Annotated in this window: 52 protein-coding genes, 1 pseudogene and 1 riboswitch (1 of these 54 running past the window's edge); of the genes and pseudogenes, 22 read left to right on the top strand and 31 right to left on the bottom strand. The window is 68.1% G+C overall.

The window, feature by feature from the left end; genetic code table 11:
* From coaBC to pyrR, 12 genes are all read right to left on the bottom strand, one after another.
* Positions 1-702 carry the 5' portion of a bifunctional phosphopantothenoylcysteine decarboxylase/phosphopantothenate--cysteine ligase CoaBC gene (coaBC, locus tag D472_RS0118620; protein WP_026117846.1) on the bottom strand. Its footprint begins 489 nt before the window's first position, so the window shows 702 of its 1,191 coding nt (coding positions 1-702); the start codon lies at positions 700-702; its stop codon lies off the left edge, out of view.
* 121 nt (positions 703-823) lie between these two features.
* On the bottom strand, positions 824-1,090 hold the full coding sequence (gene rpoZ / locus D472_RS0118615) for a DNA-directed RNA polymerase subunit omega (protein WP_017605980.1): 267 nt from the start codon (positions 1,088-1,090) through the stop codon (positions 824-826).
* Between the two features lie 111 nt (positions 1,091-1,201).
* A complete protein-coding gene (gene gmk / locus D472_RS0118610; RefSeq protein WP_026117845.1) occupies positions 1,202-1,792 on the bottom strand; it encodes a guanylate kinase in 591 nt (196 codons plus the stop codon).
* Positions 1,793-2,009: 217 nt separating this feature from the next.
* On the bottom strand, positions 2,010-2,333 hold the full coding sequence (gene mihF / locus D472_RS0118605; RefSeq protein WP_017546565.1) for an integration host factor, actinobacterial type: 324 nt from the start codon (positions 2,331-2,333) through the stop codon (positions 2,010-2,012).
* 390 nt (positions 2,334-2,723) lie between these two features.
* Positions 2,724-3,431, bottom strand: coding sequence for an orotidine-5'-phosphate decarboxylase (pyrF, locus tag D472_RS0118600; RefSeq protein WP_017605978.1), 708 nt, complete (start codon positions 3,429-3,431; stop codon positions 2,724-2,726).
* Positions 3,432-3,735: 304 nt separating this feature from the next.
* Positions 3,736-4,671: a dihydroorotate dehydrogenase gene (locus tag D472_RS0118595; RefSeq protein WP_026117844.1), complete on the bottom strand. Its 936-nt coding sequence runs from the start codon at positions 4,669-4,671 to the stop codon at positions 3,736-3,738.
* Positions 4,672-4,760: 89 nt separating this feature from the next.
* The gene (locus D472_RS0118590) at positions 4,761-5,660 is read right to left on the bottom strand and encodes a dihydroorotate dehydrogenase electron transfer subunit (protein ID WP_017605976.1); all 900 of its coding nucleotides are present in this window, start codon (positions 5,658-5,660) and stop codon (positions 4,761-4,763) included.
* A 136-nt stretch (positions 5,661-5,796) separates the two neighbouring features.
* Complete coding sequence (gene carB, locus D472_RS0118585; protein WP_017605975.1) at positions 5,797-9,105, bottom strand: carbamoyl-phosphate synthase large subunit; 3,309 nt, start codon at positions 9,103-9,105, stop codon at positions 5,797-5,799.
* 15 nt (positions 9,106-9,120) lie between these two features.
* Positions 9,121-10,263 carry a glutamine-hydrolyzing carbamoyl-phosphate synthase small subunit gene (carA, locus tag D472_RS0118580; RefSeq protein ID WP_026117843.1) on the bottom strand — a complete coding sequence of 381 codons (1,143 nt, stop codon included), beginning with the start codon at positions 10,261-10,263 and terminating at the stop codon, positions 9,121-9,123.
* 44 nt (positions 10,264-10,307) lie between these two features.
* Positions 10,308-11,609, bottom strand: a complete 1,302-nt coding sequence (locus D472_RS0118575; protein WP_017605973.1) for a dihydroorotase — start codon at positions 11,607-11,609, stop codon at positions 10,308-10,310.
* Between the two features lie 87 nt (positions 11,610-11,696).
* Positions 11,697-12,605, bottom strand: coding sequence for an aspartate carbamoyltransferase catalytic subunit (locus D472_RS0118570; RefSeq protein WP_017605972.1), 909 nt, complete (start codon positions 12,603-12,605; stop codon positions 11,697-11,699).
* Complete coding sequence (pyrR, locus tag D472_RS0118565; protein ID WP_017605971.1) at positions 12,605-13,300, bottom strand: bifunctional pyr operon transcriptional regulator/uracil phosphoribosyltransferase PyrR; 696 nt, start codon at positions 13,298-13,300, stop codon at positions 12,605-12,607. The genes D472_RS0118570 and pyrR overlap by 1 nt, the downstream gene beginning before the upstream one ends.
* A gap of 502 nt (positions 13,301-13,802) precedes the next feature.
* On the opposite strand from pyrR, the gene bldD reads away from it, so the two are divergent.
* Together bldD and D472_RS27735 are read left to right on the top strand one after the other, a co-directional pair.
* Positions 13,803-14,297: a transcriptional regulator BldD gene (bldD, locus tag D472_RS0118560; RefSeq protein ID WP_017605970.1), complete on the top strand. Its 495-nt coding sequence runs from the start codon at positions 13,803-13,805 to the stop codon at positions 14,295-14,297.
* Positions 14,298-14,632: 335 nt separating this feature from the next.
* Positions 14,633-15,241 (top strand): GNAT family N-acetyltransferase, encoded by a 609-nt coding sequence (locus tag D472_RS27735; RefSeq protein ID WP_193373490.1) that lies wholly within the window; start codon positions 14,633-14,635, stop codon positions 15,239-15,241.
* On the opposite strand, the gene metF is transcribed toward D472_RS27735, so the two are convergent.
* Positions 15,159-16,088, bottom strand: coding sequence for a methylenetetrahydrofolate reductase [NAD(P)H] (gene metF, locus D472_RS0118550; protein ID WP_017605968.1), 930 nt, complete (start codon positions 16,086-16,088; stop codon positions 15,159-15,161). The genes D472_RS27735 and metF overlap by 83 nt on opposite strands.
* A gap of 347 nt (positions 16,089-16,435) precedes the next feature.
* Here metF and D472_RS0118545 point away from each other — a divergent pair, with 347 nt between their 5' ends.
* From D472_RS0118545 to D472_RS0118535, 3 genes are all read left to right on the top strand, one after another.
* Positions 16,436-17,512 (top strand): polyprenyl synthetase family protein, encoded by a 1,077-nt coding sequence (locus D472_RS0118545; protein WP_026117842.1) that lies wholly within the window; start codon positions 16,436-16,438, stop codon positions 17,510-17,512.
* A 151-nt stretch (positions 17,513-17,663) separates the two neighbouring features.
* Positions 17,664-18,944 carry a DUF418 domain-containing protein gene (locus tag D472_RS26875; protein WP_017605966.1) on the top strand — a complete coding sequence of 427 codons (1,281 nt, stop codon included), beginning with the start codon at positions 17,664-17,666 and terminating at the stop codon, positions 18,942-18,944.
* Between the two features lie 71 nt (positions 18,945-19,015).
* The gene (locus D472_RS0118535; RefSeq protein ID WP_026117841.1) at positions 19,016-19,909 is read left to right on the top strand and encodes an SDR family oxidoreductase; all 894 of its coding nucleotides are present in this window, start codon (positions 19,016-19,018) and stop codon (positions 19,907-19,909) included.
* 96 nt (positions 19,910-20,005) lie between these two features.
* On the opposite strand, the gene thiE is transcribed toward D472_RS0118535, so the two are convergent.
* Positions 20,006-20,668 carry a thiamine phosphate synthase gene (thiE, locus tag D472_RS0118530; RefSeq protein ID WP_017605964.1) on the bottom strand — a complete coding sequence of 221 codons (663 nt, stop codon included), beginning with the start codon at positions 20,666-20,668 and terminating at the stop codon, positions 20,006-20,008.
* A gap of 65 nt (positions 20,669-20,733) precedes the next feature.
* Positions 20,734-21,111, bottom strand: coding sequence for an Rv2175c family DNA-binding protein (locus D472_RS0118525; protein ID WP_193373489.1), 378 nt, complete (start codon positions 21,109-21,111; stop codon positions 20,734-20,736).
* Positions 21,112-21,191: 80 nt separating this feature from the next.
* Positions 21,192-21,302: riboswitch (TPP riboswitch) on the top strand.
* Here D472_RS0118525 and thiO point away from each other — a divergent pair.
* The 7 genes from thiO to thiI all read left to right on the top strand — a co-directional run bounded on the left by thiO (position 21,301) and on the right by thiI (position 29,405).
* Entirely contained in the window at positions 21,301-22,539 is a 1,239-nt protein-coding gene (gene thiO, locus D472_RS0118520; RefSeq protein WP_083903524.1) for a glycine oxidase ThiO, read from the top strand. Its footprint overlaps the riboswitch before it by 2 nt.
* The gene (gene thiS / locus D472_RS0118515; RefSeq protein ID WP_017605961.1) at positions 22,530-22,742 is read left to right on the top strand and encodes a sulfur carrier protein ThiS; all 213 of its coding nucleotides are present in this window, start codon (positions 22,530-22,532) and stop codon (positions 22,740-22,742) included. Before thiO ends, thiS begins: the two co-directional genes overlap by 10 nt.
* 3 nt (positions 22,743-22,745) lie before the next feature.
* Positions 22,746-23,534 (top strand): thiazole synthase, encoded by a 789-nt coding sequence (locus tag D472_RS0118510; protein ID WP_017605960.1) that lies wholly within the window; start codon positions 22,746-22,748, stop codon positions 23,532-23,534.
* Positions 23,535-23,904: 370 nt separating this feature from the next.
* Positions 23,905-25,869, top strand: coding sequence for a Stk1 family PASTA domain-containing Ser/Thr kinase (gene pknB, locus D472_RS0118505; protein WP_026117839.1), 1,965 nt, complete (start codon positions 23,905-23,907; stop codon positions 25,867-25,869).
* Positions 25,870-25,972: 103 nt separating this feature from the next.
* Positions 25,973-26,647 carry a response regulator gene (locus D472_RS0118500; protein ID WP_017605958.1) on the top strand — a complete coding sequence of 225 codons (675 nt, stop codon included), beginning with the start codon at positions 25,973-25,975 and terminating at the stop codon, positions 26,645-26,647.
* Positions 26,648-26,841: 194 nt separating this feature from the next.
* Positions 26,842-27,867, top strand: a complete 1,026-nt coding sequence (locus D472_RS0118495; protein ID WP_017605957.1) for a 6-phosphofructokinase — start codon at positions 26,842-26,844, stop codon at positions 27,865-27,867.
* Positions 27,868-28,112: 245 nt separating this feature from the next.
* Positions 28,113-29,405 (top strand): tRNA uracil 4-sulfurtransferase ThiI, encoded by a 1,293-nt coding sequence (thiI, locus tag D472_RS0118490; RefSeq protein WP_017605956.1) that lies wholly within the window; start codon positions 28,113-28,115, stop codon positions 29,403-29,405.
* Positions 29,406-29,508: 103 nt separating this feature from the next.
* On the opposite strand, the gene aroF is transcribed toward thiI, so the two are convergent.
* Complete coding sequence (gene aroF / locus D472_RS0118485) at positions 29,509-30,555, bottom strand: 3-deoxy-7-phosphoheptulonate synthase (protein ID WP_017605955.1); 1,047 nt, start codon at positions 30,553-30,555, stop codon at positions 29,509-29,511.
* Positions 30,556-30,965: 410 nt separating this feature from the next.
* Between aroF and D472_RS0118480 the strand changes: the two genes are divergently transcribed.
* Positions 30,966-31,541, top strand: coding sequence for a molybdopterin-dependent oxidoreductase (locus D472_RS0118480; protein WP_017605954.1), 576 nt, complete (start codon positions 30,966-30,968; stop codon positions 31,539-31,541).
* Positions 31,542-31,552: 11 nt separating this feature from the next.
* On the opposite strand, the gene macS is transcribed toward D472_RS0118480, so the two are convergent.
* From macS to D472_RS0118465, 3 genes are read right to left on the bottom strand one after another with little or no spacing between them, the layout of a single operon-like run.
* Complete coding sequence (gene macS / locus D472_RS0118475) at positions 31,553-32,653, bottom strand: MacS family sensor histidine kinase (RefSeq protein WP_017605953.1); 1,101 nt, start codon at positions 32,651-32,653, stop codon at positions 31,553-31,555.
* Positions 32,654-32,704: 51 nt separating this feature from the next.
* Entirely contained in the window at positions 32,705-33,604 is a 900-nt protein-coding gene (locus D472_RS0118470) for a hypothetical protein (protein WP_017605952.1), read from the bottom strand.
* Positions 33,601-34,398 carry an alpha/beta hydrolase gene (locus D472_RS0118465; protein ID WP_017605951.1) on the bottom strand — a complete coding sequence of 266 codons (798 nt, stop codon included), beginning with the start codon at positions 34,396-34,398 and terminating at the stop codon, positions 33,601-33,603. The genes D472_RS0118470 and D472_RS0118465 overlap by 4 nt, the downstream gene beginning before the upstream one ends.
* 414 nt (positions 34,399-34,812) lie before the next feature.
* On the opposite strand from D472_RS0118465, the gene D472_RS0118460 reads away from it, so the two are divergent.
* Positions 34,813-35,649, top strand: a complete 837-nt coding sequence (locus D472_RS0118460) for a lysophospholipid acyltransferase family protein (protein ID WP_017605950.1) — start codon at positions 34,813-34,815, stop codon at positions 35,647-35,649.
* Positions 35,650-35,712: 63 nt separating this feature from the next.
* Here the strand turns inward: D472_RS0118460 and D472_RS0118455 are convergent, their stop codons facing one another.
* Both D472_RS0118455 and D472_RS0118450 read right to left on the bottom strand, forming a co-directional pair.
* Positions 35,713-36,657, bottom strand: a complete 945-nt coding sequence (locus tag D472_RS0118455) for an ROK family glucokinase (protein WP_017605949.1) — start codon at positions 36,655-36,657, stop codon at positions 35,713-35,715.
* Between the two features lie 133 nt (positions 36,658-36,790).
* The gene (locus D472_RS0118450) at positions 36,791-37,255 is read right to left on the bottom strand and encodes a hypothetical protein (RefSeq protein WP_017605948.1); all 465 of its coding nucleotides are present in this window, start codon (positions 37,253-37,255) and stop codon (positions 36,791-36,793) included.
* Positions 37,256-37,750: 495 nt separating this feature from the next.
* Between D472_RS0118450 and D472_RS0118445 the strand changes: the two genes are divergently transcribed.
* Positions 37,751-39,559: an AMP-dependent synthetase/ligase gene (locus D472_RS0118445; RefSeq protein WP_017605947.1), complete on the top strand. Its 1,809-nt coding sequence runs from the start codon at positions 37,751-37,753 to the stop codon at positions 39,557-39,559.
* A 668-nt stretch (positions 39,560-40,227) separates the two neighbouring features.
* Here the strand turns inward: D472_RS0118445 and qcrB are convergent.
* From qcrB to ctaE, 4 genes are read right to left on the bottom strand one after another with little or no spacing between them, the layout of a single operon-like run.
* Positions 40,228-41,862, bottom strand: coding sequence for a cytochrome bc1 complex cytochrome b subunit (gene qcrB, locus D472_RS0118440; protein WP_017605946.1), 1,635 nt, complete (start codon positions 41,860-41,862; stop codon positions 40,228-40,230).
* A gap of 3 nt (positions 41,863-41,865) precedes the next feature.
* Entirely contained in the window at positions 41,866-43,002 is a 1,137-nt protein-coding gene (qcrA, locus tag D472_RS0118435; protein WP_017605945.1) for a cytochrome bc1 complex Rieske iron-sulfur subunit, read from the bottom strand.
* Positions 42,995-43,933, bottom strand: a complete 939-nt coding sequence (qcrC, locus tag D472_RS0118430; RefSeq protein WP_017605944.1) for a cytochrome bc1 complex diheme cytochrome c subunit — start codon at positions 43,931-43,933, stop codon at positions 42,995-42,997. Before qcrC ends, qcrA begins: the two co-directional genes overlap by 8 nt.
* A 17-nt stretch (positions 43,934-43,950) precedes the next feature.
* Entirely contained in the window at positions 43,951-44,577 is a 627-nt protein-coding gene (gene ctaE / locus D472_RS0118425) for an aa3-type cytochrome oxidase subunit III (protein WP_193373488.1), read from the bottom strand.
* A gap of 490 nt (positions 44,578-45,067) precedes the next feature.
* Between ctaE and D472_RS0118420 the strand changes: the two genes are divergently transcribed.
* Entirely contained in the window at positions 45,068-45,499 is a 432-nt protein-coding gene (locus D472_RS0118420) for a hypothetical protein (protein ID WP_017605942.1), read from the top strand.
* Between the two features lie 258 nt (positions 45,500-45,757).
* Positions 45,758-46,873, top strand: coding sequence for an anthranilate phosphoribosyltransferase (gene trpD, locus D472_RS0118415; RefSeq protein ID WP_017605941.1), 1,116 nt, complete (start codon positions 45,758-45,760; stop codon positions 46,871-46,873).
* 96 nt (positions 46,874-46,969) lie between these two features.
* On the opposite strand, the gene D472_RS0118410 is transcribed toward trpD, so the two are convergent.
* Genes D472_RS0118410 through D472_RS0118400 form a run of 3 tightly spaced genes read right to left on the bottom strand, consistent with a single transcriptional unit; the run spans position 46,970 to position 49,764 of the window.
* A complete protein-coding gene (locus D472_RS0118410; RefSeq protein ID WP_017605940.1) occupies positions 46,970-47,245 on the bottom strand; it encodes an Lrp/AsnC family transcriptional regulator in 276 nt (91 codons plus the stop codon).
* A 52-nt stretch (positions 47,246-47,297) separates the two neighbouring features.
* Positions 47,298-48,062, bottom strand: a complete 765-nt coding sequence (locus D472_RS0118405) for a rhomboid family intramembrane serine protease (protein WP_017605939.1) — start codon at positions 48,060-48,062, stop codon at positions 47,298-47,300.
* Positions 48,040-49,764: a DEDD exonuclease domain-containing protein gene (locus D472_RS0118400; RefSeq protein ID WP_017605938.1), complete on the bottom strand. Its 1,725-nt coding sequence runs from the start codon at positions 49,762-49,764 to the stop codon at positions 48,040-48,042. Before D472_RS0118400 ends, D472_RS0118405 begins: the two co-directional genes overlap by 23 nt.
* A gap of 138 nt (positions 49,765-49,902) precedes the next feature.
* Between D472_RS0118400 and D472_RS0118395 the strand changes: the two genes are divergently transcribed.
* The 5 genes from D472_RS0118395 (at position 49,903) to D472_RS0118375 (ending at position 55,391) form a co-directional block, all read left to right on the top strand.
* Complete coding sequence (locus tag D472_RS0118395) at positions 49,903-50,184, top strand: hypothetical protein (protein WP_026117836.1); 282 nt, start codon at positions 49,903-49,905, stop codon at positions 50,182-50,184.
* Positions 50,181-51,584, top strand: coding sequence for an NYN domain-containing protein (locus D472_RS0118390; protein ID WP_017605936.1), 1,404 nt, complete (start codon positions 50,181-50,183; stop codon positions 51,582-51,584). Before D472_RS0118395 ends, D472_RS0118390 begins: the two co-directional genes overlap by 4 nt.
* Before the next feature lie 258 nt (positions 51,585-51,842).
* Complete coding sequence (locus D472_RS0118385) at positions 51,843-52,835, top strand: C40 family peptidase (RefSeq protein WP_017605935.1); 993 nt, start codon at positions 51,843-51,845, stop codon at positions 52,833-52,835.
* Positions 52,836-53,164: 329 nt separating this feature from the next.
* Positions 53,165-54,190 (top strand): C40 family peptidase, encoded by a 1,026-nt coding sequence (locus D472_RS0118380; RefSeq protein ID WP_017605934.1) that lies wholly within the window; start codon positions 53,165-53,167, stop codon positions 54,188-54,190.
* Between the two features lie 67 nt (positions 54,191-54,257).
* Entirely contained in the window at positions 54,258-55,391 is a 1,134-nt protein-coding gene (locus D472_RS0118375; protein WP_017605933.1) for a glycosyltransferase family 4 protein, read from the top strand.
* A gap of 22 nt (positions 55,392-55,413) precedes the next feature.
* Here D472_RS0118375 and D472_RS0118370 read toward each other — a convergent pair whose 3' ends face one another.
* From D472_RS0118370 to D472_RS25930, 3 genes and pseudogenes are all read right to left on the bottom strand, one after another.
* Entirely contained in the window at positions 55,414-56,700 is a 1,287-nt protein-coding gene (locus D472_RS0118370) for a L,D-transpeptidase (RefSeq protein WP_017605932.1), read from the bottom strand.
* Between the two features lie 193 nt (positions 56,701-56,893).
* Entirely contained in the window at positions 56,894-57,319 is a 426-nt protein-coding gene (locus D472_RS0118365; RefSeq protein WP_017605931.1) for a cytochrome c oxidase subunit 4, read from the bottom strand.
* Positions 57,320-57,331: 12 nt separating this feature from the next.
* Positions 57,332-57,671: pseudogene (locus tag D472_RS25930) on the bottom strand (cytochrome ubiquinol oxidase subunit I); the annotation flags it as partial.

Genomic DNA, 57,671 nt, shown 5'->3' with positions numbered 1-57,671 from the left:
CAGGGAGACGTTGGCCGCCACGAGGGTGACGTCGGCGCCGCGGGCGGCGGCGGTGCGGGCCAGCGCGTATCCCTGACGTCCCGAGGAGTGGTTGCCGAGGAACCGAACGGGGTCGATGGCCTCGCGGGTGCCGCCGGCGGAGACGACGACACGTCGGCCGACCAGGTCCGGTTCGGTGACGCCTCGGCGCAGGGCCAGTCGGGCGGCCTCGAACAGTTCCGAGGGCTCGGGGAGTCGGCCGCGGCCGGTGTCGACGCCGGTCAGTCGGCCCACGGCCGGGTCCAAGACGATGGCACCGCGCGAACGCAACGTGGCCACGTTGGCCTGGGTGGCGGGGTGCTCCCACATCTCGGTGTGCATCGCCGGGGCGAACACGACCGGACAGCGTGCGGTGAGCAGGGTGTTGGTCAACAGGTCGTCGGCGATCCCGGCTGCGGCCTTGGCCATGAGGTCGGCGGTGGCCGGGGCGACGAACACCAGATCCGCGGACTGGCCGATACGCACGTGCGGAACCTCGTGGACGGTCTCCCACACACCGGTCTCGACGGGTTGTCCGGACAGGGCCGCCCAGGTGGGTTCGCCGACGAAACGCAAGGCCGCTTCGGTCGGGACGACCCGGACGTGGTGGCCGGACTCGGTCAGTCGGCGCAGCAGCTCGCAGACCTTGTAGGCGGCGATGCCTCCGCCGACGCCGAGGACCACCTGGGGAACGGTTCGTGTGTCACTCACACCAGTGTTCTACCAGTCCGCGCCCGCCGCACCTCCCGGGTGGGGGTGCGCCGGGCGCGGGCGGTCGTCCTCGCCACGGTGGGCGGGGATGGGCTCAGCCGCCCTCGTAGGGCTCGGCGGTCAGAAGGCCGGCCTTGACCTCGCGCAGGGCGATGGACAGGGACTTCTCCTGGACCTGGGTCTCCACCAGCGGGCCGACGTACTCCAGTAGGCCTTCGCCCAGCTGGGCGTAGTAGGCGTTGATCTGGCGGGCTCGCTTGGAGGCCATGGTGACCAGGCTGTACTTGCTGTCCACCAGCTCCAGCAGGTCATCGATCGGTGGATTGGTGATGCCTTCGGCGACGGGCTCGGTACCAGCCACTTCGTTACCCCCCAGGGACGGTCTCCGGCTCGTCGAAAAGCCGTGACGTTGGTTGATGGGACGGTTCTCGGGCCCGGGTGGGCGCCGCCACCGGTTCCGGTGCGGCCGCTATCACACCTTGGGCGCGTTCATCAACGCTAGCAGCTCGTCGCACACGTCCTGTACGGACGTGTTGACCAGAGTGGTGTCGAATTCCTTCTCCGCGGCGAGCTCGACCTTGGCCACCTCCAGCCTGCGCCGGATGACCTCCTCGCTCTCGGTGCCACGACCGGTGAGCCTGCGTACCAACTCCTCCCAGGAGGGCGGGGCGAGGAATACGTGCAGGGCATCGGCCATGGTCTCGCGGACCTGACGGGCGCCCTGGAGCTCGATCTCGAGCAGAACGGGGATTCCGGCTTCGAGGCGTTCTTGGACGGGGCGGCGGGGGGTGCCGTAGCGGTTGCCCGCGAACCGAGCCCATTCCAGCAGTTCGTCCTCCGCGATCAGCCGGTCGAACTCCTCGTCGGTGACGAAGTGGTATTGGACTCCGTCGCGCTCCCCCGGACGGGGCTCGCGCGTGGTGACCGAGACCGACAACCACACGTCGGGGTCGACCTCGCGTAGGTGCGCGACGACCGTGCTCTTTCCCACGCCGGAGGGGCCGGATAGGACTGTCAGCCGTTTGGCGGCGGGGCGAGAGGAGTCTGCGTTCTGCGCAGGCATGTGGGATCTGGCTTCCATGTACGGGCGCGGAAAGATCCCTTTATATCACCGGGCCGCGGTGCGACGGACAAGGTGTGACCTGGGGCCCACCCGTTCTCCGCCGACCGCGACCTCGGGTCATGCTCTCACCGTGAGACCCCACCGGGTGCGGGGGCTCGTCGCGCGTCTGTGGGGGACGCGACGCCCGGTATACGGCGTTTTCGCCGGTGTTGCGGTGTTACTTGGTGAGGTCGCCGAACTCGCTCTCCAGGGCGGCACGCTGGTTGGTGCCCAGGCCCCGGACACGGCGCGACTCGGCGATGTTGAGCCGCTCCATGATCTGCTTCGCACGGACCTTGCCGACGCCGGGGAGGGATTCGAGCAGAGCCGAAACCTTCATCTTGCCGATGACGTCGTCCTTGAGCCCGTTGGAGAGCACCTCGGACAGCGAGATTCCGCCGTTCTTCAGTTTGTTCTTAACCTCAGCGCGCTCTTTTCTGGCCTTGGCGGCCTTCTCGAGAGCCGCGCTTCGCTGCTCGGGTGTGAGGGGAGGAAGGGCCACGCCGGGTCACCTCGGATTTCTACTCGTTTGTAGAGGGCGGACGCCTGCGCAAGTTAGTAGGTCCGACCCCTGTTAGGCAACGTAAAGGGGCCTTTCAAGGGCTATTTCATTGAAGGAACTACGCACGGTGACCGAAGCATTGCGGTAAGAGACGAAAGTCAGGACCTTGGTCACGATTGCGGAGCAAGGAAGCCATCCCACCAGCACAGGTCACACAGTGGTGACCCGACTCACTCTTCGCCACTATTCGGCAATTTAGGACACGCCATTTAGCTACCGCCCACGGTCCGCAACTGTGCGTGATGGATTGGATGCGACACATGAGCCCAAGGTGATCCGGTCCCAGACCGCCCATCGCAGCGCACGGACATCGCATCCGCCCTCACGGCTTCAGACACGGGCCCCGGCGCGCCGAACGGCCGCCGCGATGGAGGCCGCCGCCGCACCGGGGTCCGCGGCACGGGTGATCGGGCGACCGATGACAAGAAGGTCCGCCCCTGCCCCGATCGCCTCCTCCGGGGTCGCGACCCGGGTCTGGTCACCCTTGTCCACTCCGGCCGGGCGCACACCCGGGGTGATCAGGGTGATGTCCGGGCCCACCTCTGCGCGAAGCAACGCCACCTCCTGGGGTGAGCACACCAGTGCGCGCGCTCCGGCGCCCACCGCGAGCACCGCCAGGCGCCGCACCGCGTCCCGTGCCGGACCGAGCAGCCCCACCTGCTCCAGGTCCGTCTCGCTCATGGAGGTGAGCACCGTCACCGCCGCGATCCGTGTGTCCGGCGCGGCCTCAACCGCGGCTCGGACCATGTCCGCCCCCCCGCTCGCGTGCACGGTCAGGATCGAGGGCCGCAACCCCGCGACCGAGCGCGCCGCACCGGCGACGGTGGCCGGGATGTCATGGAGCTTCAGGTCGAGGAAGATCCCGAGGTCGTCGGCCCCGCGTACGGCGCCGACGACCTCGGGGCCGTAGCGCGAGTACAGCTCCAAGCCCACCTTCACGGTGCTCACGTGCGGCGCCACGGCCGAGGCCCAGCCGGCCGCCGTCTCGATGTCACCTGCGTCGATCGCGACGGCGATGGGCGCGGAAGGCGCGGTCATGTCGGTCTCTCCAATCGTGTGCCCCGGCCGAACGTCCGGGGGCGGCATTCGCCGCCGTTCTTGCGAACGTGCTTACGAATGCACATCCACTGTCATGTGCACACCGTCAAGGTGTGCGATTCCCCGGATCGAGCACTTCATGCGCCCGACCCACGTCACTTCCCCGTAACGGCCACCCAAACGGACGCAGGCGGGCGTTCCCCATGGATCCGAGCCCGCATGCCCGGCGCGCCCGTTCGGGCACACAGAGCCATCTCAAGGCCGTTCAGGCCGGTCAGAGCCTTACCGGTCGGTGACTCCCAGATCACGCGCCGGTGCGGTGCGCGGCCCCCACGATCTCGGAGACCCGAGCCACGCCCCGCGCCTCCAGCACCTCGGTGAACTCGCGCAGGACGCGTGTGCACGCCGAGGGGTCGGCGAAGTTCGTCGTCCCCACTCCCACCGCGCTCGCCCCGGCGGCCATGAACTCCAGGACGTCCGTACCACTGCGCACACCGCCCACACCCACGATGGGCACCTCGGGCAGGGCCTCGTGGACCCGGTACACACAGCCCACCGCCAAGGGACGGATCGCCGGGCCGGAGAGTCCTCCCATGCCCCCGGCCACCGCCGGGCGCAACGTTCGCGCGTCCACGCTCATCCCCCGCAGGGTGTTGATCATGGTCAGTCCGTCCGCCCGGGCTCCGACACATGCCTCGGCCAGCTTCACCACGTCCGGCACGTCGACCGCGAGCTTGGCCAGTACCGGCACGTTCGAGCGGGCGTGCGAGCGCACCGTCCGCACCACCGCGGCCGCCTGCGCGGGGTCGTCGGCGAAATGCCGCCCGGAGGGGTCCGCGGGATCGGGGCAGGACAGGTTGACCTCGATGGCGTCCACGCCCTCGGCCGCCGACACCTGCCGAGCCAGTTCACCGAACTCGCCCACGGTCGCGCCCGCTATGGACACGATCGCGCGGGCGCCCCTGGAGAGCAGCCACGGTAGGTCCCGTTGGAGGAAGACCTCCACACCCGGTCCCTGTAGGCCCGTGGTGCTGAGCATCCCGCTGGGGGTCTCCGCCATGCGCGGGGCGGGGCGCCCCGCTCTCGGTTCCAACATCACCGACTTGGTCGTGACGGCGCCGATCTCCGCCACGTCGAAGAATCGCGCCAACTCCCGTCCCGACCCCGCGCACCCGGCGGCGGTCACCACGGGGTTCGGAAGCCTCAGGGGCCCCAACCTGGTTCTGAGATCTGCGTTCACGTGCCTTCGCTCGTTCATGGCCGGCCGGGCTCCGTGGGCCCGGAATCCTCGGTGCGTGGTCATCCTCGGTGCGAGGGTCGCCGGGGGTCTCAGGCGATGTCGCGGGTCGGCTCCGTGGCGCGGGCGGCGCTCGACCCCTTCCATCCGGGCGCCCCCAATGCGTCGAACGGGATGGTCCCCACGTCGTCGAAGCGCACCTGTTCACCACGAAAGACCGGACCGTCCACGCAGGAACGCACCATTCGCGTGACTCCGTCCTCCCCCACCACCGGGATCACGCAGGTCATGCAGATGCCGATCCCACAAGCCATGGTCTCCTCGACCGCGACCTGCACGGGGATACCGTGGTTGCCGGCCACCTGGGTGACGGCGCGCAGCATCGGCATGGGACCGCAGGCGTACACCGCGTCGGAACGAGCCTCTTCGATCACCCGGCCCAGGACGTCGGTGACCCGGCCTCGGGTCCCGAAGGAACCGTCGTCGGTGGTGAACCGGGCGGTCTCGGCGATCCGCCGAGCCGTGATCGCGCTGAACACGCGGTCGGCGGAGGCAGCGCCCAGCACGAAGTCGACCCGGCAGCCGCGTCTGCGCAGCGATTGGGCCAATGGGAACAAGGGGGCACCGCCCGAGCCACCGCCCACCAGGACGCAGTTGACCGGGTCCCGGGGCAGTGGGAAGGGGCGGCCCAGCGGCCCGACCACGTCGAGCAGGTCACGTGACCTCCGCTCCGCCAACCACGCGGTCCCCACGCCACGCACCGAGAAGAGGAACTCGACGGTTCCGCCGTAGTCGGGTTTGACGTCGTGGACCGCGAAAGGACGGCGTAGAAGGGTGCTGGAGTGTTCACCGCCCACCGCCACCGAGACGAACTGTCCGGAACGGAACCGCTCGGCTATGCCCGGCGCGACGACGGTGATGGCGTAGTAGGCGTCCACCCTGCGCACGTTCAGCACGGGACACCTGATCTGCACCGGTCCGTTGTCGCTCATTTGTCCTGACAGCCTCTCTAGCCTGGTGCGATGCGCTCCGGGCATCGCGGAGAGGTCCGCGACGCCCGGACGACGCCTGTTCCGAATACCGGAAGCGGGTGGAGACCCCACCGGCACCCGAACGTACCGCTACAGCCTAGGAGCCCTGGCGACTCACCGTGAGCGCCTGAGCGTGCTCCTGCAGGGAGCGCACCCCCACCTCGCCGCGTACACGAGCCTCGATCGCCTGCACCGCGGCCGCCAGACCCTGCACGGTCGTCACGCTGGGAACGGCCCGCACGATGGCCGCGGTTCGGATCTCGTACCCGTCCAGCCGAGGTCCGGCCTGGCCGGCGCTACCGAACGGGGTGTTGACGATCAAGTCGACTTCGCCATCGTGGATGAGCTGCACGATGGTGCGCTCACCGTCCGGGCCGGGGCCGTCACTGTGCTTGCGCACCACGGTGGCGCGTACGCCGTTGCGACGTAGCACGACGGCGGTGCCCTCGGTGGCCAGGATCTCCAGGCCGAGGTCGGCCAAGCGCTTGACCGGGAAGATCATCGAACGCTTGTCCCGGTTGGCCACCGAGACGAACACCTTGCCCTCGGTGGGAACGGCGCTGTTGACCGCCAGTTGGGACTTGGCGAAGGCCGCCCCGAACTCGACGTCCAGACCCATGACCTCGCCGGTGGAGCGCATCTCCGGGCCGAGGATGGTGTCGACCCCTTCACCATGTTTGTCGATGAACCGGTTGAACGGCAGCACCGCCTCCTTGACCGAGACCGGGGCGTCCGCCGGCAGGTCGCCGCCGTCGCCCTTGGCCGGCAGCATGCCTTCGGCGCGCAGTTCGGCGATGGTGCTACCGGCCATGACCCGGGCGGCGGCCTTGGCCAGTGGTACGGCGGTCGCCTTGGACACGAACGGCACGGTGCGGGAGGCACGCGGGTTCGCCTCCAAGACGTTGAGGACGCCCGAGGCGAGCGCGTACTGGACGTTGAGCAGGCCCCGCACCCCGGTACCGCGAGCGATGGCCTCGGTGGAGTAGCGGATGCGCTCGATGTCCTCGCTGCCCAGGGTGATGGAGGGCAGGGTGCACGCAGAGTCGCCGGAGTGGATACCGGCCTCCTCGATGTGTTCCATGACCCCGCCCAGGTACAGGTCGTGGCCGTCGTAGAGGGCGTCGACGTCGATCTCGATGGCGTCGTCGAGGAAGCGGTCGATCAAGACCGGGTGCTCGGGGCTGACCTCGGCGTTGCGCTCGATGTAGTCGGCGAGCATCGCCTCGCTGTAGACGATCTCCATGCCTCGCCCGCCCAGGACGTAGGAGGGGCGGACCATGACCGGGTAGCCGATCTCGTCCGCGGCGGCCTTGGCCTGATCGAAGGAGTAGGCGGTGCCGTACTTGGGCGCGGGCAACCCGGCCGCCTCCAGGACCTTGCCGAACTCACCGCGATCCTCGGCCAGGTCGATGGCCTCAGGGCTGGTGCCGATGATGGGCACCCCGGCGTCCTTGAGACGACGGGCCAGGCCCAGCGGGGTCTGGCCACCCAGTTGGACGATGACGCCGACGACCGGTCCGGCCGCCTGCTCGGCGCGTACGACCTCCAGGACGTCCTCCAGGGTGAGCGGCTCGAAGTAGAGCCGGTCGCTGGTGTCGTAGTCGGTGGAGACCGTCTCGGGGTTGCAGTTGACCATGACGGTCTCGAACCCGGCCTCGGAGAGGGCGAAGGAGGCGTGGACGCAGGAGTAGTCGAACTCCACGCCCTGACCGATGCGGTTGGGGCCCGAGCCCAAGATGATGATCTTGGGCTTGTCCCCGGTGGGGACCTCGGTCTCCTCGTCGTAGCTGGAGTACAGGTACGGGGTGCGGGCCTCGAACTCGGCTGCACAGGTGTCCACCGTCAGGTAGACGGGGTGGACCCCCAAGGCGTGACGGAGTTCGCGGACGACGTCCTCGGACTTGCCGGTGATCTCACCGATCTGGGCGTCGGAGAAGCCAAGACCCTTGGCCTGGCGCAGCAACGACTCGTCGAGCTTGGGGGCGGCGGCCATGGCCCGGGCCGCCTCCTCCAGACGCGACATCTGGTCCAAGAACCATGGGTCGATCTTGGTGGACTCGTGCAGTTCCTGGACGGTGGCCCCGGCGCGCAGGGCCTGCTGGACCTGGCGCAGGCGGTGTTCGGTGGGTCGAGCGGCCAGACGCACGAGTTCGTCCTTGTCGCCGGGCTCACCGGCCCAGGTCAGGCCCACCCCGGACTTCTCCAGTGAGCGCATGGCCTTTTGGAGCGCTTCGGGGAAGGAGCGGCCGATCGCCATGGCCTCGCCCACCGACTTCATGGTGGTGGTCAGGCCGGCGTCGGCTCCGGGGAACTTCTCGAAGGCGAAGCGGGGCGCCTTGACCACGACGTAGTCGAGCGTGGGCTCGAAGCTGGCCGGGGTCTGCCTGGTGATGTCGTTGGGGATCTCGTCCAGCGTGTAGCCGACGGCGAGCTTGGCGGCGATCTTGGCGATCGGGAAACCGGTGGCCTTGGAGGCCAGCGCCGAGGATCGGGACACGCGGGGGTTCATCTCGATGACGATGATTCGACCGGTCCGGGGGTGGACGGCGAACTGGATGTTGCAGCCACCGGTGTCCACGCCGACCTCGCGGATGACCGCGATACCGATGTCGCGGAGTTCCTGGTACTCGCGGTCGGTCAAGGTCATGGCCGGAGCGACGGTGATGGAGTCACCGGTGTGCACGCCCATGGGGTCGAGGTTCTCGATGGAGCAGACGACCACCACGTTGTCGTTGGCGTCGCGCATCAGCTCCAGCTCGTACTCCTTCCAGCCGAGGATGGACTCCTCCAGGAGCACCTCGGTGGTCGGCGAGAGCGCCAGTCCCTGGCCCGCGATGCGGCGCAGTTCGTTCTCGTCGTGGGCGAAGCCGGAGCCGGCGCCGCCCATGGTGAAGGAGGGGCGGACCACGACCGGGTAGTTCAGTTCTTCGGCGGCGTCCAGGCACTCCTGGAGGGTGTGGCAGATACGCGAACGGGCGGACTCGCCGCCGATGCGCTCGACGATGCCCTTGAAGGTCTCACGGTCCTCACCGGCCTGGATGGCGTCGATGTTGGCACCGATGAGCTCGACGTCGTACTTGGCCAGGATCCCGGCCTCGTCCAGGGCGACGGCGGCGTTGAGCGCGGTCTGTCCGCCCAGGGTGGGCAGGAGCGCGTCGGGGCGTTCCTTGGCGATGATCTTCTCGATCATCTCGGTGGTGATCGGTTCGACGTAGGTGGCGTCGGCGATCTCGGGGTCCGTCATGATCGTGGCCGGGTTGGAGTTGACCAGGACGACCCGCAGGCCCTCGGCCTTGAGGACCCGGCAGGCCTGGGTTCCCGAGTAGTCGAACTCGGCCGCCTGCCCGATCACGATCGGGCCGGAGCCGATCACGAGGACGGATGAAATGTCACTACGGCGCGGCATGCTCTGTACCTCTTACTACTTGGCAGCCGGAGCGGGCTGGGCGGACATCAGGTCGACGAACTCGTCGAAGAGACCGGCGGCGTCGTGGGGGCCTGCTGCGGCCTCCGGGTGGAACTGGACGCTGAACGCGGGACGGTCCAGCAACCGCAAGCCCTCGACGACCTGGTCGTTGAGGCCGATGTGGCTGACCTCGGCCCGGCCGTAGGGGGTGTCGAACGGGGCGTCGAGTGGGGCGTCCACCGCGAACCCGTGGTTCTGGCTGGTGATCGCCACCTTCTTGGTACGGGTGTCGATGACCGGTTGGTTGGCCCCCCGGTGACCGAAGGGCAGCTTGTAGGTGCCCAGGCCCAGGGAGCGTCCCAGGATCTGGTTGCCGAAGCAGATACCGAAGAGCGGGACGCCGGCGTCCAGAACGCCGCGCATGGCCGCCACGGGACCGTCTGCGGTGGCGGGGTCGCCGGGACCGTTGCTGAAGAAGACACCGTCCGGGTCCAAGGCGAGGATGTCCTCGGCGGTGGCGGAGGCCGGCAGCACGGTGACCCGACAACCACGTTCGGTCAGCCGCTGGGGTGTCATGGACTTGATGCCCAGGTCGACGGCGACCACGTGGTGGCGAGCCTGGACACCCTCCGGCGGCAGGATCTCGTAGGCGGTGTCGGTGCTGACCTCCCCGGCCAAATCGGCACCGGCCATGGAGGGCTGTTCGAGGACGCGGGCGAGCAACGTCTTCGGGTCGGTTCCGACGCTGCTGATCGCCGCGCGCATGGCGCCCTTGTCACGCAGGTGGCGGGTGAGGGCGCGGGTGCCGGTCAGCGCGATGCCGACCACGTTCTGGCGGCGCATCTCCTGGTCCAGGGCGCCCTTGGAGCGCCAACTGGAGGTGATACGAGAGGGCTCGCGGACCACGAAGCCGGCGACCCAGATGCGAGTGGATTCGGGGTCGTCGTCGTTGACCCCGGTGTTACCGACGTGCGGGGCGGTCATCACCACGATCTGGCGGTGGTAGGAGGGATCGGTAAGGGTCTCCTGGTAACCGGTCATGCCGGTGTTGAAGACGGCCTCACCGAAGGTTTCACCGACGGCTCCGAAGGATCGGCCGTGGAACACGCGGCCGTCCTCGAGCACCAGAATCGCCGGTCCGCCGATCTCCTCGGACACGTTCGCCCCCTCTGTCGTGCCAGGTCCGGCCTGGGCTTGGAAACTCACTTGATCTTCCCTTCCAGGACGGTCGGGACGCCGCGCAGGAACGTGGCGATGATCCGGCCGGGCAGGGTCATGCCCCGGAAGGGGGTGTTGCCGCTCTTACCGACCATGGCCGCGCCGTCGACCTCGACGGGCGCGGCGGGGTCGTACAGGACGATGTTGGCGGGCTCGCCGACGGCGAGGTCACGGCCGTGACCGTCGACCCGACCGATACGGGCGGGCGCGGCGGACATGCGATCGGTGACCTGTTCCCAGGTGAGCAGACCGGTCTCGACCATGGTCTTGTGGACCACTCCCAGCGCGGTCTCCAAGCCGATCATGCCCATCGCGGCGGTGGACCATTCGGTCTCCTTGGCCTCCACCGGATGGGGGGCGTGGTCGGTGGCGACGATGTCGATGGTGCCGTCCGCCAGGCCCTCTCGCAGTGCCTGGACGTCCTCGGCGGTGCGTAGCGGCGGATTGACCTTGTAGACGGGGTCGTAGCTCTCCACCAGGTCGTCGGTGAGGATCAGGTGATGGGGAGTGACCTCGGCGGTGACGTCGCAGCCGCGCTCCTTGGCCCAGCGGATGATGTCGACCGAACCCTTGGTGGAGACGTGACACACGTGCAGGCGCGAGCCGACGTGCTGGGCGAGCAGACAGTCGCGGGCGATGATCGCCTCTTCGGCGACCGCGGGCCAGCCGGGCAGGCCGAGACGGTCGGAGACGCGACCCTCGTTCATCTGGGCGCCCTCGGTCAGGCGCGGCTCCTGGGCGTGCTGAGCGATGACGCCGTCGAAGGCCTTGACGTACTCCAGGGCGCGGCGCATGAGCAGAGCGTCCGAGACGCAGACGCCGTCGTCGGAGAAGACCCGCACCTTCGCGGCGGAGTCGGCCATGGCTCCGATCTCGGAGAGCCGCTCGCCGGCCAGACCGACGGTGACGGCGCCGACCGGACGCACGTCGCAGTACCCGGCCTCGTTGCCCAGGCGCCAGACCTGCTCGACCACGCCGGCGGTGTCGGCGACGGGGTCGGTGTTGGCCATGGCGTGCACGGCGGTGTAGCCGCCCATGGCGGCGGCACGGGAACCGGAGGCCACGGTCTCGGCGTCCTCACGACCGGGTTCGCGCAGGTGGGTGTGCAGGTCCACCAGGCCGGGCAGGGCGATCAGGCCATCGGCGGCCACGATCCGGGTTCCCTGGGCAGCCGGCAGGTCGGCTCCGATCGCGGTGATGGTGCCGTCCTCGAACAGCAGGTCGACGGGGTCGCCACCGAGCGGGCGGGCACCTCGGATCAGGTACGGTCCGTGGTTTTCGGGCATGGATATGTCGGCTTTCTCGTGTTCGTGAAGTTCGTGAGCGGTGGCGGGGGCCCGCGTGCGTGGTGACGCGTTCGGACACCCTCGCCGCTAGGAGCCGCCGAGCAGCAGGTAGAGCACGGCCATGCGCAGGCTGACACCATTGGCGACCTGCTCGGTGACGGTGCAGCGGGGAGAGTCGGCGACCTCGGCGGAGATCTCCATACCGCGCACCATCGGGCCAGGGTGCATGACGATGGCGTCGGCCGGCATCCGCCCCAGGCGCTCACCATCGAGGCCGTAGTTGCGGCTGTACTCGCGCACCGAGGGGAAGAAGGAATCGCGCATACGTTCCGCCTGGACGCGCAGCATCATCACCACGTCGGCCTTGGGCAGCACCTCGTCGAGGTCGTAGGAGACCTCGCAGGGCCAGGTGTACACCGAGACCGGCAGCAGCGTGGGCGGGGCGACCAGGGTCACCTGCGCGCCCAAGGTGGTGAGCAGCAGGACGTTGGAACGGGCGACCCGACTGTGCAGGATGTCGCCGACCACGGCCACGCGCAACCCTTCGAGCCGTCCCAGCCGAGACCGCATGGTGAAGGCGTCCAACAGGGCCTGGGTCGGGTGTTCGTGGGTGCCGTCCCCGGCGTTGAGGACGGAGCCGTCCACCCAGCCGGCCAGGCGGTGGGGGGCTCCGGAGGCACTGTGGCGGATGACCACGCCATCGGCGCCCATGGCCTGGAGGGTGAGGGCGGTGTCCTTGAGGCTCTCGCCCTTGGAGACGCTGGAGCCTTTGGCGGAGAAGTTGATGACGTCGGCCGACAGGCGCTTGGCGGCCAGTTCGAAGGACGTACGGGTTCGGGTGGAGTCCTCGTAGAAGAGGTTGACCACGGTGCGTCCGCGCAAGGTGGGGAGCTTCTTGACGGAGCGGTCCCCCACCTGGGCGAGTTCGGTGGCGGTGTCCAGGATGAGCGTGGCCTCGTCACGACTGAGGTCGCCGGTGGAGAGCAGATGACGCATCAGAGGTCCCCTTCCGTGGTCTCGGAGCCCTGGAGGGAGTCGGGGTACTGAAGGGCACCGGGCCGAAGGCCACCTTTGAGGACGGTGGAGGGAGACGGACCGGAGGGACCGAGGAGGACGGCGTCGAGACCGTCGGTCTCCTCCACCTGGACGGTGACGCTCTCGCGCAGGGAGGTGGGCAGGTTCTTGCCCACGTAGTCGGCGCGTATGGGTAGTTCACGGTGACCTCGATCGACCAGGACCGCGAGCTGGACGGCGCGCGGGCGGCCCAGGTCGCCGAGGGCGTCCAAGGCGGCGCGGACGGTACGTCCGGAGAAGAGCACGTCGTCGACCAGGACGACGACACGGTCATCGAGTCCACCGACGGGTATCTCGGTCTTACCGAGAGCACGCGCGGGGGCCAGCCTCAGGTCGTCCCGGTACATGGTGATGTCGAGGGAGCCGGTCGGAACGTCGAGGTCCTCGACCCGCTCGATCCGCCGAGCCAGGCGTCGGGCGAGGGGAACGCCACGCGAGGGAATACCCAAGAGGGTGACGTCGTGGGCGCCCTTGGTGCGTTCGAGCACCTCGTGCGCGATCCGGGTCAGCGCCCGATTGATCTCGTTGCCGTCGAGGACGGCCCTGGTGCCTTCGGGCGTCTTGGACGCCCGAGCATCGCTCTCATCGTCGTCACGCGGCGGTTTTCGCGCATGCAAATTAGTGACCCCTTCCCTGCCTCACAGAACAGGTCGTTAAAGGATGTCGATCAGGCACACGCTACCAGCGGCAACGGCGTCCCTCACGGGCACCCCTCGACCCCTGGGATCATGTATGTGATGCTCATCACATAAAACGCCACAAGTTGCCCATCTGGGGGTATCCATTTCATAACCCTCCGTATTCACCCATAGTTCGCGCGACATGCGAAATTCCTTACAGGAACGGGCTTTTCACCCAACTGGGACGCCCCCTTCGTCCTACCCGGCCCACAAATGAGAGGCGTCTCACCTATGCACGGTTTGGCCACTGATTAGTCGCGTTTCGTCCCAACAGCTTGACCTGGGCGCCACCCCCCTCTACCGTCACTGTCTGTAACCAATACCGGGTGGGGTTGCACCCCGTGACCATCCGCTGGACCGCCCAGGCGGCCCGCCGAGTACGAGCGGACGTCTCCCCCACTCAACGCCAGCCACCGTCACGGCCGGGAGCGACAAGAAGATGCCATCCGAATACGCCAAGTCCCTCGGTGCGCGACTGCGTGCCATCCGCACCCAGCAGGCCCTGTCCCTGCACGGGGTAGAGGAGAAGTCCCACGGACGCTGGAAGGCCGTCGTGGTGGGTTCCTACGAGCGCGGCGACCGCGCCGTCACCGTTCAGAAGCTGGCCGAGCTGGCCGACTTCTACGGGGTGCCGATGTCGGAGCTGCTGCCCGGCGGTGCCGCGCCCACCCCGCTGGGCCCCACGCCCAAGCTGGTCATCGACCTGGAGCGCATGCAGCAATTGCCACAGGAGAAGGCGGGGCCGCTCTCTCGCTACGTGGCCACCATCCAGAGCCAGCGGGGTGACTACAACGGGCGAGTGCTGTCCATCCGCCAGGAGGACCTGCGCTCACTCGCGGTCATCTACGACAAGTCTCCGGGCGACCTCACCGAGGAACTCATCAACTGGGGCGTCCTCGACCCCGAGGCCCGCCGCGCCGTCGACGCCTTCTGACCCGCTCACGCGACCAAGCCGGTCCGACACGTGGAAGCCGGATGCCTCCCCATTCGCGGAAGGCATCCGGCTTCGTGCCGTTCGAAGCCGTGACCGCACACATGAGCAGACCGCCATTCGGGAAGGCCGGGCACGCGACGAGGTCGGGCAAGGGCTTCCCCTCCCCGGCCCGACCTCGCACTCGCCCACCGAGCACACTCGGACGGAGCCATCGAACCTGTGTTCGATGAAATCCAGTTAACACCCCCGCGGTCGGAGCGTCAAGGAGGCTCGGAGCGGCCGTTGCTTCCGAGGAGTCCAGGCGGAAAGTCGCCTCCACCACCTAACCTGGTCACGTGGCAGTCGACACCGAGTTGCACGAACTCGCCTCCCCCGCCTTCACCCACGCCATCCCGGCGCTCTTGGAGGTGTACGAGGCCGCCATGCGACCACCACCCGGCCAATTGCCGGGACGGTCCGCCGTCATGCGAGGCCACGCCCTCCAGCCGGGCTTTCGCTGCGTGGTGGCCACGCGCGATGATCATGCCGTGGGCTTCGCCTACGCCCTCCATGGGGTCGAGGGCCAATGGTGGCACGACGTGGTCACCGAGGGTATGCGCGCTCGGGGACGGCGGGGACACCTGCGCCGCTACCTGACCGACCCCCTGGAGATCGCCGAGGTGCACGTCCACCCCGACGCCCAGAACCAGGGGATCGGCCGTCGCATGCTGTATCTGCTGTGCGCCGACCGCCCCGAACGCACGGCGGTACTGTCCACGCGCTCGGGCCCCTCACCCGCGCGCCACCTCTATCGCTCCTGCGGTTTCATCGAACTGTTGGACCCGTTCTTCTTCCCGGGGAGTCCGGAACAACCCTTCTCGATCATGGCCGCGCGGCTGCCCCTGCCCGCTCGCGGACAGGAGCGATCTCGCGGTAGATCTCCCTGGTGGCCGTGGACTGGTTGAAGGTGATGAAGTGGATACCCGGCGCACCCTCGGCCAGCAGCCGCTCGCACATGTGCCGGGCGTGGTCGATCCCGAACTCTCGCACGGCCTCGGCGTCCTCACCCAGACGCTCGAAGCGTTCGGCCAGCTCCCGGGGGAACGGAGCGCCCGAGAGTTGCTCCGAGCGGGGGATGGAGGCCATCTTCACCACCGGGAACACCTCGGGAATGATGGGCACCTCGCAGCCGCGGGCGGCGACCCGATCGCGTAGACGCAGGTAGTCCTCGACGTCGAAGAACATCTGGGTGATGGCGTAGTCGGCACCGGCCTCGCACTTGCGCACGAAGAAGTCGGTGTCGGCCTCGACGTCGGTCGAGCGCGGATGCTTGTAGGGGAAGGCCGCCACGCCCACGGAGAAGTCTCCGCTCTCCTTGAGCAGACGGACCAGGTCCTCGGCGTAGGTCAATCCTTCCGGATGGCGGACCCACTCACCGTCCGGATCACCGGGCGGGTCACCTCGTACGGCGAGCATGTTGGAGACACCCGCGTCGGACAGGCGACCGATGAGGTGGCGCAACTCGGCGACGGAGTGGTCGACCAGCGTCATGTGGGCGACCGGTAGCAGGGTGGTGTCGGTCGCGATGCGTTCGGTGGTCTCCACCGTTAGATCGCGAGTGCCGCCACCGGCGCCGTAGGTGACGGAGACGAAGGAGGGGCCGAGCGCCTCGATCTCCCGAATGGCCCGCCATAGTCGCTCCTGGGACCGGGCGTTGCGGGGCGGGAAGAACTCGAAGGAGAACAACGGCTCGCCCGAGTCGAGCAGGTCTCGGATATGGCGCGGCCTGGGGGCCGGGCTTCGGGGCGCCACAGGGCGGGTCGGTGCAGCGAGCATGTGTCCACCCTAGGCCAGACCTTCCTCCTCGCGGACTCCCCATCCCACGTTTCGAGATACTTACTTTTCCCACCGTCTCACGTACCACCATGCGAGACGCCTTCGGATCTTCGCGAAGTGCTACAGAGGACATATTCCATGCACGAAATCCTTACAGACACGCAGGTCGCCTCGACTGATAGACGCTCCCCCTGCTCCCCCCACCCTTCCCTTGCTGTCCATATTCTGGACCGGGAGGGTTCCAGTGTTGGGACGGATCAACGACGTGCGACAGCCGAGCCAACGGGCCCGTACCCCCTCTGACAGGGGCTAACCTGCTGGGTATGGCCCCTTCTACTGCCTCTTCAGCCGTGTCCGTCATCCGCTCCGCCGTGGACCGCGAACTGTTCGACTTTTGTGCCGACCACCGCGAGCGCCTGTTGGAGGTCGGGACCGAACTGGCCCCCGCGATGGACGCCTTGGAGGCGATCGTCTCCGGAGGCAAGCGCCTGCGCCCGACCTTCACCTACTGGGGGTGGTGCGGTGCGGGCGGCGACGAGAAGGACGAACGGATCGTCCGGGCCGCGTCCTCCCTGGAGTTCCTCCAGGCCTGCGCGCTGATCCATGACGACGTGATCGACAACAGCGACACCCGACGCGGTCTACCCGCCACCCACAAGCGCATGGCGGGCTTGCACGCCGAGCACGGGTGGGGCGGTGACAGCGACGGGTTCGGCCGAGGTGCCGCGATCCTCCTCGGGGACTTGTGCCTGGCCTGGTCCGATGAGATGTACCAGGCCAGTGGGTTCGCCCCACAGACGCTCCAGGACGGGCGCGTGCCCTTCAACGCGATGCGCACCGAGGTCATGGCCGGGCAGTACCTGGACACCCTGGAGCAGGTGCGCGGCTCCGCCGGTCGTGAGGCCGCCCTACGGGTGATGCGTTACAAGTCCGCCAAGTACACGGTGGAGCGTCCGCTCCACCTGGGGGCCGCTCTGGCCGGCCGATACGAGGAACTCGCCGGGGTCTACACCGACTACGGGATCCCGTTGGGGATCGCCTTCCAGTTGCGTGACGACGTGCTGGGGGTGTTCGGCGACCCCTCCACCACGGGCAAGCCCACCGGCGACGACCTGCGCGAGGGCAAGCGCACCCTGGTGGTGGCCGAGACTCTGGCCCGCTCCGGAGCGGCCGACGCCGAGCGTTTTCGTTCGCTGCTGGGCGCGCCCGACCTATCGGTGTCCTCGGTGGAGTGGATGTGCTCCCTGATCGAGTCCAGTGGCGCCCTGGCCGCCTGCGAGGCCCTGATCTCCGAGTACGCCGAACGAGCGCACGTCGCCCTGGAAAGCCCGGCGCTGGACGCCGAGGCACGCGGTCCGCTGGGCGATCTGGTGGTCGCCGCGACCCGGCGTTCCCACTGAGCGCACGGCCCACCAAGAGCCTTCACCCCCCGCCCCCAGGAGCGCCCTGAGAGGGCGGGGGTCCTTTCGGGGCGACCCTCGGTTGTGCCGTTCATCCGTTCCAGGTTGAATCCAAGCTCACGATAGATCTCGAGAACGAGGGGCTTGCACCATGGCCGGGAACACATCGATCCGCGGATCGGCGCCCCCCGACGGACGCGCGCTCGCACCCGACCTCGCCCGTGGCTTCATGCTGCTGTTCATCGCCCTGGCCAACACGGTCTGGTACCTGTGGGCCGTACCGGACTCGGGCGTCACCGTACATCCCGCTCCCGAGGGCGTCCTGGACACGGCGACCCAGTTCTTCACGGTGCTGGCCGTGGACATGCGCAGCTACCCCATGTTCGCGTTCCTGTTCGGTTACGGCATGGTGCAACTGGCCCGACGACAACAGGCGACCGGGGCGAGCGTCGAGGAGACGAAGGCACTGCTGCGGCGCCGCAACCTGTGGCTGATCGTCTTCGGTTTCTTCCACGCCCTCTTGCTGTGGATGGGCGACATCCTGGCCGCCTACGGCCTGGCCGGGCTGTTCCTGGGGTGGCTCTTCCTCTGGCGGCGGGACCTCACATCGCTGGTGTGGGGCTTGGTCCTGACCGGGCTGATCGGCCTTTTGGCGGTCTTCGGTCTGCTGGCGTTGCCCTTCCTCGCCGGGGTCTCGGTCGACGACGGTGGTTTCGGCACGGGCGAGCTCGCAGCCAACCTCGAAGAGACCTCCGTGGTGGCCGCGGCCCTGGGCCGGATCTCGACCTGGCCCTTGATCGTGATCGGTCAGGGTCTGTTCGGACTGGCGGTTCCCGCCGCGATCCTGTTCGGGTTCTGGGCGGCACACCGACGCTTCCTCGAGGAGCCGGGACGGCGTCTGAAGGCGCTCGGATGGATCGCGGCCGTGGGTGTCACCGTCGGTTGGCTGGGCGGGCTCCCCTTGGCCCTACAGCAGGTGGGTGTGCTGGGCCTGGACCCGATGCAGGCGCAGATGTTGACCATGCCGCACATGCTCACCGGCCTGTTCTGCGGGCTCGGCTACATCGCCTTGATCTCCCTGATCGCCCATAGGATCCAGGAACGCGGTCGTGCCTCGATGGTGGTGAGCGCACTGAGCGCCACCGGCAAACGCTCTTTGAGCGCCTACCTGGCCCAGTCCGTGCTGTGCGCGCCGATCCTGGCCGCCTGGGGGCTGGGGCTGGGCGCCCACCTGACCTCGTGGTCGATGTTCCTGTTCGCCATCGGGGTGTGGCTGACCACCGTGCTGGCCTCCTACGCCCTGGAGCGCGCGGGACGACGTGGCCCGGCCGAGGTCCTGCTGCGCAAGTGCGCCTACCGGCGCACGGACCGGCCCGCCGTCGTCTCCCCCCGGGAGGGCGCGGAACCGGGCTCACCAAGAGAAGACCACTGACTGGCCGGAAGCCGCAAAAAGGGGCGTGCCGATGAGTGCTCGGAACGCACCCTTCCACCAGGATGGCTCTCATGGGCGACGATCACATGACAAACCACACCATAGGGGTGACCGGGGCCACGGGCGCGGTGGGTGGGCGCGTGGCCGCCCGGATCGCCAGGCTCGGGGGGACACAACGTCTCATCGTGCGCGACATCAACCGCGCCCCCGAGTACCCGGGCAGCAGTGCTTCGATGGCCGCCTACGAGGACACCGCCGCCTTCGAGCGGGCCTGCCGAGGAGTGGACACCCTGTTCCTGGTCTCGGCCACCGAGACCGAGGACCGGATGGAGATCCACGCCAGGGCGGTGGACGCGGCCGTCCGAGCCGGGGTCTCCCGGATCGTCTACCTGTCCTTTCTGAACGCGGGTCCGGCCGCCACCTTCACCTTCGCTCGGACACACTTCTTCACCGAGGCCCACATCAGGTCCACGGGGGTCTCGCACACGTTCCTCAGATGCAGTCTGTATCTGGACCTGTTGCCGCGGTTGGTGAATGACGAAGGTACGGTGCGCGGGCCGGCCGGTGAGGGCCGGGTGGCATGGGTTTCCCGTAACGACGTGGCGGACGTGGCCGCCGCCGTACTGACCGACCCCCTCGTGATCGCCGCCTCCGAGGAGACCACCTATGACGTGACCGGACCCGAGGCACTCTCCTTGGGCGCCACCGTCGAGAGGTTGAGCCGACTGACCGGCCGCACCCTTCGGTACGTACCCGAGACTTGGGAGGAGGCCTTGGAATCCCGTCGCCCGACCGGAGCCCCCGAGTGGGAGATCGAAGGGTGGGCCTCATCGTACGCGGCGATCGCGGCCGGAGAGCTGGACGTGGTCTCCAGGAGCGTCCACAAGCTGACCGGGCACCCGGCTCAGTCCATCGAGGGCTTCCTCCGTCGTCATCCGAGCGCACTGTCGCACATCGTGGCCTGACCACGAACCCCCGCTTGCGACCGCCGCGCCCCGGGCGCGGCGGTTCCGTCGTTTTCCAGGGGTCGGTCCAGGCCCCACCACGGCGTCGGCGAGGGGTCAGCCGCGTGCGGTGAGACATTCCCGGAGTGCGGCCGCCGCGGCACGGGGATCCGCGGCCTCGGTGATCGCACGCACCACGACCACCCTTTGGGCACCGGCGTCGAGGACCTGGTCGATGTTGGTGAGGTCGATGCCTCCGATGGCGAACCAGGGACGCTCCGTGTTCAGGGCCGCGGCCCGCTCCACCAGTTCCAGACCGGCCGCCGGGCGCCCCGGCTTGGTGGGGGTGGCCCAGGTGGGACCGACACAGAAGTAGTCGCTGCCGAGTTCCTCGGCGGAGGCCGACGCCGCCCGGGCGTCGTTGTTCGAGCGACCGATGAGCGGGTCCGCTCCGATGATGTCCCTCGCCATGGGCACGGGCAGGTCGCGTTGACCCAGGTGCAGGACGTCGGCGCGTACCGCACGGGCGATATCGGCGCGGTCGTTGACCGCGAGCAGGGCCCCGTGGCGTTCGCAGGCCTCACGCAGGACCTCGAGCGCGTCGAGTTCCTCTCGGGCCTCCAGTCCCTTGTCCCGGAGTTGGATGATGTCCACCCCTCCGGCCAGGGCCGCGTCCGCGAAGTCGGCGAGGTCGCCGCGCTCGGTCCGGGCATCGGTGCACAGGTACAAAAAAGACGTGTCCAGGCGCTTGCGCAGGCTGGTTCCGTGGCTGGTCCTCACGTCACCCACCCTAGGGCCTGGACCGCGGCGGCCCAAGGGGCGCGCCCCTTGGGCCTGGAACCGCTTCAGAAGGCCAGGCCTTGAGCACGACGACGCACTTCGGTACCCCGGTTCTCGCGCATGGCCTGGATCGGGGTACCGGGCAGACTGTCGTCGGAGGTGAACAACCAACGCAGGGCTTCTTCGGTGGAAAAACCCGCGTCGCTGAGCAGCATGATGGTGCCGGACAGCCCCTTGACGAGGTCCTCACCGTCCAGGAAGGCGGCGGGGATGGAGAGTTCACCACCACGGACCACGCCCATCAGGCGATTCTCCCGGATGAGCGTCTTGATGCGGTTGGGGCTCACTCCCAACGGTCGAGCCGCCTCCCGTAGGGTCAGCCAGTCGCCGACCAGTCCGTCGATTTCGCGATCGCTTTGTGTCACCCTTCCAATCTGCCACATCCCCACAGGCCACGAAGACCGTCCGAAAAATCGCGAAGTGGCCGCCGGACGTTCTGTCCTCCTAGAATGGGGACCGAACAGACACGTCCCGCGGGAGCCGGGTGGACCCGGCTGAGAGGGAGACTGCCCGTCTCCGACCGCACGAACCTGATCCGGATCATGCCGGCGAAGGGAGTGGAAGAACACACCATGCGTGAATTCGAGGGCCCCCACCCCACAGAGATTCGTCCCGCCACCGACGTCGTCGTGGTGGGAGGCGGTGTCATCGGCCGTGTGACCGCTTGGCGGGCGGCCCAACGCGGTCTGACGATCACCCTGGTCGAGCCCGATCCCGTCACCTCCCCCGCGGACTCCCGTTCCTCCTCCGCCGTCGCCGCGGGCATGTTGACACCCGCCACCGAAGCGACGTTCGGTGAGGAGGAACTCATGGGCCTGGGTGTCCGCTCCGCGCGAATGTACGACGCCTTCGTGAGCGACCTGGAGGCGGCCGCCGGCATGAGCGTCGGGCACCACCGGACCGGGACGCTCCTGATCGCCTTCGACCGAGACGACCTGGCCGTCCTGACCGACCTGCACGCCCTGCGACAACGCCTGGGTGTGGCCACCGAGCGGCTGACCGGTCGTGAGTGCCGCCGGTTGGAACCACTGCTGGCCCCGACCGTTCGGGGCGGGGTCCTGGCCCCCGACGACCATTCCGTCGATCCCCGCCGTCTCCTGACCGCGCTGGCCCGGGCCGGCGAACGCGCGGGGGTCCGGGAGGTCACCGAGTCGGTGGCCGAGGTCCTCGCCCCCGGCCCCGAAGGGGCCCGCCTGGGAGCGCGTCTCGCCGACGGTTCCGTCTTGCCCACCCACCAGGTCGTCCTGGCCGCCGGCTGTTGGGGCGAACGGATCACCCTGCCCGAACCGGTACTGCCCACGGTGCGCCCGGTCAAGGGTCAACTGCTGCGCGCCCGCGTTCGACCGGGCGAGCCCCCGTTGCTGGGCCGAACCGTACGCGGGCTGGTCCGCGGCTCCCCCGTATACCTGGTGCCTCGGGCCGACGGTGAGGTGATCGTGGGCGCCACCCAGGAGGAACTGGGTCATGACACCGCCCTGACCGCGGGCGGGCTCTGGCAGGTGTTGCGGGACGCCCGCGAATTGGTCCCCGGGATCGGCGAACTGGAGGTCACCGAGACCTGTGTGGGACTGCGCCCCGGCTCACCCGACAACGAACCACTCCTGGGACCCACCCGGGTCCCGGGCCTGCACCTGGCCACCGGCCACTTCCGTCACGGGGTGCTGTTGGCCCCCGTGACCGGCGAGATCATGGCCGACGTGCTCACCAGCGGCGCCCTCCCCGAGTACGCACGTCGGTTCGCGGCGAACCGGGAACGGTCCGGAGGCGGTACACGAGAGACATCAACGACCTGGGAGGAACAGTGGAACTGATCATCAACGGCGAGAGCCGACGGAGCACGGCCACCACGGTCGAGGCGGTCGTACGCGACCTGACCACGGACGGCTCGGGAGAGATCCCCGGTGGGATCGCGGTGGCCATCAACGACGAGGTGGTGCGACGCACCGCCTGGGCCGAGACCACCTTGGCCCCGGGCGACCGCGTGGACGTCCTGACCGCCGTACAGGGAGGCTGAACCATGACCGACACACTCCCAGCGCCCCATCCCCTCGACGACCCGCTCGTCATCGCCGGAGTCTCCTTCGGTTCTCGGCTCATCACCGGTACCGGAGGCGCTCCCTCCCTGGAGGTGTTGGAGGAAGCGCTGCTGGCCTCCGGGACCGAGATGACCACCGTGGCCATGCGTCGGGTCACCCCCGGGGCTCAGGGCTCGGTGTGGAGCGTCCTGGAGCGCAACAAGATCCGCGCGCTGCCCAACACCGCCGGTTGTTTCACCGCGGCCGAGGCCGTGCGCACCGCGCGTCTGGGTCGCGAGGCCCTGGAGACCGACTGGGTGAAGCTGGAGGTGATCGCCGACGAGCACACCCTGTTGCCCGACCCCGTGGAGCTGTTGGACGCCGCCGAGACGCTCGTGGACGACGGTTTCACGGTCCTTCCCTACACCAACGACGACCCGGTCCTGGCGCGCCGTCTGGAGCAGCTGGGGTGCGCCGCCGTCATGCCGTTGGCCGCGCCGATCGGCTCCGGCCTGGGCATCCGCAACCCGCACAACCTGGAATTGATCGTCGAACAGTGCGGTGTTCCGGTGATCGTCGACGCGGGGATCGGCACCGCGAGTGACGCCGCGCTGGCCATGGAACTGGGCTGCGACGCGGTGTTGTTGGCCACTGCCGTGACCCGTGCCCAGGATCCGGTTCGTATGGCCAGGGCGATGCGCGACGCCGTGCGCGGCGGACGCGGGGCACGACTGGCCGGCCGCATTCCGATGCGCCGGCACGCCCTGGCCTCCAGCCCGGACGTGGTCTGAAGGACCATCGCGACGGCCACTTCGACCGGCCTTGACCAAGGACGTACGGGCAGTTCAGAGCGGGCTCCCGGATCTTCCTGGAGCAAGGTCCGGTCGATGTGGCGGTGCTCCCCGGTTTGGTGTCGTCCCCTACCGTGGACCAGGTGTGTGCCGCGTGCGCGCACCGCACCCACAGAACCACCCAGGCGCGAGCACCCCCGAGCGCACATGGATCGACCACGTGCCGCATCGACCAGGGGCACCGCGACCGTGAACCGCGGGGCAGAAGCGACACCGGATTCCGCTATCGTGTCGGTTCGACATCAGGTGTCGGGTACGCGCCACCGGCCGCGAACTCCCGCGCTCCCCGCAGCAAGGACACTACTCCGCCGTGGACATGACGACTTCCGACCCGCTTGTAGGCGCGACGCTGGACCGTCGCTACTTCGTCGAGTCAAGGATCGCCGGTGGCGGCATGGCGACGGTCTACGTCGCCCACGACCTCAGACTGGACCGCAGAGTGGCCCTGAAGGTCATGCACCCCTCCCTGGCCCAGGACCCCTCCTTCGTCCAGCGTTTCATCAACGAGGCGCACTCGGTCGCCAAACTCTCACACCCCAACGTGGTGCAGGTCTTCGACCAGGGCGAGGACCAAGGGCACGTGTTCCTGGCCATGGAGTACGTCCCTGGCCGGACCCTGCGCGACCTGCTCAAGGAACGCGGTCGGCTGGCCCCCCGTCAGGCACTGAACTTCATGGCACCGGTGTTGGCCGCCCTGGGCGCCGCCCACCAGGCGGGCATGGTGCACCGTGACGTCAAGCCCGAGAACGTCCTCATCACCGAGGACGGGCGGGTCAAGGTCGCCGACTTCGGGCTGGCCCGCGCGGTGGAGCAGTCCAACCAGGGGCTGACCCGCACCGGCACCCTGATGGGCACCGCCGCCTATCTGGCACCCGAGCAGATCGAGAAGGGCACCGCCGACGCCCGCAGCGACGTGTACGCCGCGGGGATCATGCTCTACGAACTGCTCACCGGTGGCCAGCCGCACACCGGTGAGACCCCCATCGCCATCGCCTACCAACACGTCAACGAGGACGTGCCCCGGCCCTCCCACTTCCTACCCGGGCTCGCGCCCGAGGTGGACGCGCTGGTGACCAAGGCCACCGAGCGCGATCCCAGGTACCGCCCCAGCAGCGCGGGCCAGTACCTGGCCAAGGTGTTGGAGGTCCTGAAGTCCCTGCCGGAGACTCCCGCGACCACCGCCGGTCACATGGCCCCGGTCGCACCCGCCGGCGCCGCCGGAGTCACCATGACCGCACCCCAACTGATCGCCGGCGGCGCGGGCCCGGGGACCGAGAACGCCACCATGGTCGTCGACATGAACGCCGTGGACGACGGCTACCACGAGGACGACTACCCCGACGATCGCGAGGACCGTTCATGGTTCTCCCGCAACCGCCTGCTGGTGGTGGGAGCCCTCGTCACGGCGCTGGTCGTCTTCCTGGCCGGTTGGTGGTTCCTCCTGGGACGCTACGAAGCCGTTCCCGACGTGGTCGGGGCCACCCCCGAGATCGCCCGAGAGGAGATCCGTACGGCCGGGCTGATCTACGACCTGTCCGAAGAGACCGTCTACAGCGACGCGGCCGCCGCGGGCGAGGTGGCGGCCACCGACCCCGAGAGCGGGGAGCGGCTCTCTCCCGGTGACGAGGTGACGGTCTTCGTTTCCAAGGGGCCACAGCAGGTGGAGATGCCCGAACTGGTGGGCAGTGACGTCGCTGACGCCATCAAGGCGCTGGAGGACCTCGGCTTCGAGCGCGACGACATCGCGCAGGAGGAGGTCGACTCCTCCGAGCATGATCCGGGCGAGGTGATCTCCACCACACCCGAGGCGGGGGGCGACGCCGACCGGGAGGAGACGGTGACGCTCAGCGTCAGCCGGGGGATTCCCGTGCCGAGTCTGGCCGGGGAGAAGCTGGAGGACGCGGAGAGCAAGCTCGAGGACCTGGGCCTGTCGGTGGAGGTCGTCGAGGAGGAGAGCGAGAGCATCGACGAGGGCCTGGTCATCAGCCAAAGCCCCGACACCGGCATCAACGTGGGGGCCGGGGCCACCGTCACCCTGACCGTGTCCACCGGACCGCCCGCGGTGGAGATCCCCGACGTGGTGGGGGAACGGATCAACAAGGCCCGTAAGAAGTTGGAGGACGCCGGCTTCGAGGTCGAGGTGGAACGCATCCTGGGAGGTCGGGTCGTCGGCCACCAGTCGCACACCGGCGAGGCCCCGGAGGGCACCAAGATCACGATCACCGCGACGCCGGGTGGAATCACCATCGATCCGGACGACGATGACGACGATTGACCACTGAAATCGTCCATTCCGACGAAGAGGGGGTGTGGGGCACGTGCTCCACACCCCCTCTTCGTCGCCGACGCCCAGAACGGCCGCGCTACGCTTCTACCTCATGAGCGGCGAGAGTATCCGGGTACTGGTCGTGGACGATCACCCCATGTGGCGTGAGGCGGTGGCCCGCGACCTCGGTGAGGCGGGTTTGACGGTGGTGGGCACCGCCGGGGACGGCGCCAAGGCGCTGCGCATCGCACCCGCGACACGGCCCACCCTGGCCGTGGTGGACCTGAACCTGCCGGACGTCAGCGGGGTGGAGCTCACCGCCGCCCTGACGGCCCTGCCCGACCCCCCGAAGGTGCTCGTGTTGTCCGCCAGTGGGGAGAGCGAGGACGTACTGGCCGCCGTGAAGGCCGGAGCCGGTGGCTACCTGGTGAAGTCGGCCGGACGTGAGGAACTCCTGGACGCGGTGCGACGTGTGCACGCCGGGGAGGCGGTCTACACCCCCGGGTTGGCCGGTCTGGTGCTCGGCGAGTACCGCAGACTCTCGAACGAGGACGACTCCGCTTCCCAGGGACACGAGAAGGCGCCGCGCCTCACTCCTCGCGAGACCGAGGTGTTGCGGCTGGTGGCCAAGGGATTGGCCTACAAGCAGATCGCTCGGCGCCTCACCATCTCCCACCGCACGGTGCAGAACCACGTCCAGAACACCCTCACCAAGTTACGATTGCACAACCGAGTGGAGTTGGTGCGTTACGCCATCGACCAGGGGTTGGACGGCCCGCAGGACTGAGCACGGTCCTCGCGTCGGATCCGGGGCTCTCGCTCTGGATCGTCCGTCACTTTCGGTCGAGTTCCCACCCCAACGAAGTGGGTTTTCGCAAGACCTTTCCTCGTCGGGGTTGGCCCGGACTCCTTGACCCCACTATGGTCTAGACCATATGGCGCCGTGCGCCGTAGATACACACAACGTCGAGGAGAAGTCGCATGCGAGTCGGGGTGCTGACCGGTGGTGGAGACTGCCCGGGTCTGAACGCGGTCATCCGTGCCGTGGTCCGTAAGGGGATCAAGGACTACGGCTACGAGTTCATCGGCTTCCGGGACGGCTGGCGCGGTCCGCTGGAAGGCGTCACCATGCCGTTGGACGTCAACGCCGTACGCGGCATCCTCCCGCGCGGTGGGACCATCCTGGGTTCCTCCCGCACCAACCTGATGAAGATCGAGGGCGGTGTCGAGCGGGTCAAGGACAACATGGCCGGGCTGGGCGTGGACGCCCTGATCGCCATCGGCGGCGAGGACACCCTCGGTGTGGCCCGTCAGCTGCACGACCGCGGAGTCAACGTCGTGGGCGTACCCAAGACCATCGACAACGACCTCAACGCCACCGATTACACGTTCGGGTTCGACACCGCCGTCAACATCGCCACGGAGGCGATCGACCGGCTGCACACCACCGCCGAGTCCCACCACCGCGCCCTGGTCGTGGAGGTCATGGGTCGGCACGCCGGGTGGATCGCCCTGCACTCGGGTATGGCGGCGGGCGCCAACGTCATCCTCATCCCGGAACGGCCCTTCGACATCGACGAGGTCGTCAAGCACGTCCAGAGCCGCTTCGAGACTCAGTACGCCCCCATAGTCGTGGTCGCCGAGGGCGCGCACCCCATGGAAGGCCAGCTGGCGTTGCAGACCGGCGAGAAGGATTCCTTCGGTCACGTGCGTCTGGGCGGCATCGGCCAGACCTTGGCCGATGAGATCGAAAAGCGCACCGGCAAGGAGTCCCGCTCGGTCGTGCTGGGCCACATCCAGCGTGGCGGCACCCCCAGTGCCTTCGACCGGGTACTGGCCACCCGCCTGGGCGTGAACGCCATCGAGGCCGTGCACGACAAGACTTTCGGCAAGATGGTCGCGTTGCAGGGCACCGACATCGTCCGGGTCGACCTGGCCGAGGCCACCGATACCCTCAAGACGGTTCCGGCCGAGCGTTACGAGGAGGCGGAGGTCTTCTTCGGCTGATCCCGCCCCGGAAGCGTCGAGGCGGCCCCTCTCGAACGGCCCTCCGCCGTCTGTGAGGGGCCGCCTCGTGCGTGGGAGGGTGTCGAGCGCCTCACCGAACGGGGTGAGCGGGCGGGAATGTACCGAGCGCTCCGGGAATTGTTCGATACTGGAAGTGAGCGGCGGTCGCACCCGGTCCCGTCGCCGCGCACCTCGTTCCCCCACTCACCGGGCCTGAAGGCATCATCTTTTCCGGAGGTAGCACCATGTCCGCGTCGTTGGAGTCCGTTCCGATCCCCGTACCCGAGGTCGGAGCCGACGCCGGGCTCGGCGAGCTCTGCGTGTTGATGAAGCTCGGCGAGATCGTCCTCAAGGGCTCCAACCGCAAGCTGTTCGAGCGTCGCCTGCACAACAACATCCGTGCCTCGGTGCGCGACCTGGGCGACATTCGACTCTCCCAGCGCGGCGCCGGTGTGATCATCGTGCGCAAGCCCGAAGCCTCCGACCTGGAGATCGCCGAGATCGCGGACCGCATGGCCAACGTCATGGGTGTGGTGTGGGTCCACCTGGTGCGCCGGGTCCGCAAGGACATCGACGCCATCGTGGACGTGTCCGTGCGTTCCATGGCCGATCTGGAGGGAACCTTCGCGGTGCGCGCCCGTCGCCGCGACAAGCGCTTCGAGATGAACTCGGGTGAGCTGGCCGCCTTCTTGGGATCCAAGGTCATCCAGGCGCACGGCCACAAGGTGAACCTCAAGCACCCGGACAACACCCTGTACGTCGAGGTCGACAAGGACGAAGCGTTCGTCTTCACCGACGGCATCCCCGGCCAGGGCGGCCTGCCCGCGGGGATGAGCGGTCGTGGTCTGGTGCTGATGTCGGGCGGGATCGATTCCCCCGTCGCCGCCCACCGGATGATCCGGCGCGGCTTGAAGGTCGACTTCCTGCACTTCTCCGGGATGCCCTTCACCGGCCCTGAGTCCATCTACAAGGCCTACAGTCTGGTCCGCCGGCTGGACCGCTACCAGGGGGGATCCCGGCTGTTCGTGGTGCCTTTCGGCAAGGCCCAGCAACAGTTGAAGAGCTCGGGGATCGAGCGATTGCAGATCGTGGCCCAACGCCGCCTGATGCTCAAGACCGCTGAGGCCCTGGCCGACGACCTCAAGGCCGAATGCCTGATCACCGGGGACGCCTTGGGCCAGGTCTCCAGCCAGACGATGACCAACCTCACCGCCTTGGACGACGCGGTGGACCTACCGATCCTGCGTCCCCTCATCGGCATGGACAAGACCGAGATCATGGACCAGGCCCGGCAGATCGGGACGCTGGCGATCTCGGAGCTGCCCGACGAGGACTGCTGCACCATGTTGACCCCGCGTCAGGTGGAGACCGCCGCCAAGATCGGTGACCTGCGCCAGATCGAGAAGCGCCTGGACGCCGAGGAGCTGGTCGAGTACCTGGTCTCCACCGCCCAGGTGCACAAGCCCAGTTTCCTGGGCGAGGAGGCTCCCAAGAAGGGCATCCTCCCGAGCGCGGCCACAGCCGTACCCACCGCCTGAACCATGCCCGTGCACACGGGGCCGGGCCCGGTGATCTCCCCAAGGAGGTCACCGGGCCCGGTTCCTTCGTGCTTTTCCGCCTCCCGGTGTCCGGGCCGCGGGGTCAGAGCGCGACGGGCTCTCGAACCGGGGCCGGGGTGAGGGTGCGTCCGCTCAGGGTGGCCAGCGTCCCGGCCAGGTCCCGCAGCTCGGCCAGGTCTTCCCGCAGAAGGGCCTGGGGGCCGTCGCACAACGCCGTCTCCGGGCTGGGGTGCACGTCGACGATGACGCCGTCGGCACCGATCGCGATGGCGGCGCGGGACAGCGGCAGGACCAGGTCGCGCTTGCCGCCGGAGTGGGACGGGTCCACGATCACCGGCAGGGGGGTGAGGTTCTGCGCCACCGGGACCGCGCTGATGTCCAGGGTGTTGCGGGTGGCCTTCTCGAAGGTGCGGATGCCGCGCTCGCACAGGACGATGTCGAGGTTGCCGCGCTGGGCGATGTACTCGGCGGCCATCAACCATTCCTCGATGGTCGCACTCATGCCGCGCTTGAGCAGGACCGGCTTGCCCGCGTCGCCGGCGGCCTGGAGCAGGGCGAAGTTCTGCATGTTGCGGGTGCCGATCTGGAGCATGTCCGCGTAGGAGGCGACCAGTTCGACGTCGGCGGCGTCCACCACCTCGGTGACGATGGGCAGGCCGGTCTCCTCACGCACGTCCGCGAGGATCCTCAGACCCTGCTCACCGAGCCCTTGGAAGGCGTACGGGGAGGTGCGCGGCTTGTAGGCGCCGCCACGGAGCAGGGCGGCTCCGGCGACCTGGGCCATGCGGGCGGCCTCAAGGGTCTGCTCGGGGGTCTCGACCGCGCAGGGGCCTGCGATGACGGTCATGTTCTCGCCACCGATCGGAACTCCACGCACACTGACGACGGTGCGACTGTCGTGGTTCTCGCGGCTGACCAGCTTGTAGGGGGCGGAGATGCGCAGAACGTCGCCGACACCGGGCTTGGCGGCCAGACCGAGGTCCTGGAAACGCTCGACGTCACCGACCAGGCCGATGATCGTGCGACTGACGCCGCGGGTCACGTAGGCCTCACCCCCGGCGGAGGTGACCAGTTCGACGAGCGCGTCGATGTTGTCGGCGGTGGCGTCCGGCGTCATAACGATGACCATGTGGGTTGTCCCTGTTCGTCGGTTGAGTGGCTGAGCCACGGGGCTATCGCCTGACCGATCCGGTCCCGAGACGCCGAAGAGCCCCGGACCGTTGTCGGCCCGGGGCTCCTGGGAAGTCGTCTGTGTCAGCGCAGCGCTTTACAGGCGACCGGGGAGGTGGGCCGGTAGCCATAAAAGCGCCAAAAGTTCCGCTGCATGGCAGTGACTATAGCGCACGGCTTCCGTGTGTTCACACGGAAGGGGGGAGTGATCTGTCTCTCGTCGACGCCTGGCAGGATGACAGACGCCCTGTTTCCCACTCAGGCACGGGGGACGAGGGGCATCGGTGGCCGCGTACGGGCGAGCATGGTCAGGGGGACGGATTGTCCGAGGGGACGGAAACGGGGAGCACGGAGACCGGCGGGCGGGCGATGCCGCCCGGGCAGGCGGTGCGCCGCGAGCACAAACCACTGCACTACGGACGGGTGCCCTCCTTCCGCCCAGGGCGATGGGACTTTCGTGTGTTCGGAACCACCGAATCGTTGGGCACCTACCGGTGGAACTGGGCGGAGTTCACCGCGCTACCCACGGTGCGGGAGGTACGCGACTTCCACTGTGTGATGCGGTTCAGCATCCCGGACGTGCACTGGGCAGGGGTGAGTGCGAGTGAGCTCGTCAGGTTGGCTCCGCCTTCCGCGCAGACCACCCACGTGATGGCCTGGGGCGAGTACGGCTACAGCGCCAACATGCGCTTGGAGGACTTCCTGGCCGAGGGGGTCCTCCTGGCCACCCGAAGGGATGGGGCCCCACTGGCCCCCGAACACGGCTTTCCACTGCGCTTGGTGGTGCCGCAGCTGTACGGGTGGAAGAGCGTGAAGTGGCTGCGTTCGGTGGAGTACATGGTGGGCGACCGGCGCGGTTTCTGGGAGGAGCGCGGCTACCACAATCGGGCCGACCCTTGGGAGGAGGAACGGTTCTCCCACCAGGAGGAGACCGACCGGCCCTGAAGCGAAGGCCCTCAGCAACGACCCTCACGGGGGACTCGCATCTCGAACTCCGTTCCCTCCCCCGGGTCGCTGTGGACCTGGGTGTGACCCCCCAGGTCACGCACACGGCCCAGGATGGACTGGGCCACGCCCAGACGGCCGTCGGCTCGGGCCCGCTCCAGGCGCTCGGGAGGAATACCCGGTCCGTCATCGCGCACGGTCACGGTGACCGTGTCGGATTCGTCCTCGAGCAACACCCAGGCGCGGGTGCCCTCGGGACAGTGCCGTTCGACGTTGTCCAGCGCGGCCATCACCGCGGCGACCAATTCGCGGGTGGTGTGTTCGGGCAGCAGGATCGGGGTGGCCGGAGCCGCGATGGTGACCCGGGGCGAGGCCAGGGGGCGAAGGTGGTCACGCAGGTCCACGGGTCCTCGTGCCTGGTCCGGGGCGGTGGCGACCGCCCCGGCGGCGTCCAGGCCGCCGGTGATCAACGAGCGGAGCCGGACCTCCTGCTCGCCGGCCATCCGACCCAGTTCGGCGGCCTCTCCCCCGAGCTCGTCGCCTCGTCTGCTCACCATGGAGAGCACCTGGAGCACCGAGTCGTGGATGGACCGGGCGATCCTCTCACGTTCGCGCAGACGCGCTTCCAACCTGACGGCCTGGGCGAAGCGTTCCTCGGCCTGTTCGGCGACCCGGGCCATGTAGCCCACGGCCAGTCCGGCCAGCAGCAGCAGTACCACGCCACGCGCCGTCGCCGAGGTGATCGCGGCGTCCATGATCACTCGCAGGGTGAGGTCGGCGAAACCATAGGCCAGGGCGACCGTGGCGGCACCGCGTCGACCCCAGATGACGCTCGCGGACAGGGCGGCCCCGGCGAACCAGTAGCCGCTCAGCGGCGGGGCCTGGGTGAGGTAGAAGGGGGTGGTCGCCGGCGCGGTGGCGAACAGGCAACCGAAGGTGAGCAGGAGGTCGGCGCCTAGAAAGCGCCCGGTGCGATGCTCCGGCTTCGCGTAGACCTGGTGGGTGACCACCGTCCACACGGACATCACCACGAGTACGGTCCAGGCCAGCCAGGGGCGTACCAGGTGCTCGTGGTGCTGAACCACCAGGACCAGCGCGTAGACCAAGGCCACGGCACGGTACAGGGCGAAGGCGCGCCAGAGGGGGACGTCGAAGCCCAGGGGTCAGACCACCGCCCCATCGTCGGGGCCGTGGCCCCCGGGTGGCCGTGAGTCGTTCATGCGCAGGATCAGCACCACGAAACTGCCGAGGAAGACCAGGACACCCAGGAGCATCATCCAGTTGGGCAGGGAGGCACCCAGGAAAGCCGTGCCGAACAACAGCGCCGGCACACCGAGGAGGCCGGACCAGGCGGCGATCCCGACCCTGTCGCCCTGAATCAGCGGGGGCGGAGGCGGAGGTTCGTAGTGGCCCTCCAGGTCCGCCTCGGCCCGCCGTCGGTCCTCCTCGCCCAGCCGGTCGTCTTTGGTGTCCTCATCGAGGTCACGGGGCAGATCAGCGAGGATGTCGTCGACCCGCGGTCGCCGCTCGTCGGTGGGATCGAGGTTCTCGGCGTCGGGCCAGACCGAACGGTCACGCCGCTCTCCCGGCCGCTCGGGGTCATCGTAGAACCGGGCGACCAGGTCGTTCCAGACCTCGTCTTGACCGTCGGAACGCCGGGACTCGTCGGCCACGTCGGTGGCGGGCCCGTCCAAGAGGTCGCCGCCCACCGGCGGCTCGGTTCTCTCCTCGGACGACTGCGCCCCTTGACCTTGCTCCTCTCCCTCGGAGGAGGACCCCGAACGTGGGGCCAACAGGTCGGGGCCGGTCAGGTCCGGCAGTTCCATGCCCAGGACCTGCTCGGCGGCGCCACGTTCCTCGGCGTCGACGTAGAGGTGGTCGGTGGGCGGATCCTCGGTCCGGCCACCACCGGGCTCCAGGACGTCCTCCTCCAAGGGGACCGCGTAGGCGGCGATCCCACTGCGCCTGAGCGCCTCCAGCATGAGGTCGGCGTGTGAGGGGGCGAGCAGGATCAGGGGAACGTAGGCGTCGGCCGGCAGGCCATTGCCCCGGCGTTGTGTCATCCCTCGGCTCCTTCCCCGCTTCTGCTGTGCTCTCGCACGAAGGCGAGGCTGCCTTCGAAGATGGTGGCGGCGTCATGGTCGAGGGTCGCCACGTGATAGCTGTCGTGAAGCAGGTGGACCGTCAGCCGTGTGTTGACCGCTCTCCTAGCGAGGATACGCAGACTTCGTGGCCCGACAACGTGGTCCTGAGTGCTCCGGTAGGCCAGAATCGGCACCCGCAAACCGGACATGCCCTCCTGAACCTCGCGCCACAGCTTCGGGAGTGTCGCGGCCGCCGCCGTGGGAACCCGCTCATAGCCGCCCTCGCCGTCCTGTGCCAGGGCCACGTCGGCTCCGATCCCCGGTGTGGAAGGCAGGGCGCGGGCCACCAGGTGACGAATGGGAGCGATGATCGGGAGCCTACGGTCGTCCACCGTCAGCGAGGGGTTGACGACCACCACCCCGGTGACGAGGTCGGGGTGTTCCTGGGCCAGGCGCAGGCTGAGGGCACCGCCCATGGACAGCCCCATGACGAACACCTCGCCGCACCTGCGGGCCAGGTCGAGCAGGGTCTCTTCCACGGCCGAGTACCAGTCGTCGCTGGAGGTGGTGGCCATGTCCTGCCAAGTGGTGCCGTGGCCGGGTAGGCGTGGCAGTTCCACGGTGAATCCGGCCTCGGCCAGGTATTCGGCCCAAGGGCGCATGGAATAGGGAGATCCGGTGAACCCGTGGCAGAGCAGGACACCGGTCGACGAACCGATGTGGCTGAAGGGTTCCGCACCCGGAATCAAGGCCAAGGCGTCGGTCGGTCTCACTGGTCTCTGGCTCCCGGGGATCGCGCGGTGGGGGACGGGGCACGGGGGTCCCAGCCGTGAGGCTAGTCGGTCGGGCAACCGTTTGTCATCGAGTGCACGGTAACGTTCCCCCACTCGTCCCCGCGGCCTCGGATCGTCGCCCCTTCCCACGGCCTCCTTCGGCCACGGCCGGCCATGGGGCGGCGCGCGCCGGTGAGTATCCTCGACCATGCCCCGCGGTACGGCTCCTCGGCACGTGGCGAGCACGTCCGGTCGTGGACACTTTGGCGGTGACCCTCACGTGGTGGGAAGATGACTCCTGACCTCCCCCGCGGCCGTGCGGGGGCGTTCCTGACGTTGTCGGCCGAGCGGGACAGTGAGACGTGGCAGATCCTGCCCAGTGCTCCCCGCGTGTGCAGGGGTTGATCTGAAGCGATGTTCTACTGGGTGGTCAAAGCGATCCTGGGGCCGATCCTGGCCGTGTTGTGGCAGCCCCGCGCCGAAGGTGTGGAGAACGTGCCCAGACGCGGTCCGGCCATCATGGTCAGCAACCACCTGTCGTTCTCCGACCACTTCTTCGGTCCGCTGCCACTGCCCCGCAAGATCACCTTCCTCGCCAAGGCCGAATACTTCACCGGCACAGGGGTGAAGGGCTTCGTCAGTCGAGCGTTCTTCACCGGTGTGGGACAGATCCCCATCGACCGCTCCGGCGGCAAGGCCAGTGAGGCGGCCCTGCGCACGGGACTACGCGTGCTCAAGCGTGGTGACCTGTTGGGCATCTATCCGGAGGGCACCCGTTCCCCCGACGGCAAGCTGTATCGAGGCCGCACCGGTGTGGCCCGGCTGGCCTTGGAGGCCAAGGCCCCGGTGGTGCCGATGGCCATGATCAACCTGGAGAAGATCATGCCTCCGGGTCGGACCATCCCCAAGCTGGGTGTGCGCCCCAAGGTGGTGTTCGGCGAACCGCTCGACTTCTCCCGCTACTACGGAATGGAGAAGGACCAGCGCGTGCTGCGCGCGATCACCGACGAGATCATGTACGCGCTGATGGAACTGTCCGGCCAGGAGTACGTGGACCGCTACGCCCAGTCGGTCAAGACCGAGTTGGAGGCCGAGGCCAAGGAGGCCAAGCGAGAGCAGCAGGCCGACGACAAGAACCGTCGTCGGGCTCGGCGTGCCGAGCGCAAGAACGAACGCGCCGAACGCCGGGCTCGTAGGAAGGCCGAGCGTAGGCAGGAGAACGGCCCGGCCGAGTCGGCCGAGGAGACCTGAGAACGGCACAGGCCTGGAGGGGTGGCCCGGGGAGCTACCGGACCACCCCTTTTCTTCGTTCCTTCAGCGGCGAGCCAGGTCGCCGGCCCCGACGATGCCGGCGGCACCACCGAGTTCGGCCAGGCGTACCTGGGCCAGGCGGCGGCCGGGTCGCCCGGGGACGTGACGGGCGAAGGACGCACGGACCGGGTCCAGGATGATCTCGCCCGCGTCGGAGACGCCCCCACCCAGGACGAAGCACTCGGGGTCGAGGATGGCGGCGAGGTCGGCCAGGCCCAGTCCGGCCCACTCCCCCACGATCCGGAAGCACTCCAGGGCAGCGGCGTCACCTTCCAGGGCCGCCTGGGTGATGCACTCGCCCCCGATCCCTTCCACTCGACCATCCGCGATCTCGAGCATCCGCGCGGCGTGGTCCGGATCGGTACGTGCCAGGTCCTGCCCCTCGGCGACGAGGGCGCGACCACTGGCGTACTGCTCCCAGCAACCGTGGTTGCCACAGGCGCAGCGACGACCGTGCGGCACCATCCGGTAGTGGCCGACCTCCGCGGCGACTCCGAAGCGCCCCCGGTGCAGTTCACCGCCCAGGACCAGACCGCCACCGATCCCGGTGCCCAGGGTGATGCAGACGATGTGGTCGCTACCACGCCCCGCACCGAAACGCGCCTCGGCCCAGGCCGCGGCGTTGGCGTCGTTCTCGATGACCACGGGCAGCCCCACCCGTCGTTGCACGCGATCGCGGAGTGGTTCGTCACGCAGCCCGAGGTTGACGGCGACCTGGACGGTGGCCCGATCCTCATCGACGAAGCCGGCCACGCCCACGCCCACGGCTCCGATCGACGCCCCGTCCCGGCCGCGCAGTTCCTCCACGGCCTTGGCGACGACGTCGGCGAGTGCGCCGGGATCGTTGGCGGGAGTGGGGTACTTGACCTTGTCCAGGATCTGCCCGTCCTTGTCGACGACACCGGCGGCGACCTTGGTCCCTCCGATGTCTACGCCGATGGTCAGCATGGGAGCAGCTCCTTCACACTTACGCCCGAATCCTGACATAAGTCGCGGACTTCAGGTCAGGGATTTTTCAAATGGTGTAAACCACTCGATTAAACCAGGCTCTCGCCTCCACGAACACCCCGCGGCCATCCCTTCAGCCACTCTTCGTTCCGCCAGGGAGTTCTTCGGCGCGAGAGTCGCGGCGCATCCCCTCGTCACGCGCACGATCGGCCCGTGCCCGCTCCTCACGCTCGGCACGGGCGCGATCGGCCTCCACGCGCCCCTGTTCCAGGCCACGCTCGACCACGCCCCACGTCCGCCCCAGGGCTTTTGCCAGGGACAGCCCGGCGCGCCCCAGGTGACCGGCGACCTCGGGCGCGCTCTTACGGAGGATGTCGGCCAGTTCGTCCAGGGGAGGGCGTTCCGGTTCGGTCTCCATCCGAATGGCCTCCTCCCACACGTCCTTCTCGGGTCGTGGTCGGGTGACCGCGTCCACACCACGACGCACACCGGCCACCAACAGCTTGCGCTGGAGCGCGTCGACCAGCTTCAGGGCGTCGTCGACCAGGTCCGGGGAGTCGTTCGGGGACCCATTCCGTCCACCGTTGTTCTCGGTCATCTGTGGCGAGCCTCCTGTCGCGTCCGTGACATCACGTTAACCGCCCGAACCGGGCGGAGGCGGACCCCTCAGGGCAGGCTCAGGGGGAAGCCAGGGATGACTCGGGGGACCCGCCGCGTTGGAGTAGACGTGGGGACGCACGAACCACGGCCGTAACCACACAAAGCTCCACGATGACCACATAAGGCACTCGGGCTCTCTTGACGTGCGCGAAGGCCCTGGCGGCGGTAGCCTCTGCTCCGCGCGAGACGTAGCTCGAACCACCCTTGTGACCTGCACACGTTTCAGAAGGGGGAACGAGAGGGACTCGCGCGCGAATCACCTGGAGGGGACCCCGACACGCGGTCTGAACAGCACGTTTCACCTTGCCGGTGCGTCAAGCTCGGATCACCGTTGGATACCGAAGGACAACCGGTTCTACTCACGAGTAGGCATCTGTTGTTACGGTCGTCACGCCCCCATCCACCAGAACCCGTACACGCCCAGGAGTACCACGTGCGCGAATACAGCTCTCCCGCGAAGGCTGAGATCTCCGACGAGGCGCGGCTGACCGACACGCTCTTTGCGCGCGCGGTCAGCGAGCCGAAGGCCATCGCCGCCCGTCGCCAGGAACAAAGCGGAGCCGGTCAGTGGCAAGACGTCACCGTCGAGCAGCTGCACGGTGACGTCGTCGGATACGCCAAGGGCCTGATCAGCGCGGGCATCGGGCAGGGCGACCGGGTCGCCCTCATGTCGCGCACCCGCTACGAGTGGACCGTGGTCGACTACGCCATCTGGTCGATCGGCGCGATCACCGTCCCGATCTACGAGACCTCCTCCGCCGAGCAGATCCAGTGGATCCTGTCCGACTCCGGCGCCAAGGCCATCTTCGTCGAGACCGACGCCCACGCCGAGCGTGTGGAGTCCGTCAAGGCCCAGGCCCCCGAACTGACCTCCGTCTGGAAGTTCGACGGCGACGACCTCCAGACCCTGCGCGCCGGGGGCACCGACGTCAGCGACGAAGACCTGGAAAAGCGTCGTACGGCGGTCAAGGTCGACGACCTGGCCACCCTCATCTACACCTCCGGCACGACCGGTCGTCCCAAGGGTTGCGAGCTCACCCACCGCAACTTCCTCTTCATCGCCCACTCGGCACTGGAGGGTCCGGCCAAGCCGATCATCCATGAGCACGAGGGCGTCCCCTCCACCTTGCTCTTCCTCCCCTTGGCCCACGTCTTCGCGCGGTTCGTCCAGGTGATGGTCATCGAGGGCAAGGCCGTCCTGGGACACTTCCCCAGCACCGGCCCGGACCTGATCGACCAGTTCTCCGTCTTCAAGCCCACCTTCCTGCTCGCGGTCCCCCGCGTGTTCGAGAAGGTCTTCACCAAGGCTCAGCAGAAGGCCGAGAGCGAAGGCAAGGGCAAGATCTTCAACGCCGCCGCCGACACCGCCATCGCGTACAGCAAGGCCCTGGCCACGGGCAACGTGCCGTTCACGCTCAAGCTCAAGCACGGCCTGTTCAAGAAACTCGTCTACGGCAAGCTGATGGCTCGCCTGGGCGGCGAGGCCCGGTACGCGGTATCCGGCGGCTCCGCCCTGGGCGAGCGCTTGGGCCACTTCTTCCGTGGCGCCGGCCTGACCATCGTCGAGGGTTACGGCCTCACCGAGACCACCGCCCCGACCTCGGTCAGCAGCCCCTCCTTCAACAAGATCGGCACCGTCGGTCAGCCCCTGCCGGGCACCACGATCCGTATCGCCGACGACGGTGAGGTCCTGCTCAAGGGCGACCACATCATGGTCGGTTACTGGAAGAACGAGAAGGCCACCAAGGAAGCCTTCGAGGACGGTTTCTACCGCACCGGTGACCTCGGTTCCCTCGACGAGGACGGTTTCCTCAGCATCACCGGCCGCAAGAAGGAGATCATCGTGACCGCGGGCGGCAAGAACGTCGCCCCGGCCGTCCTGGAGGACCGCATCCGCGCCCACGCCCTGGTCAGCCAGTGCATGGTCGTCGGTGACAACCGTAAGTTCATCGCGGCCCTGGTCACGATCGACCCCGAGTCGTTCGAGCTCTGGAAGGAGCAGAACAACAAGACCGGTGAGGTCGCCGACCTGACCGAAGACGCCGACCTGAACGCGGCCATCCAGAGCGCCATCGATGACGCCAACAAGGCCGTGTCCAAGGCCGAGGGCATCAAGAAGTTCAAGATCCTGCCGACCGACTTCACCGAGGAGGGCGGCCAGATGACCGCCTCCCTGAAGGTCAAGCGTCACGTGGTCTCCAAGCAGTGGAGCAAGGAGATCGACGACATCTACGCGGGCTGATTCCGCGTCGGGTCCTGTGAAGGGGGTCGGTGCCCGAACGGGCGTCGACCCCCTTCGGCCTGTTCAGGCCACCAGAGGCCATCAGAGACACCGAGAAGAGCCGACGCCCTCGACGTCGAGGGGAGAGCCGCCCCTGGAGTTCCAGCGCCGCAGAAGCCGATACGGCGCTGACTCACACCACCCGGTGGTATCGGTCCCCGTTCCCGAGCGGTGTTCGACAGCCGTACTCGACCCCACCTGTGGTCCTACGCCCCCCGGACGGGGGCGGGTCCGCCGGGCCCTTCGAGTCCCTTCCCCGAGCCCCGGACACGCGCGTCGTGCGCGCGTTCCACGACCAGACGGCGGGTTTCCTCGTCCCTGGTCACGGTCCGGTCGTGTGTTCGGGCCCGACGCCGGCCACGCCCCAAGGTGGTGGCGCGAACCGGAGACCTCCTCCGCCCTGGCGGGTGAGGCGCCGGCCCACCCCGGTGCCGGTCCGTGGCGCCACCGTGGACCACCGACCTGTGGGTGGAGCGTTCCCGCGATGGCGAGTCTTGGCCGGTACACACACCACGTGGTGGAGTAAAGGTCGACGCGGGCAGAGTCTCTTTCCCGGGAACACGACGGACCCGGCCGCGCTCGGCGGCCGGGTCCGTCGTCACCACGTTCGGGGCGAGGCCCCGAGGAACCTAGTGGCCCTCGTCCTGGGTGTGATGCCCTCGGAAGGGCTCCACACCCTCGAAGGACACGTCGTCCTTCGTGTACCAGTGAGCCAGGGAGCGGCGGAGCTTACCCATGCCCTTGCGGGCGTCGGGGTTCTCCACACCCTTGTCGTCGGTCTCGGGCTCCTCCAGCGCGGTGGAGGTGAGGGCCGGCTTCTCCTTCAGCACGTGGGTGCTTTCGGCCGAGCTCTCCTTGTGGACCTCGATGAACTCACCACTGGGCAGCTGCTGGATGATGCCGCTCTCGTAACCGTGTTCCAGGGTCTCCCGGTCACGGCGCTGCAGACCCAGACAGATCCGCTTGGTGATGATGTAGCCCACGATCGGACCGGCGATGGCCAGTACACGGAAGATGTACGTGGTCAGGTACAGGTCGATCGAGAACGTCTCCGACAGGACGTCGTTCGAACCGGCGAGCCAGAGCACACCGTAGAAGGTGATCCCGGCGACGCCCAGAGCGGTACGGGTCGGAGCGTTGCGCGGACGGTCGGCGACGTTGCGGGCCCGCTTGTCCCCGGTGATCCACTGTTCGATGAACGGCCACAGGGCCAAGGCACCGAAGATCAGACCCGGAATCACCAGACCGGGCACGAGCACGGCGGTGACGATGGGGTATCCGTCACCGATCGGGATCGTGAAGTCCAGCGTGTTCGGGAAGATGCGCAGCGAACCCTCCATGAAGCCCATGTACCAGTCCGGCTGGAGGCCGGAGGTGATGGACGTCGGGGTGAAGGGGCCGAACAGGTGGATCGGGTTGATCTGTACGAACGCGCTCAAACCGGCGGTCACGGCGAAGGTGAAGAAGAAGAACCCACCCGCCTTGACCGCGAAGGCCGGGAACATGGGTGTTCCGACCACGGTCTTGTCCGTTCGTTGCTGTCCCGGATACTGCGTGTGCTTCTGGTGCCACAGGATCATGAAGTGGGCGACGATGAGCGCCAGCAGAAGCGCCGGGATCAGCAGGATGTGCAGCATGTACAGCCGCGTGATGATGTCCTCGCCGGGGAACTCTCCGCCGAACAGGAACATCGAGATGTAGGAGCCCACGAGCGGAAGCGCCAACATCACGCCCTGGAGGATGCGCACACCCATGCCGGAGGGCAGGTCGTCCGGCAGCGAGTAGCCGAAGAGGCCCTCGACCATGGCCAGGGTGAAGATGGCGATACCGATGAGCCAGTTGATCTCACGCGGCTTACGGAACGCACCGGTGAAGAACACCCGGAGCATGTGCACCACGAGCGAGGCCACGAAGATCAACGCGGCCCAGTGGTGGATCTGCCGCATGAGGAGTCCGCCCCGGACATCGAAGTTGATGTGCAGGGTCGAGGCGAACGCCTCACTCATGGGAACGCCCTGGAGGCGCTCGTAGGAGCCGTCGTAGACGACTTCCATCATGCTCGGCTTGAACCAGAGCGTGAGGAACACGCCGCTCAGGAGCAGGATGATGAACGAGTACAGCGCGATCTCGCCCAGCATGAACGACCAGTGGTTCGGGAAGACCTTGCGCAGGTTCTTCTCACCGGTCTTGGCCAGGTGAAAGCGGTCGTCGATGTAGTTGCCGACGCCGCGCAGCGCCTTGGGTGCTTGCGTGGTCTTACTCATCGACTAGCCCCTATATTCCCAGAACGTCGGCCCGGTCGGCTCGTTGAAGTCGCCCCGGGCGACAAGGTAACCCTCGTCATCGACACCGATGGGCAGCTGCGGCAACGCCCGGTGGGCGGGGCCGAAGACCACCTTGGCGGCGTCGGTCGCGTCGAACGTGGACTGGTGGCACGGGCACAGGATGCGGTGCGTGGTGCGCTCGTAGAGCGCCGCGGGGCAACCCACGTGGGTGCAGATCTTCGAGTAGGCCACGATGCCCTGGTGGGTCCAGTTCATGTGGGTCTCGTCGCTGCCTTCACGGACGGGCTCGTCCATACCCGGCTTCCAGTCCTCCTCCGGCACCTTGATGAGCAAGATGACGGACTTGGCCTGGTCCACGAGGCTGATCCCGTGCGGGTATCCCTCGTCGTCCAGCGCGGGCAGGGCGGAGATCATCCCGTACGGGTCGTTCTCCAGGTCCTCGGCCCTGAGGTAGCGGTGGGTCCCCTCGACGTACATGCGCATGCCGTCGACCCAGCGGGTCTCCTTCAGCTGGTCGCCGGGCAAGGGCCCGGTGTCGCGCAGGAGCACCACCGGCGCCAGGCCCAGCGGCAGCATGGCCGCGATGAGCGTACGGCGCATCAGCGGACGCTTGGTGAACCCGCTCTCGTCCGCGCTCTTCATGAAGAACTCGCTGAAGGAGCTCTTCTCCTCCTCGCTGGAGGGAAGCTCGTCGTAGGGCGAGGCCACCTCGTAGTGGGGCATCACGTTGCGTGCCCACACCGTCATGCCGGCACCGATGCCGAACATGGCGAGGGTGAGCGTGCCACCCAGCAGCATGTTCGAGAACTGGCCGATCTGCGGATCCGCGATCGAAGGCTCCCCCGCCGCGTTCGGCGGAAAGAGGAAGTAGGAGACCAGGAACCCGATGCCGCCGAGGAGGGCGATGATGAACCAGAGCGCGGCGAGCTTCTCACCACGACGCTGCTGTTCCTCCGGACGGTGGTGGGTCTCCGAGGCCAGGTAAGGCCCATCGTGCTCACTCTCGGAGTGAGCCGAGGTCTTCTCGGACACCACCTCGGTGGTGTCCGTCGGGGTACCGACGACGCGCTCGTCGTCGGCCCCGGCCTCGTTCTTGTCGTTGGTGTTTTTCTCAGTCATGGGCACGCTGCTTCGCGGTGATCCAGATCGCGCAGGCGATGATCAAGGACAGACCGATGGTCCATCCGATGAAGCCCTCCGCGACCTGACCGACTCGCTCCAGAGCGAAGATGCCGCCGGCGTCGGGTTCGGCCTGCAACGTCTTCACGTAGGAGATGAGTTCCTGCTTCTCCTCGGGAGAGATGACGCCGTCACTGAACATCGGCATGGCGCCGGGTCCACTGACCATGGCCTCGTAGATCTCACGCGGAGTCGACTCATGGATTTGGGGAGCCCAACGGCCGTCGGTGAGGGCACCGCCGCCACCGGACCAGCTGTGGCAGTGCGCACAGTTGGTCAGGTAGAGCTTCATGCCCATGTCGACGTCGTCGGCACCCTCGATGTAGGCGTCGTACTCGGCCTCGTACTCCTCGACGGCCGCCTGGTAGGCGTCCTCGTCTTCGAAGTCCGAAGCTTGGGGAGCCGTACCGGGCACGTCGTAGGGAATGTCGGCCCCCGCGCCGTCGATCCTGATCGACTCGTCGTAGTAGGCGATCAGGTCGGCCAGGTCCTGCTCGGACATGACCATGTCCCTGCGCGGCATCTGGTTTTCGGGGTCCATCGACGGCATACGACCGGTGCTGACCTGGAAGTTGACCGAGGCCGAGCCGACCTCCCGAATGTCGGGGCCGTTGGTGACGTTCCCGTCCTCGTCGTAGGTACCACTGCCATCGTAGTTGTGGCAGCTCGCACAGGTCTGGTCGAAGATGGTCTTGCCGTTGGCCGCGTCCACGTCCTCGGGGGACGGGGCCTCAGCCGAGAGCGTTTGCGCACGTGCCTCGTCCGAGGTGGGGGCCAAAGCGGCGAACCCCACCCCGAACAGGGCTAGCGCGAGGATGACGACGACATACCCCGCCAGGGGATGCCGTCGCCGCGCGGTGATCCATTTCACGGTTTCCCCGTTTCGGGTTACTGGATGAAGTAGATGATGAAGAACAAAGCGACCCAGATGACATCGACGAAGTGCCAGTAGTAGGACACGACGATCGCACTGGTCGCCTGCTGGTGAGTGAAGCGCTTCGCGGCGTACGTGCGTCCCAGCATGATGAGGAACGCGATCAAGCCACCGATGACGTGAAGTCCGTGGAAGCCCGTGGTCAGGAAGAACATCGACCCGTAGGCGCTCGACTGGAGAGTCAGCCCCTCGTGGGCGATGAGCTCGTAGTACTCATACGCCTGTCCAAGGATGAAGAACAGGCCCATGAAGAACGTGATGAAGAACCACATGCGCAGCTTCTTGACGTCACCGCGTTCAGCGGCCCAGACACCGAACTGCGCGGTGAAGCTGGAAGCCACCAGGACGACGGTGATCGTGGAAGCCCACGGCACGTTGAGGTGGACGTCCGCCCACTCGCCGAGCTCGGGGTTCCCGTTGGTCACTGATCGGATGGTGAAGTACATCGCGAACAGCGCAGCGAAGAACATGAGCTCGTTGGCGAGCCAAACGATGGTGCCAACACTCACCAGGTCAGGACGCTTTGCCGCACCATGCGCTGATGCGGTTGCTGTTTTTAGGTTCGCGGTTGCTGTCGCCACGCCAGCATTATTACGGCATCCTGCGGAGACCCGTACTCGACCCCCCGTAAGGAGACCGATCGGCCCCGACACCGGCCGTCTTTCGGGCTGAGAAGGACACCGCGACCGTGACTCGGGCGTTACTGTAACCTCCGGTCCCTCCATCGCCCACACGCGACGCACCCACACGCGTGAAAGCCCCCGAACCTGCGTGGCCGTGGCCTTCCGAGCGGTTCCGTACCCCCGCCGAAAAAGCACGAACCCCCTTCGAGTAACACACGAATAACGAAAAGATAACCTCTTCGCAGTGCGATCTCGGTGGTGGTCCAACGAAGGCCCTCTCGTTCCTGTCATCCTGTGGTGGCCAAAGTCTCAACGCCTCCGATCGCCCACTCCCCACCTGGGCCCCATGGGCGCGAGGCAATAGAGTCGGACCCACACAGTCAACGAACGCCACGGTCGCACCCCCCACGGCGGCGGCCGCGGACTGACGCGATAGGACGGTTGCGCGATGAGCGGTACGGACACGGACGCCAGGATGCGCGTGCTGGTCTACAGCGACAAGGGAGACACCCGCGAGCAGGTGCGGATGGCCATCGGCCGCCGTCCCGCCGCCGATGTCCCCAAGGTCGAGTTCGTCGAGTGCGCGACCGCACCCGGCGCCCTGCGAAAGCTGGAGTCCAAGGACCCCGCCGAGCGCATCGACGTGGCCATCTTCGACGGTGAGGCCGCGCCCACCGGCGGGATGGGCCTGTGCCGTCAGGTCAAGGACGAGATCTACCGATGCCCTCCGGTGCTGCTGTTGGTAGGACGGCGCGACGACGGTTGGTTGGCGACCTGGTCGCAGGCCGACCAGGTGGTGAGCCACCCCATCGACCCGATCGCGCTCGCCGAGGCCTTGGCCGAACTCATGCGTGGGCGCACGACCGCGCTCAGCGGGTGACCCGGTGGGGCGTGCAGAACACGGCCGCTCGATGGCCGCGAGGGGCGACCGGGACAGGGACACGCACCGTCGACATCCGCTGGTCGGAGCCCTCGACCACGGCGTCGGTCTCAAACGATGGCCCGGCCACGATCGGCGATGGCGCGTGCGCGCCATGTCCTGACCCCTTCCGACCAAGACCGTCGAACGGGGCGGGCACGCCTGCGTGTCCGCCCTCGACGGCCTTTTGTTCCCACGCCTCTTTTCGTTTGGAGCCCAATGAACGTCCCCACGTCGTCGGCCGCCCCGGCCGAGAACAACGCGGTCGATACCGACTCCCACTCGGCCGTCGACCAACGCACCTGGTCCAGCCTGATCACCGCCCTGCTGGGCGGTGTCACGCTGAGTGCCTCCGACACCGAGTGGGCGATGAACGAGATCATGTCGGGCTCGGCCACCGACGCCCAGGTCGCGGGGTTCGCGATCGCGCTGCGCGCCAAGGGCGAGGGGGTGGCCGAGGTGACCGGTCTGGCCCAGGGGATGCTCGACAACGCCGTGCGCATCGAGGTGCCCGGCCCCACCCTGGACATCGTCGGTACCGGCGGCGACCGCGCGCACACGGTGAACGTGTCCACCATGGCGGCGATCGTGGCCTCCGCCGCGGGCGCCCGAGTGGTCAAGCACGGCAACCGGGCCGCGTCCTCCTCGTGTGGCACGGCCGATGTCCTGGAGCGGCTCGGCGTGGTGCTGGACCTGCCTCCGGAGACGACCGTGCGGGTGGCCGAGGACGCGGGCATCACCTTCTGCTTCGCTCCGCTGTTCCACCCCTCCCTGCGGTACGCGGCCAAGCCTCGCCGTGAGCTGGCCGTACCGACCGTGTTCAACTTCCTGGGACCGCTGACCAACCCGGCCCGGCCGACCACCTCGGCCATTGGCGTGTTCGACGAGCGCATGTGCGAGGTGATCGCGGGGGTTTTCGCCCGTCGTGGGTCCTCGGCGTTGGTGTTCCGGGGCGATGACGGCCTGGACGAACTGACCACGACCACCACTTCCACGGTGTGGGTCGTGGGTGAGGGACGTGCCCGCCGTGAGCGCTTGGACCCGGCGGACCTGGGCATCGAACGTTCGGCGCCCGATGCCCTGCGCGGTGGTGACGTGGAGTTCAACGCCCAGGCGGTGCGTGACACGTTGGCGGGACGGCCGGGGCCGGTGCGTGAGGCGGTACTGCTCAACGCCGGGGCCGCACTGGCCGCCATGGACGGGATCGAGGGCGATCTGGTCGAGGCCGTGCGCGCGGGCTACCAGCGGGCCGCGGCCGTGGTGGACGACGGTGAGGCCGAGCGGACACTACAGACCTGGGTGCGGACCAGCCAGGAGGCGGCCAAGACCGCCTGAGGGCGACCGGGAACGTTTTCGAGAAGTGAGGGCGCGGTGGACTCCTTCCACCGCGCCCCTTCGTGTGTGCCCGACCGAGGTCGGCCGGGAACGGACCTACCAGCCGATGGCGAAGGCCGATTCCAAGTCGTGCTTGGAATACGCCTGGAAGGAGATGTGGGTGTCGGAGGAGGTCACGCCGGGCACCTTGTTGACCCGGCCGGGGATCACCTCGGCCAGGTCCTCGTGGCGACGTACGCGCACCACGGCGATGAGGTCGACGCCACCGGTCACGGAGTAGACCTCGCTCACCCCGTCGATGTCGGCGATGGCCTCGGCGACCTCGGGGATCCGGTGGACGTCGGCCTTGATCATGACGATCGCGGTGATCACTGTGCCTCCTGGGCGTTCTTGGTGCGGAACGGAACGATTCCCGACTCGTGCGCTAGTGGACGTCGGAGAGCCGCGTCCCGGAGCGCCAACGCAGCCGGTAGACGAGCAGTCCCGTGATCACCCCCGCGACGAACCCGTAGACGTGCGCCGCGTAGGCCACGTTGGATCCGCCACCTGGGGCGGTCGAGGATGTGACGTAGAGAAGATACTGAAGTGCGAAGTAGCTGCCCACCACGGCCCACCCGGGCAGACGCATCGGAATGACCCAGAACACGAGCGTGGTGACCCGGCTGCGGAACTGGACCACGAGGTAGGCACCGAGTACGCCGGAGATCGCACCGGAGGCCCCGATCATGGGGACGCCCCCGTCCTGGTCGACCAGCGCGTGACCGTACGCGGCGACCAGCCCGGTCACCAGGTACAGCGCCAGGAAGCGGACCTTGCCGATCCGGTCCTCGACCACCGGCCCGAAGACGAACAGGTAGACCATGTTGCCGAGCAGGTGCATGGCCCCGCCGTGCAGGAACATCGAGCTGACCACCGAGAACCAGACGACCTTGCCGTCGATGCCCCCGCATTCGGGTGTGAGCGGCTCGGCCAGGTCGACCCGACCGAGCATCTCGTCGGGGATGGCCCCCCAACGCATGAAGTAGGCGTCGATGGCGCAGATCCGCTCGAAGAAGTCCACGGGGTACCAAACGGCGGTGGTCGCCTGTGGAGAGAGCAGATAGACCAGGACGTTGACCGCGATCAGGCCGTAGGCCACGATCGGTGCGCGGCGGACGGGGTGGTCGTCATTGAGCGGGATCGCGGCCATGGGCCCAGTGTGTCATCCGGGTGTGCGCTTCGGCGCTTCGCAACGGGCATGTCCACTCCCCCTCGATTTCGACCAGACGGGTACCGGGCGTGGTGAGCCAGTCGAGAATCAGTTCGCCTTCCTCCGCCGTGGCGTTGGGAACCGGTCCGATCCCGGCCGGGACCCGTTCGGCGGTGGCGGTGAGGGAGTTCAAGAACGCGGTGGGCTCGGTGCCCGGGGTCAGGACCGCTCCCGCGGCCAGGCGGCCGTGGCGGACCACGATGGTCTCCCAGCCGGTCTTTCCCGGTCGGGAGGCGACCAGGTGCGGCACGACGGAGAGCGCCCTCAGGCGTTGGGCACGACGGGCACCGCGTAGGAAGGCCACCAGGCGATCACGCAGGCTCGCCGCCTCCTCGTAGCGCAACTGCGCGGCCAGCGCGCGGATGCTGTCGGTGAGGGCGTCCACGACCACCGACGGATCGGTGGTCATCGCGGTGCGGGCGGCCTCGGCGTGGACGGTGTAGGCGTCCAGGGGTTCGGTCCCGTCGCAGGGGGCACCACAGCGACCCAGTTGGGCGAGCACGCACCTGGCGACCACACGTTCGGGTGGGGCGAAGGTGTGCGTGCACTGACGCAGCGGAAGCGCGTGCAGCAGGGCCTCCTTGGCCGCGTCGGCGTCCCTGGCCGAGCCGTAGGGCCCGATGTGGGGGGCCTCGTCACGGACCGCGCGGACCACCGACAGGCGTGGGTAGGCCTCGGTGGTGAGCCTGACCCAACGGGCGTTCTCCGGGTTGCGGGAACGGCGGTTGAACGGGGGTTTGCGTTCGGCGATGATCCGCAATTCCCGAACGGAGGCCTCCAATTCGGTGGTGCAGACGATGGGGGTGACCGCGTGGACCAGCCCGGCCATCTCACGGATTCGGCGGCGGGATTCGGCCGCGGTGAAGTAGGAGGCCACCCGACGGCGCAGGTTCTTGCTCTTGCCGACGTACAGGCTCTGCCCCCGAGCGTCGGTGAACACGTACACGCCCGGACTCTCGGGCAGACCGTCCGCGAGGTGGCGGCGGGCCCGCTGGGCCCGGGTGGCGGGCCTGGTGACCGCGCGCAACTCTTCCAGGCCGGTGATCCCCATCGGAGCGAGCCTGGCGATGAGTCCGTTGAGGACCTCGACGGTGGCCCGGGCATCCTCCAGGGCCCGATGATCGGGGGTGACCGAGGTGCCGAAGAAGGCCGCGAGCGTACCCAGTCGGTGGTTGCGGACCTGGGGCACCGGGAGCAGCGCGCGGGCCAGGCGCAGGGTGTCCACGACCGGTGGTTCCGGCCACTCCAGGCCCTCGCGTTCGCAGGCCGCCTTGAGGAACCCGATGTCGAAGGGCGCGTTGTGGGCGACCAGGACGCTGCCGGGGTCCGCGGTGAGGAAGCCCAGTAGGTCCGGCAGGACCTTCCCGATCGGAGGGGCCGTGGCGACCATGGACTGGGTGATGCCGGTCAGGAGGGTGATGTTGGCCGGGATGAGGACACCGGGGTCGACCAAGGTGGTGTACTCGTCCACGATCCGGCCACCACGGACACGCACCGCTCCGATCTCGGTGATCCGGGAGCGGGAGGCACTGGTTCCGGTGGTCTCCAGGTCGACGACGACGAAGGTCACCCCACTCAACGGGGTGCCCAGGTCATCGAGGCTGGTCTGTCCGGTCAGGGGTGCCGCGGGCTGTCGAACCACCCGGTCAGGGTAGTCCGAGGTGGTGACCGAATCCTTCCGGGAGCACGTTCGTCCCATCCGACATGGAAAGATATGGATGACCCGGGTGATCACGCGGCCAAAGACGCGGGGACCCGACGACGACAACGAGGAGGAACCGTGGGGATCGCGATGCCGAGTGACAGTGAGCGGTGGCGGTGCACCGGGTGCGGCAACCTCACACGGTTCGACGTGACCCGCACGCTCCGCTCCCAGGACTACGTGCACCAGGAACTGTCCGGTGTCGGCGCCGTGGAGGAGCGCACCGTGCTCTCGGAGACGATCGAGCGGGTCAAGTGTCGGTGGTGCGGTGCCACCGACAGCGTGGAGATCGTCCCCCGTCCCGACGCCGAACGGTCGGTCTCCGACACTTCGGCGGAGAGCTCGACGGGTCGCTCATGAGCGCCCGGCCGGACTCGGAGGATCCCCCCGAAGGCGACCGGCTCGCACCGGCCGAGGACGAACCGGTCGAATCCGGTGACGGCGACCAGGCCGAGCCCGCTGACGACGCGGAAGGGCTGGTGCGTCCGCTTCCCGAATCGGTACGCCTACGGGTGGTGGAGTACGGCTCCGACGTCTTGGGGGGGATGCGTCCGTCCGATCTGCCGCCGTCGCTGCGTAGGGTGGCCAAGTTCGAGCCGCGCCGCCGCGCCAAGTTGGCGGGGCCGCAGATCGCCGCCCGGTTGGAGAGCGACGCGGACTTTCGTGGCCGGGTCGCCGCCCGGGTCGAACAGGTCTGGCCCGAGGTCGCCGAGGGCGTACGCGCGGGCGTCGTTCCCCCCGCCGCCGACCCGGTGGCGGTGGCGGCGGTCGCCTACCTGCTGCGCCCCGAAGGCTGGTCACGGATCATCGAGGACATCCACCTGGAACTGGAGCGTCGGCACAGCGCCAAAGAGGTGGACGAGGTGGCCGAGGCCCTGGAGGAGGCGCGTCGGGAACTGCTGGAGGTCCGCCGTGACCACGACACGGAACTGGCGCGCTTGCGTGCCCAGATCGGTGAACAGCGCAACGAGATCGCCGAGCTGCGCCGCAAGGTGCACCACGAGCGTCAGCGCGCCAAGGCGGCCAACACGCAAGCGGAGCAGGTCCTGACCGAGTCCCGAGATCTGTGCGGTGAGGCCGAGGGCCGGGCGCACGGTCTCGAGCTGGAGAACCGGCGGCTGCGCTCGCGATTGGCCGATGCCCAAGCCCAGGTGGAGAACGCCCGCCGAGCCGTTCGTAGCGGACGCAACGCCGACGAGGCGCGGCTACGGGTCCTGCTGGACGTGTTGGTCGAGGCCTCGCACGGACTGCGCCGGGAACTGGCCCTGCCCACCGGTCTGGACAGTCCCGCGGATCTGGTCGCCGAAGCCCGGGAGGAACTGCGTCGGGCGCCGCTCGGTGGTCTGCCCGACGACGACCCGGGCCTGCTGGCGCACCTGCTGACCGTGCCGCGGGTACACCTTCTGGTGGACGGTTACAACGTCACCAAGACCGGTTACGGGACCATGCCCCTGATCGACCAGCGCAATCGGCTGTTGGCCTCCCTGGAAGGTCTGGCCAGTCGGACCAAGGCCGAGATCACCTGCGTGTTCGACGGCGCCGACGTCGACACTCCCCCGGTGCCGCCCAGCCGTCGGGTCCGGCTGTTGTTCAGCGCCCCGGGAGAGACCGCCGACGAATTGATCATCCGACTGGTGCGGGCCGAGCCCCCGGGCCGACCGATCGCGGTCGTGACCTCGGACAAAGAGATCGTTCAGGCGGTGCGTCGTTGCGGCGCAAGGGCGGTGCCCTCCCCCGTCTTCCTGCGACGACTGGACTGAGGACACCGAAAACGTGACCACGGTCACCCGCACGCCCGGTGGTGGGGAGCCCTCTCGTGGTTGAGAGGGGAAGGACGGTCCGCTAAGTTCTTCCCGAAGCTGAGTGCTTCGTCGGATAGAAGGCCACCCTTGCGCCTGCCCACCCCGGCGAAGACCCGCGCACTCGTGCTCCACCCCGAGCCCGGCGACGGGCCACCCCTGACTTTCGTCTCCCAGATACCCCTGCGGACTTCCCAGACTCAAGGAGCGTGGACCGCCATGAAGAATTCCGGTGGTCGGCGTACGGCTCGCCGAATCGCTACGACCGGTCTCGGTGTGGTCGCCGCCGGCACCTTCATCGGCCCCGGCATCGCCCATGCGGAGCCGACCCAGGACGAGGTCGAGGACCGCATCGAGGAGTTGAACCAGGAGGCCTCCGAGGCCGTCGAGTCCTTCAACCAGGCCGAGGAGGACTACGAGACGGCCAAGGCGGCCTACGACGAACTCGATGAACAGGTCGGTGACGAACAGGAGCGTTACGACGAGCTGCGCGAGCAGGTCCAGCAGTTCGCCAACGCCACCTACCAGGGCGGCGAGCTCAACTCCACCACCAACATCCTCACCTCCGAGGGCCCCGAGGCCCTGCTGGAGCAGAACGCCGACCTGAACTACCTGTCGGAGGCCCAGCAGGCCCAGCTGGACGACTTCGGTGACTCCTCCGAGCGTCTGTTCGCGCTCAAGGACGAGGCCGAGGCGGCCCTGGAGGACGCCGAAGAGGCTCTGGAGGAGGCCGAGGAGACCAAGGAGGAGGTGGAGAGCGCCATCGAGGAACAACAGGAGCTCCTGGCCCAGTTCCCCGACGCCGACGCCTCCACCGAGGGTGCCGATGACAGCGCCGGTCAATCCCACGCGGGTAGCGGAAGCGCTTCGAGCGCATTGGACTTCGCCTACTCCAAGGTCGGTCTGCCCTACGTCTATGGCGGCACCGGTCCCAACGGCTACGACTGCTCCGGCCTGGTCCAGGCCTCGTGGCGCGCCGCCGGTGTGGACCTGCCCCGCACCACCTACGCCCAGGCCAACCTCGGCACCCGTATCTACGACATGAGCGCGCTCCAGCCGGGCGACATCATGTTCTTCTCCGGTCAGGGCCACAACGGCCTGTACGCGGGCAACGGGCAGATGGTGCACGCTCCGCGCACCGGCCGTAACATCGAGGTCGTAGGACTGGCCGCCTATTGGGCCGGCCAGTTCGAGTTCGCCGTGCGCCTGTAACGCACCCCATGTCCACCGAGGCCGTCGTCCTTTCCGAGGCGACGGCCTCGTCGTTTCCCGACCACCACCCCAAGGTTCGGCGATAACGGGGTTTCGGACAGGCCAATCCTTGCGCCGGAACGTCACGAAACAGTTGAGCGCGACCCAAGAAATGCACTAGTGTTCATCGCTGAGCGTGGTCGCTCCTCTTCACCGAACCCCGTCGGTGACGGCCACGCCCGGGTCGGGCGCCTCCTTGATGCCTTTCGGTCGTCCCCGTCGACCCTGGCCCGCCCGGCGCACTCCCTTGAACCCGAACCATTCGGGGCAAGGGGAGAAAGGTGTAGCCAGTGTCCGCATTCCGTGGTGCCCCCGGCCGTCGCGCGGCCGTCATCGCCTCGATCTGCCTCGGCGCCTTCCTGTTTCCCAGCGCCGTGGCCCACGCCGAGCCGACCGCCGATGAGGTCCGGGAGGAGATCGAGCGCCTCGAAGAGGAGTTCATCGAACTCAACGCGACCTACAACGAGGCCAAGGAGACCCACGAGGCCGCCGAGGAGAAGTTGGAGACCCTGCTCGAGGACATCGAGGAGGCCGAGGAGGTCGTCGAGGAGCTGAGCAGCGGTGTGCGCAGCCTCGCCAACGCCGCCTACACCGGCGTGGACCTGACCTCCCCCACCCAACTGATCGGCGCCACCGGCCCCGAAGAGGCCCTGGAACACCAGGCCGACCTGACCTACCTCTCCGACCAGCAGCGGGCCGGCCTGGACCAGTACCTCGAAGAACTGGAGCACCTGGAGTCCCTGCGGGCCGAGGTCGAGGCCACCGAGGAGAGCGCCGCCGAGGCCCTGGCCGAGGCCGAGGAGGCGACCGAGGAGGCCGAGGCGGCCATCGCGGAGCAAGAGGAACTGCTCTCCGAGCTCACCGCCGAGGAACAGGCCGTGGCCACCGAGAACGTCAGCACCGACACCGGCGGTGGCGGCGGCTCCGGTGGGGGCGCCAGTTACACCGGCCCGGCCTCCGGAAACGCCCGGGTCGCGTTGGACTTCGCCTACGCGCAGATCGGCAAGCCCTACATCTGGGGCGGTACCGGTCCCAACGGCTACGACTGCTCCGGCCTGACCCAGGCCGCCTGGCGCGCCGCCGGGGTGAGCCTGCCGCGCACCACCTACGATCAGATCAACGCTGGCCAGCGGGTCTCCTGGGAGAACATGCAGCCCGGCGACCTGATGTTCTTCTACGGCGCCAGCCCCAGCCACGTGGGCCTGTACGCGGGCGACAACGTGATGGTGCACGCCTCCACCTCGTCCCGCCCGATCGGCACGGTGACCCTCAACGACTACTACCGGGCCAACTTCGTCGCCGCCGTGCGGCCGTAGCCTGGTAAGACCCCTGGGCCCGTGGTGAACGACCACGGGCCCTCTTCGCGCCCCTAGACTCGCTGACGTGTCGCGAACCCTGATCATCACCAACGACTTCCCGCCCCGTGCGGGCGGTATCGAGTCCTTCGTGCACGAACTCGCCCTGCGTCGCCCCGCGGGTTCGGTCGTGGTCTACTCCTCCTCCCCCGGCGTGGCCGACCAGGCCGCCGATCCCCACTTCGACCTGCGTCAGCCCTTCCCCATCGTGCGGGACGCCGCCAAGGTGCTACTGCCCACGCCTCGGGTGGTGCGGCGGGCGCGGGTCATCGCCGAACTGGAGGAGTGCGACTCGGTGTTGTACGGCGCGGCCGCCCCGTTGGGGCTGGCCGCCGAGCGACTACGCCCCTTAGTGCGCCGCCAGGTCGCGATCACCCATGGACACGAGAGCGGGTGGACGGTCCTGCCAGGGGCCTCCGCGACGTTGCACCGGATCGGCGAGAACGTGGACACCGTCACCTACCTGGGTGAATACACCCGCCGCCGACTGTCTCGCTCCCTATCCCCCACGGCCACGTCACGAATGCGGCGTCTGGCCCCCGGAGTGGACACCGACCGGTTCCGCCCCGGCAACGGCGGCGAGGAGGTGCGCGAGCGTCTGGGGCTGGGGGATCGGCCGGTGGTGGTCTGTGTGTCGCGCATGGTGCCGCGCAAGGGCCAGGACATCCTGATCCGGGCCTGGCCCCGGGTCCTGGCGGACGTACCCGACGCGATCCTGCTACTGGTGGGGGACGGTCCGTACGCGTCCCGGCTCCGCTCCGCCGCCGCGGGATCGGACTCGGTGCGCTTCACCGGACCGGTCCCGGCGGAGGAACTGCCCGCCCACTACGACGCGGGCGACGTGTTCGCCATGCCCTGCCGGACCCGGCGGAGTGGTATGGACGTGGAGGGCCTGGGGATGGTCTACCTGGAGGCCTCGGCCAGCGGTCTCCCCGTGGTGGCCGGTGCCTCGGGCGGCGCCCCGGACGCGGTCTTGGAGGGCGAGACCGGACACGTGGTGGACGGTTCGATACCGGGGCCGACCGCCCGCGCCCTCATCCGACTCCTGAAGGACCCCGAGCGCGCCGCTGTGATGGGTGCACGCGGCCGGGAATGGGTGAGTCGGGAATGGACATGGGACCGGACACTCGAACGTCTGGACGGCCTTCTGGGCGGCTCCTGACCCACCTCCTCGTCTCCGTCCCCTACGACCCTTCGCCGTGAACGGACCCGGGGGTTCCGGAACCATCGGTGATCTGGGGCTCCCCGGTGGCGCTGTGGGCCAGCCACTCCTGCCAGGAGCGCTGGTAGTAACCCCAGCCGTTGTCCCACTCCAGCTCCCGATCGGTGCCGGTGGTCTCCAGGATGTCGCCCATCAGCGCCTGGTCATGGAACCAGCGGGCGTCCTCCACGGACATGTTGGTGCAGCCGTTGGAGGTGTCGGCACGACCCAGGTTGTCCGAGTTCCAGGGGGCCGCGTGGGTGAACTCGCCACTATTGGAGGTGCGCACGGCCCAGTCCACGTCCAACCGGTAGTAGCCCGGTTCCCCCTCGTCGATGCCCACGGTGGCGGAGTCCATCACCAGGGACTCGTACTTCTCCATGGTGAGGTGGACCCCGGAGGTGGTGGTGTTGAAACGCTCCTCCGCGGCGCCATTGCTGACCGGGATGGTACGGACGGTCTCGCCGTCCACCGTCACCTCCATCTCGTGGTCGGGCACGTGCATCGTGGAGACCATCTCGCGGCCGACCTCGAATTCGATGCGGTGGTCCTTCACCCCGTAGACACCTTCGGAGGCCTCCACCCCGGCCAAGCGCAGGTCCACGCTGATCCGCTGGTGGGGCTCCCAATACTCCTTGGGCCGGAAGACGGCCATCTCGTCGGTGACCCAGTTCCAGGCCCCCTCGGTCACCTCCTCCGCGGTGACTTCGATGGAGTTCTCCACCTGTTCCTTGTTGGTCACCGGTAGGTCGAAGTTGACGATCACCGGCATACCGACACCGACGGTCTGTCCGGACGTGGGGAAGTTGGAGACCAGTTCGAGACGCCGCCCCGGGACCGCCTCCAGGGTGCTGAACTCCGAAACGGCCTCGGTCTCCTCACCCTCGGGATCGGTGGCCGTGGCGGTGACGGTGACATCGGCTCCGGGCCATAGGTTCCAGTCACTGCTCCAGGCGTCACCGGCCTCACTGAAGGTGCCGGTCTGTTCGAAGAAGGGTCCGCTCTGCCCATCCCCGTCGCCGGAAGCGACCTCCTGATCGATGCGCACATCGGTGATGGTGCCCTCGTCGACCTCGACCCGCACCGGGACGTTGGGAGCCACCTCGGTGGCCCCGGATTCGGGGGTGATGGTGATCAAGGGTCCGGAGACCTCCGGCTCGGAGTCCTCTACCCGCGGAGAAGCGGGATCGCCATCGCCTCCGGGGGTACAGGCGGTGAGCAGGACGAGCGCCGCCAGAGCGAACGTTCGCGGGTGGACTCGTCTCTTCACACGGATCTCCAAGATCGGTCCGACGTGGTGGGGATGAACCGGGGTACCCGGACCCTCGGGTCACGCTAAGGGAAAACCCCGGTGACCGACACCGGGTCCTGTGGACCCGACACCGGCCACCGGGGTGATGACCATCGGATTCTACCCGGGGACGTCCTCTGCCCTCGAAGAGCGGAGCGTCCCCTGGGCGATCTCAGTGCTGGAACTCCTTGCGGTAGTACTCGAAGACCCAGCCGATCGTGGTGAGGATGATGGCGAGGAAACCGACGAACGCCATCCACCAGCCGATCGTGATACCGACCGCGGTGAAGGCGATGGACAGCGCGACGAACATCGGCCACCAGCTGTGCGGGCTGTAGAAGCCGTACTCGCCGGAGTTCTCGGCGATCTCACCGTCCAGCCGTTCCTCGGGCGGCAGACCGTGGAAGTGCTCGCTACGGCGAGCCGCCTGCCAGAGCCAGTAACCGAGCATCCAGCCGAAACCGATGCCCATGATCAGGACCGTGGAACCGACCCACTCGACCTCGCCCGTCTCCAGGTAGGACCAGTAGACGTACAGGGCACCGACCAGACCGAAGAAGGTCGAGATGCCCATGAACAGGTAGGCCTGCATCTTCATAGGGGCAGTCTCCTACTTCTTCTCGGCACCGGCCGCGACGGCACCGGGGGCCGCTGCGTACGGGTGGTTGAGGTCGAAGGCCGGACGCTCGGACCGGATCCGCGGCAGCGACGTGAAGTTGTGTCGCGGTGGCGGGCAGGACGTGGCCCACTCCAGGGAGTTGCCGTAGCCCCACGGGTCGTCGACACCGACCATCGGCGCCTTCTTCGCGGTGACGTACATGTTCCAGAAGAAGATGAGCGTCGAGGCCGCGAGCACGAACGACGAGATCGAGGAGATCTGGTTGAGCGTGGTGAACCCGTCAGTGGCCAGGTAGTCGGCGTAGCGGCGCGGGAAGCCCGCGGCGCCCAGC

Origin of the sequence: Nocardiopsis alkaliphila YIM 80379 (genome assembly GCF_000341005.1) — a bacterium.
In the GTDB taxonomy this organism is placed as follows: domain Bacteria; phylum Actinomycetota; class Actinomycetes; order Streptosporangiales; family Streptosporangiaceae; genus Nocardiopsis; species Nocardiopsis alkaliphila.
The sequence above is the reverse complement of the archived record's forward strand: the minus strand, read 5'-3'. Positions and strand labels throughout refer to the sequence as shown.

Bases quoted from the DNA above. Each gene is read 5' to 3' on its own strand.
- D472_RS0118495 (WP_017605957.1), top strand. From the start codon at position 26,842: ATGCGAGTCGGGGTGCTGACCGGTGGTGGAGACTGCCCGGGTCTGAAC.
- carB (WP_017605975.1), bottom strand. From the start codon at position 9,105: ATGCCGCGCCGTAGTGACATTTCATCCGTCCTCGTGATCGGCTCCGGC.
- D472_RS0118385 (WP_017605935.1), top strand. From the start codon at position 51,843: ATGAAGAATTCCGGTGGTCGGCGTACGGCTCGCCGAATCGCTACGACC.
- D472_RS0118590 (WP_017605976.1), bottom strand. From the start codon at position 5,660: ATGAGCGACAACGGACCGGTGCAGATCAGGTGTCCCGTGCTGAACGTG.
- D472_RS0118460 (WP_017605950.1), top strand. From the start codon at position 34,813: ATGTTCTACTGGGTGGTCAAAGCGATCCTGGGGCCGATCCTGGCCGTG.
- D472_RS0118365 (WP_017605931.1), bottom strand. From the start codon at position 57,319: ATGAAGATGCAGGCCTACCTGTTCATGGGCATCTCGACCTTCTTCGGT.
- D472_RS0118575 (WP_017605973.1), bottom strand. From the start codon at position 11,609: ATGCCCGAAAACCACGGACCGTACCTGATCCGAGGTGCCCGCCCGCTC.
- D472_RS0118420 (WP_017605942.1), top strand. From the start codon at position 45,068: ATGAGCGGTACGGACACGGACGCCAGGATGCGCGTGCTGGTCTACAGC.
- thiI (WP_017605956.1), top strand. From the start codon at position 28,113: ATGTCCGCGTCGTTGGAGTCCGTTCCGATCCCCGTACCCGAGGTCGGA.
- pyrF (WP_017605978.1), bottom strand. From the start codon at position 3,431: ATGACCGCGCCTTCCGCGCCCATCGCCGTCGCGATCGACGCAGGTGAC.
- D472_RS0118535 (WP_026117841.1), top strand. From the start codon at position 19,016: ATGGGCGACGATCACATGACAAACCACACCATAGGGGTGACCGGGGCC.
- thiO (WP_083903524.1), top strand. From the start codon at position 21,301: ATGCGTGAATTCGAGGGCCCCCACCCCACAGAGATTCGTCCCGCCACC.
- D472_RS0118525 (WP_193373489.1), bottom strand. From the start codon at position 21,111: ATGTGGCAGATTGGAAGGGTGACACAAAGCGATCGCGAAATCGACGGA.
- bldD (WP_017605970.1), top strand. From the start codon at position 13,803: ATGCCATCCGAATACGCCAAGTCCCTCGGTGCGCGACTGCGTGCCATC.
- trpD (WP_017605941.1), top strand. From the start codon at position 45,758: ATGAACGTCCCCACGTCGTCGGCCGCCCCGGCCGAGAACAACGCGGTC.
- D472_RS26875 (WP_017605966.1), top strand. From the start codon at position 17,664: ATGGCCGGGAACACATCGATCCGCGGATCGGCGCCCCCCGACGGACGC.
- gmk (WP_026117845.1), bottom strand. From the start codon at position 1,792: ATGCCTGCGCAGAACGCAGACTCCTCTCGCCCCGCCGCCAAACGGCTG.
- qcrB (WP_017605946.1), bottom strand. From the start codon at position 41,862: ATGAGTAAGACCACGCAAGCACCCAAGGCGCTGCGCGGCGTCGGCAAC.
- D472_RS0118500 (WP_017605958.1), top strand. From the start codon at position 25,973: ATGAGCGGCGAGAGTATCCGGGTACTGGTCGTGGACGATCACCCCATG.
- D472_RS0118510 (WP_017605960.1), top strand. From the start codon at position 22,746: ATGACCGACACACTCCCAGCGCCCCATCCCCTCGACGACCCGCTCGTC.
- aroF (WP_017605955.1), bottom strand. From the start codon at position 30,555: ATGGTCATCGTTATGACGCCGGACGCCACCGCCGACAACATCGACGCG.
- qcrA (WP_017605945.1), bottom strand. From the start codon at position 43,002: ATGACTGAGAAAAACACCAACGACAAGAACGAGGCCGGGGCCGACGAC.
- D472_RS0118545 (WP_026117842.1), top strand. From the start codon at position 16,436: ATGGCCCCTTCTACTGCCTCTTCAGCCGTGTCCGTCATCCGCTCCGCC.
- D472_RS0118455 (WP_017605949.1), bottom strand. From the start codon at position 36,657: ATGCTGACCATCGGCGTAGACATCGGAGGGACCAAGGTCGCCGCCGGT.
- D472_RS0118450 (WP_017605948.1), bottom strand. From the start codon at position 37,255: ATGACCGAGAACAACGGTGGACGGAATGGGTCCCCGAACGACTCCCCG.
- D472_RS0118390 (WP_017605936.1), top strand. From the start codon at position 50,181: ATGAGCGCCCGGCCGGACTCGGAGGATCCCCCCGAAGGCGACCGGCTC.
- D472_RS0118480 (WP_017605954.1), top strand. From the start codon at position 30,966: ATGCCGCCCGGGCAGGCGGTGCGCCGCGAGCACAAACCACTGCACTAC.
- D472_RS0118405 (WP_017605939.1), bottom strand. From the start codon at position 48,062: ATGGCCGCGATCCCGCTCAATGACGACCACCCCGTCCGCCGCGCACCG.
- D472_RS0118470 (WP_017605952.1), bottom strand. From the start codon at position 33,604: ATGACACAACGCCGGGGCAATGGCCTGCCGGCCGACGCCTACGTTCCC.
- D472_RS0118570 (WP_017605972.1), bottom strand. From the start codon at position 12,605: ATGCGTCATCTGCTCTCCACCGGCGACCTCAGTCGTGACGAGGCCACG.